We start from the raw sequence: 56,412 nt of genomic DNA on the forward strand, positions 1-56,412 counted from the left end.
CGGGCGGACGCACGGTTCGCGGCGCGGTGGTGGCACTGGTTCTTCTACGGGGCCTCCCCGCACGCCGAGCGGGTCATCAACGCCGATCCGCTGGCCTGGTACGGGTTCGACGCGGCGGCCATGGGCGAGGAGAACCACGCTGACGCGGTTGCGGCGGTGGGCGATCCGCTGACGGTGCGGGCGATGCTGGAGGACTACCGGGCCGGGCTCACGCGCGACCGGGAGCACGACGCGTCCGACCGGGCGATGGGTCTGCGCCTGCAGGCGCCGGTGCTGGCGATGTGGTCGCGCTTCGACGACATGGAGGCGCTGTACGGGGACCCGGCGGAGGTGTGGGCGCCGTGGTGCGAGCTGCCGGTCCGCAGGGCCGTGATCGACTCGGGGCACCACATGGCCGAGGAGGCGCCGGACCAGGTGGCGGCGGCGCTGGCGGGGTTCTTCGACGCGGTGCGCCCGGACGGGCCCCGTTTAGGCGCCCGCGTGCGGGGCACGTTGACCGCATGAGCGACGCCCCTGGTACGACCGACACCGCGACGGCCACGATGCCTTCGGACGTGGACAGGCGAGTGGGCCGGTTCGACCGGTTCTCCTCGCTGGCGTCGAAGGTGGCCAGCCGCCCCGGCTACTTCGCGTTCTGCGTGCTGCTGGTCCTCATCTGGGCGCCGACGTTCTTCTTCTTCGACAAGCTGACCTGGCACCTGCTCATCGACACGGTCACCACGATCATCACGTTCCTGACGGTGGCGCTGCTGCAGAACAGCGAGACGCGGAACGAGGCGGCGCTCCAGCACAAGCTGAACGCGGTCGCGGCCGGTCTGGCGGACATCATGGACCGCCTCTCTGACGGCGAGGAGCCCGAGGAGATGAGGAAGCGCCGCACTGAGCTTCTCCGAGCTGTGGGGCTGGAGGAGGACGAGAGCGTCTAGGCCGACGAGAGGGTCTAGGCGCTCTTGCGCCTGGCCGCCGCCGATTTCTTGGCGGCGGCCTTTTTCACTGTCCGCTTGCGGGCCGTGGTCTGCTTGGCCGCGGTCTTGCGAGCGGACTTCTTGGCGGCCTTCTTCGCCGTCTTCTTCGCGGCCTTCGCGCCCTTGGGCGCGTTCTTGGCGTCGACGCTCTTCTGGAGGGCGTCCATGAGGTTGATGACCTTGGCCTTGGGCGCGGCCTTCGCCTTCTTGCCGGGCGCGGCGCGCCCGCTCGCCTTGGCGGCGATGAGGTCTTGGAGGGCTTCGCGGTAGGCGTCGGTGTAGTCCTCGGGGTTGAAGTCGGCGGTCATCGACTCGATGAGCGTGCCGGCCATCGCCAGCTCCTGCTTGCGCGCCTCGCCCGCGACGGTGGCGAACTGGGGCTTGCGGATCTCGTCGGGCCAGAGCATGGTGTGGACGACGAGGAGTTCGTCCCGGGGCCGCAGCACGGCCAGGGTCTCCCTGCGGCGCAGGGTGATCCGCACGATGGCGAGCTTGTCGGCGTCGAGCAGGGCCTGGCGCAGGAGCACGTAGGGCTTCTCGGCGCCCTCGGCGGGCTCGGCGTAGTAGGACTTCTCGTAGTGGATGGGGTCGATCTGCTCGGCGGGCACGAACTCGACCACCTCGGCGGTCTTGGAGGAGCTGACGGGCAGTTCGGCGAGGTCGTCGTCGTCGAGCATGACGATCTCGTCGTCGACCTCGACGCCCTTGACGATCTCGTCGGGCGGCACGACCTCCTCGTCGAGCTCGCAGACCTTCCAGTAGCGGATGCGCCCGCCGTCCTCGGCGTGGTACTGGTGCAGCGACGGGTCGTGGCTGCTCGTCGCGGTGTGCAGCTTGACCGGGATGCTCACCAGCCCGAACGCGATGGTCCCGCTCCAAATCCCCCCTGGCATGTCCACAGCATGACACCGGCGGGCGCCTCGGCACCGAGATATGTCATCTTCTCGCATTTTTGGCGGGCGGCTCCCGCCCGGCGCGCCGAGGCGGCGTTTGCAGCTGCGCGCGGCGGGTATCTGGCGCGCATGGCACGGGGGCGCGGCCTGGACGAATACCGGGCGAAGCGCGACTTCCGCAAGACCGGGGAGCCGCGCGGCGGGCGCGTGCGCGGGAAGGGCGACCGGTTCGTGGTCCAGCGCCACGAGGCGACCTGGCTCCACTTCGACTTCCGGCTCCAGGTGGGTGGCGTGCTCGTCTCCTGGGCCGTCCCCAAGGGCCCCTCGCTGCACCCGGCCGACAAGCGCCTCGCCGTCCGCACCGAGGACCACCCCCTCGACTACGCCGAGTTCGAGGGCCTGATCCCCGAGCCGGAGTACGGCGCGGGCACCGTGATCGTCTGGGACGCGGGCTACTACCTCAACCTCACCGAGAAGCGGGGCGAACCGGTGGCGATCGAGGACGCGGTCGAGCACGGCCACGTCAAGGTCTGGGTCGAGGGCGAGAAGATCTCCGGCGGGTTCGCGTTCTCGCGCATGGGCGAGGGCAAGGAGTGGATCCTGGTCAAGCTCGACGACGACGGCGCCGACCGCCGCCGCAAGCCCGCCAAGACCCAGCTCGCGTCCGTCCTGTCCGGGCGCACCAACCGCGACCTGCGGGGCTGACATGGCGCCGACGGTGCACGTGGACGGCCACGACATCACGCTCTCCAAGCTCGACAAGGAGCTGTTCCCCGACGACCGCCTGAGCAAGGACGACCTGCTCGTGCACTACCTCGCCGTCGCCGGGGCGATGGTCCCCCACCTGGCCGGGCGGCCCCTGACGCTGCTGCGCCACCCGCACGGGATCGGGCGCGACGGGTTCTTCCAGAAGGACGCGGCCGACTACTACCCCGACTGGGTCCGCACGATCGAGGTCCCGCACCGCCGCAGCGAGGGCAACGCCCGCTACGCCGTCTGCGACGACACCGCGACCCTCCTCTACCTCGCGAACCTGGCGACGATCGAGTTCCACATCTGGACCGCCACCGCGGCGGACATCGAGCGCCCCGACCGGCTCGTCCTGGACCTCGACCCACCCGAGAGCACAACGGTCGCCGAGCTGCGGTCGGTCGCGCGCCGCGCCCGCGACCTGTACACCGAGCTGGGCCTGACCCCGTACGTGCAGGCCACGGGCGGCCGCGGCTACCACGTGGTCGCGCCGCTGGACCGCGGCCGCGACTTCAAGGCCGTGCGCGAGCTGGCCGGGGCCCTCGCCGCGCACCTCGCCGCCGACGACCCCGAGCGCCTGACCACGGCGCACCGCAAGGACAAGCGCGGCGACCGGATCTTCCTCGACGCCAACCGGAACGGCCACGCGCAGACGTTCATCGCGCCCTACTCGCTGCGGGCCCGGCCCGGGGCCGCCGTCGCGACCCCGCTCGACTGGGACGAGCTGGGCCGGTCCACCCCGAACGGCTACAGCCCGGCCGCGATCCGCCGCCGCCTCGCTCGCAAGGCCGACCCCTGGGCCGGCATGGACCGGCACGCCGCCGACGCGGGCGAGGCGCGGGCCCGGCTCGACACCCTTCGAGTGCGCTTATCGCCGAACCGGAGCCACGGCCCGTGCCGCCGTCTTAGGCTCGGTCGGTGGACCTGCCCGGACCGATGCTGGCGACCGCCGGACCGCTGCCGACGGCGAGCGGCTGGGCGTACGAGTTCAAGTGGGACGGGGTCCGCGTCCTGTGCGAGACCGGCGGCGGGACGTGGCGCCTGGTGACCCGCCGCGGCACCGACGTCACCGCGAAGTTCCCCGAACTGGCCGAGATCGCCGACGCGGGCGACGCCCTGTTCGACGGCGAGCTCACCGTCTTCGACGGCCGGCTCCCCGACTTCAACGCCACCGTGAGCCGCCTGCGCGCCGAGCCCCGCAAGGTCGACGACCTCGCCGCCTCCATGCCCGCGACGGTCCTCGTGTTCGACCTGCTGCGCTTCGACGGCACCGACCTGCGCCGCGAGCCGTACCTCCACCGCCGGGTCACGCTCGACGGCCTGGGGCTGCGCGGCGAGCGGTGGGCGGTGCCGCCGTGGTCGGACGACCGGCTCACGATCATCGCGACCAGCCTCGCCCACGGGCTCGAAGGCGTGGTCGCCAAGAAGCTGAACAGCCCGTACGTGAGCGGGCGCTCGCGCCTGTGGATCAAGGAGCGGCACGCGAACGTGGTCGACACCGTGGTCGCGGGCTGGCTGCGCACCCCTTCGGGGCAGGTGTCGATCCTGCTCGCCGAGGCGACCGAGGAGGGGCTGGAGTACCGGGGCCGGTGCCCGGCGCCGCTCGACGTGCTCGCGGCCCTCGAACCGCTCGCGTCAAGCGTCCCCACGGTCGACATCCCGGACGCGCCCGAAGGCGTGCAGTGGGTGCGTCCGGAACTGCAGGTCGAGGTCACGGCCGCGTCGCGGCGCCCGGACGGGCGCCTGCGGCAGCCCAAGTTCGTGCGGGCCCGCTTCGATCAGCTCGGCTAGTCCGCATGAACGGCCCGGCCCGGGGTAGCCGTCGGGGACGAACACCCGACGACGAGAGGGGACGGAACGTGAGCGGCGACGTAGTCGACCTGATCATGGCCGACCACCGCGAGGTGGAGCGGCTGTTCGAGGAGCTGAAGCGGTTCCCTGAGAAGCGGCCCTTGGTGGTGCCGGTGCTGTCGGCCCTGCTGACCGCCCACAGCCGCGCGGAGGAGGCCGAGGTCTACCCGGTCGCCATCGCCGAGGCGGGCGAGACGGAGGAGGTCGCGCACTCCCAGGAGGAGCACGAGCAGGCCGAGGAGCTGCTGGTCAAGCTCACCGAGACCGATCCCGCCTCCCCGGAGTTCGACAAGGCGCTCAAGGAGCTGGTCGACTCGGTGACCCACCACGTCGAGGAGGAGGAGAGCACGGTCCTCCCCGGGATGAAGACGGGCCTCGCCGAGGCCCGCCGGATGGAGCTGGGCGCCGCCTTCGCCGCCAGCCGCGCGGAGCACCTGGGCGACAAGCCCGGCGAGGCGAGCCGCAAGGAGCTGGAGATGCAGGCGCGCAACATGAACCTGACCGGCACCTCGGACATGAACAAGGCCAGGCTGGCCGAGGAGCTGAAGCAGCAGGCGAAGTCCTGACCCAGTGCTCGCCGGGGCCGCGTGTTGTAGAGGGCTGACGCGGCCCCGGCTTTCCGCTGTCTCGCAACGAAGCAGGGGCGCCCCCTCGCGGGAGCGCCCGCTTCAGCGGGCTACTTGCCCGACCACCCCCAGAGGACCTCTTCCTGGATCCTGTAGTACGTCTCCACGTAGCCGGCCGACGCGCTGTGCAGGGCGTCCTCGGTCCAGTTGAAATTGCACTTCGCCCAGGTGTCGTACCCGTGGTTGTTGCGGCAGATCCGGCTGTTGACCGAGCCCCTGGTGCTGAACACGAAGCCGATCGCGGAGTGGCCGTCGGCCTGGCCGTCGTGCACGTAGACGTAGTCGCCGCTGTAGTCGACGCAGATCGTCGTGTAGTTCCCCTGCGACCCCGCCGACATGCAGTCGCCCTCCACCAGCACGTTCGTCACGCCGGTCTGGCAGCTGAACGTGGAGAACGTGCAGCTCTCGTAGAAGTTGTCCTCGGCCATGGCCGCGGCGGGCAGTGCGAACACCGCGAGCGCGGCCGCAGCCACGAACACCACCGTGCGCGCGACGGTCCGGCTCACTCTGCGCCGCAGGCGGTCTGCGTAATCCCTCATGAACTCGTCCTCTCAGGTCACTCGCAGGAGTTCGCCGCGGCGAACTCCTGCACTTCGGTCAGTGCGGCGGTGTCCGCCGTCGCCTCGGTCAGGGCCGCGACGATCGCGTCGGCGCCTTCGCCGACGAGGAGTTCTTCGACCCCCTCGTCGAGGTGGACGTCGGGGCTCTCCGCGAAGGCCGCCGCGTCCTGCACGGTCCCCTCGGACTCGCCGTTGCCGAGGACGCCCTCGTCGAACGGCACCTCCGAGCCCTCGCCGAGGCCGCGCCACTGGGCCGGGACGCCGTCGCCGTCGTCGGTGCAGACGGCCTCCTCCCAGCGGATCGCCATCACGTACTCGTGGCCGACCTCGACCCGGGGGAAGCCGTCGAGGGCCATCTCGATCGGGTCCTCCAGGTCCCCGTCGGTGAAGGTCCAGCCGAGGCCCGAGTACTCCCAAGTCGCGGGGGCCGGCTGCGGCGCGCCCTCGCGCGACCACAGCACGTCCTCGACGGTGAGGGAGACGATGCGGCCGATGACGCCCTCGCCGCGCTCGACCTCCACCGCGTCGGGTTCGAGGGCCTGCTCGGACACGGCCTCGACGACGACCACGTGGTCGGCGTAGGTGACCCAGTCGTCGGCGGTGATGCTCGGGAGGTGGTCGGAGCCCTGGCCGAGCAGGACCTCCTCGGCCGCCTCCGGGCCGTCGGGGGCGGGCGCGGCGAGGGCCGCGACGGCGATGCCGGTGGCGGAGGCGACCGCCATGACGCCGGCCGCGGCTGCGATACGGGTGCGGATGCGCATGGGTCCTCCTCAGTAGGTGGCGTTGATGTTGGCGATGTTGTTGGCCTGCAGGCCCTCGTCGGAGCTCGTGGGAGTCTCCATGCAGCCCAGGGCCTCGTCGGTCTTGCTCTTCTGCGGCGACGCCTGGTTGCCGTGCACCAGGCCGACCGCGTGGCCGGTCTCGTGGCAGGTGAGCCCCTTGACGAAGTGGCCGCCGCCGCGGATGCGCACGTACTGCTGGTCGCAGCGCAGGCTGTCGGCGGCGTTGTTGCAGAACGTCACGCCGTCGGCGCTGGCCGAGACACCGGTCGAGCTCTCCTGGTAGACGATGTCGGTCTCGGCGCCGCCGGAGAACGAGGGCGTCGAGTCGTAGCTCACGGAGAAGTCCGTCGGTCCGTACACATTGGTCATGACGTTGTTGACGGCGTTGCGGTCCACCGTCTCCAGCTTGTTCGAGCCGGAGCTGTCCATGTAGTACGTGAGCGTGGCGTTGTCGGTCTGGCAGGAGACCTTCCCGTCTGGGCCGTTCTCGTCGTGGCAGCCCAGGTTCGCGTACGGCGTCGGGTACATGTTGTCCGTGTACGCCGCCCAGGCGACGCCGGCGGTGACCGCGACGGTTGTGAAGGTGACGGCGGCCAGGCATATCGCCCGGACGCTCAGGCGCCTGGCAGGAGTGCTCGGCATGGGGGGCTTCCTTTCTAGGCCGGTCCGGGTCGGCGCCCGCGCACCGCCGATCAGGCGGTACGGAGGCGGGGGGAAGTGGGTGTGCGGAGAGGCGGGACCGGCTGCCGCCAGCGTAGGGAGCCGCCCGCACAAGCAGCGCATACGAAGCGCATACACCGCTCCGCGACGCAGGTGAACGCCCTGGTCACGGACGGTGCGGCCCACAGTGCACCGGTCGATTCCCCGACCCGTCCTGTTAACCTGTGCGCCATGCGCTTCAGGGTGCTGGGACCGCTTCGCGCGGACGCTGACGGCCGCCCGCTCCGGCTCGGCGGGCCCCGCCAGCGCGCGGTCCTGGCGGCACTCCTCACCAGCCCGAACCGGACGCTGAGCCGCACCCGCCTGATCGAACTGGTCTGGGACGAGCCGCCGCCCTCCGCCGAGGCCAACCTCCGCAGCTTCGTGTGGAAGCTGCGGACCCTCCTGGCCGAACCGGGCGACGAGGTCCCGCGCATCCTGCACGAGCAGGGGTTCCGCCTCCGCGTCGAACCCGGGGAGCTCGACCTGTGGGACTTCGACCGGCACGCCGAGCAGGCCCGGCGGGCCCGCGGCGAGGGCCGCGCGGCCGACGCCGCCGCGGCCTACGGGCGGGCGCTGGAGCTGGTGCGCGGCGAGCCCTTCCAGGACATCGAGGCCGGGGCCCGCTTCGACTGGATCCGTGCGGCGCTCCGGGAGCGCCTCGACCAGGTCGCCGAGCAGCACATCGACCTCGGCATGGACCTCGGCGCCCACGCGGGGCTCGTCGCCGAGCTGCGCGACCGGCTCGCCCAGCGGCCCCTGCGGGAGCACTTCGCGGCGCAGCTCATGCTCGCGCTGGCGCGGTCGGGGCGCCGGGGCGAGGCGCTGGCCGTCTACCGCGAGACGCGCGCGGTCCTGATCGAGACCCTTGGGGCCGAACCGGACCGGGAACTCCAGGAGGTCCACCGCCAGGTCCTGGACGGCCGGGTCGCGGCGGTCCCCGCGGCCCCGGTTCGGACGGTGCCGCCCGCCGCGCCCGTCGACCTGCTGCCGTTCGACCTGCGCGTCTTCTCGGGCCGGGAGGCGGAGCTCAAGCAGCTCGAGGCGCTGGCCGACCCGGGTTCGGCGGCGCGGATCGCGGTGGTCTCGGGGAGCGCGGGCATGGGCAAGACGGCCGTCGCGGTCCACTGGGCGCACCGGGCCGCGGCCGGGTTCCCCGACGGGCGCCTGTACGCGGACCTGCGCGGTTTCGGCCCCGGCGAGAGCGCCGCCGACCCGGGCGAGGTGCTGCGCTCGTTCATCGAGGCGCTGGGCGACGCCCCGGCGGCGGTACCGGCGGGCACCGAGCAGCGGGCGGCCCGGTTCAGGCGCCTGCTCGCGGACAAGCGGGTGCTCCTGCTGCTCGACAACGCGCGGGACCCGGCGCAGGTGCGGCCGCTGCTGCCCGGCGCGGCCGACTGCGCGGTGGTGGTGACCAGCCGCAACCGCCTCACGGGCTTGATCGCCTCCACCGGGGCGATGGTGGTCCCGCTGGAGGCCATGCCGCAGCCGCAGGCGCGAGCGGTCCTGGCGGGCCGGCTCGGTGCCGAACGGCTGGCCGACCGCGATGCGGTGCAGCGCCTCCTGGACGTCTGCCGCGGACTCCCGCTCGCCCTGTCCGTGGTCGCCGCGACCGCGGCCTCACGGCCCGGTGACGGGCTCGATGTGCTCGCAGATGAACTCGACGCCGCCGCGACCCCCCTGGACGGCCTCGCCGCCGCCGACCCCGAGACCGATCCCCGCACCCTGCTCGACTGGTCGTACCGGCAGCTCTCGCCCGAGACGGCGCGCCTGCTCCCGCTTCTGGCCCTCCATCCGGGCCCCGACTGGACGGCCCCGGCCGCCGCGAGCCTGGCCGGCACCGGACTGCGTCCGACCCGGGCGGCCCTGGCCGAACTGGTCGAGGCGAACCTGCTCCTGTGGACGCCGCAGCACCGGTACGGCTTCCACGACCTGGTGCGCGCCTTCGCACTCGAACTCGCGGACCGCGAGCCGGAGGAGCGCGACGCGGCCCGGCTCCGGATGCTCGACCACTACCTGCACACCGCCTTCGCCGCCGACCGGCTGCTCGATCCGACGCGCAGCCCGATCCGCCTGTCCCCCGTCCCCGCGGGTGTCGAGCCCGAGCGGATCGCGGACGGCGACGCGGCGATGCGCTGGTTCAGCGCCGAGGACGCGGTCCTGGCGGCGCTGGTCGACCGCTCCGCCGCGCTCGGCCATGACGCCCACTGCTGGCAGTTGGTCTGGACCCTGCTCGATTATCTCAACCGGCGGGGCCGCACGCATGGCCTCGTGCTCGTCAGCGAGCGGGCTCTGAAGGCCGCGACCCGGATCGGCGACACCGAAGCGCAGACGCGCGCGCTCCGCGACCTCGGCCAGACCTCCGCCCGCCTGGACCGGTTCACCGACGCTCGGGAGTACCTGGAGCGGGCGCTCGCGCTGTCCGAGCGGGTGGACGACGAGCGCGGCCAGGCGCTCGCCCATCATCTCCTCGGGCGGCTCTGGCGGCGGCAGCGGCGACTGCCCGAAGCGCTCGACGCCACCCGCCGGGCGCTCGCCCTGTTCGAGTCCACCGGCGACCGGGTCGGCCGGGCCCGGTCCCTCCAGGCGATCGGCTACCACCACCTCGTCGTCGGCGAGCACGCCGCCGCGCTGCCGTACAGCGAGCAGGCCAGGGCCCTGTTCCGAGAGCTCGGCGATCCGGCCAGTGAGGCCGCTGTGCGCGACGACATCGCCTCGGTCCACCACCATCTCGGGGACTTTCCTAGGGCCGTCGCAGAGTTCGAGGGCGCATTCGCTCAGTTCCATGAGCTGGGCTTCCGGCGCGGTGAAGCCGAGGTCCTGGTCCACCTCGGCGAGACCCATGTCGCGGCGGGCTCCCCCGAGGCCGCTCGCCGCGTCTGGGAGGCGGCCTTGGTGATCTTCGACGACTTGGACCATCCTGGGGCGCAGGAGCTTCGGACTCGGCTGAGCGCGCTCGACGGGTCTGAGGACTGAGCGTTCGCGGGCTTACAGACGCGCGAGGGGCGCTCCCGGCGGGAGCGCCCCTGAACGGTTGTCGGATCTCACGCGCGGCGTGCGGCGCGGAGCAGTCCGGTGAAGTCGCCTTCGGGGAGATCGAAGATCGGGGAACCTTCACCGAGCTTGCTGTCCCGGACCTGGAATCCGGAAGCAGCGGGGCGGGCCTCGACGCAGTCGCTGTTCGCCGTGGCCTGGCTCCGGCTGGCCTTCCGCCAGGGAGCCACCCGTGCCTCGACGCAGTTGCTGTTCTCGGCGGCGTTGCTCCGACTCGACTTGCGCCACCCATCCTGGCTCATCGATGGAACTCCTTCAGAGGCTTGGCTTGAAGGAACCCGGTTTCGAGGATCTGGTGATACATGCCCACCGCATCGCGCCTCTCGTAGAAGCGGCGCTCGTAGGGACTCTCCAGATACACGATGCTGGGCTCCTCGGGTTCTCTGAAGGATAGTACGGAGAACGGCACATCCAACATCGGATATGGTCCTGCCCCGAACGGCAGGTACTTGATGGTTACGTTCTCCCAGCTCGCTGCCTCGAGCAGTCGGGCGAACTGCTGATCATCACAACCATGCCGCAGAACAGCTTCATCCAGGAGGAATTGGACCACCGGGGCTGGGCGTCGAGACCAGAACAGGTCCTGCCTCTCTAGTCGCTTGTCGATGAGGTCTGAGAAGGTCGCGGGATCATCGAACGAGTTCTTCGCAAAGAAGCGTCGTAGGTACTCCTCGGTTTGCAGGAGGCCCGGAACCACCTTGGTCTGATACAGGTAGAGCGCGACTGCGAGCTGTTCGAACTCCAGATAAGAGTCCCATCCCGAGTTGGCGATCGCATGGCTGGGCTGGGCCCAGATCTTGGCATCGGCCAGGCGCCACAGGCGCTCCAGCTCGTACTTGACCTGTGCTGGCGCGCCGTAGTAGTCGCAGAGTCGACCGACCTGCGAGAAGTTGACCCGTGTTCTTACCCCCTGTTCGACCCTCTTCAGCGATCGCGACGATCCGACGATCGCGCAAGCCTCCGGGTCGTTGGTGCTCTTTCCGGCCCGATCGCGATGCTTCCGCAAGGCACGGCCGACGATCACGAGAAGTTCTGATTCGGTCGCCATCCGTTCATTATCACAGCTTTCGGCGAATCCACAACGGCCCGAAACGGTCGGCAGTTAGGCACGCAAAACTGCCGATCATTACTGCCGATGCATTGTGTCCCTGTCCAACTGCCCCACCCTCTACCAGGCGATTCGTACTTGTGGAGGCTTCTCCGCCGACCTACTCTCAATCCATCGCGGGCGGTACATGCGGCCCACAGGGGTCTGAAGTGGAGGACATGCGATGGACAGACAAAGCCGCGGGCGCAATCCGAGCCCCGGGGAACTCGAACGGGGGCGGTTCAGCGATGGGCACACCGACTTCACGGTCCGCGCGTCGAGCGTCGACGCGCCGGACTCGTTCCAGGTGTCGGCGGAGGGCAATCCGGCGGACATCGTGCTGATCGTCTCGGGGATCAACTCCGGCCGGCTGCATGCGACTTGGGGCCAGGGTTGGCGCTCGTTCGCGCCCGACTGGAAGGTCTGGGTCGAGGACGCCGCGTTCAAGGTCTTCTACAACGGGGTGACCATCGGCGACCGCCGCCAGGGGAAGGTCCGGTTCTGTGACGGCTGAGGCGGCGTTCGCCGAGACCGACCCGGGCAGGGACGGCTGGCTCGGCGACTTCAGAAGAGGCCCTGCGGTGTTCGCGCTGTTCCAGGTGGGCCCCGAGTCCGGCGGTCATCCGCTCGGACCGCCCGAGTACCGGATCGAGTGCAACGACGGGGCGGGGCCGCGCGAGATCTGCCGGTTCTTCGACGAGCCCGATCCCGTCCCGGAGTGGCGCGGCGCCTGGCGCGGCGACGAGTGGTGCCCCTGGATCCTCGACCGCGCCCACGCCCTCATCGCCCGGCCCGAGAACACCTGAGCCCGGTGCGGCGGGCGGGCCGCGGTCGCGGAACCCCCAGGCCGCGCAAGCACGCGGCCTCTCAACGCCGCCGCACCTCCCCCGCGCGGGGCCGACGTTCACACGGCCCGCGCGGACGGGGCCGGCCGATCCCGGGTGGAGGATCGACCGGCCCCGGTTCTGTCCCGGTTCAGTCCGCGGCGGGCGCCGGGGACATCGCCAGGCCGAGGAGCGTGATCCCCAGGGCCGCACTCGTGTAGAGGGCGATCGCACCGGTCCCGAAGGCGCCGTACAGGCCGATCGCGATGAGCGGGGCCAGCGCGCCACCGGGCACGCCCGCGAGCTGGTAGCCGAGCGAGGTCCCCGAGTAGCGCACCCGGGTGGCGAAGCGCTCGGCGATGAACGCCGCCTGCGGTCCGTACATCGCGGCGTGCGCGACCAGTGCGACGATCACGGCCACCGCGATGAACGCGGTCGAGCCGGTGTCGAGGAGCGGGAAGAACAGCCAGGCCCACACTCCGGCCGCCACGGTGCCCGCGGCCATGATGCCCTTGCGGCCCATGCGGTCCGAGAGCCGCACGAACCAGGGTATGAGCAGGAGCTGCACGGCCGATCCGGCCAGGACCGCGCCGAGGCCCACGTCCTGGCCGACGCCGACCACCTCCGTGAGGTAGGTGATGAGGTAGAGCGTGAAGACGTAGAAGGCCACATCGACACCGATGCGGGTGCAGAACGCCGCGAGCAGGGCGCGCTTGTGGGTGCGGAAGACCTCGCCGAGCGGGTTGGCGGGGACCGCGCGGATCGAGGCGAACAGGGGCGACTCGGCGACGTTGCTCCGGATCCACAGGCCCACCAGGGAGAGCAGGGCCGACACGAGGAACGCGAGGCGCCAGCCCCAGGTCATGAAGGCGGCGTCGCTGAGGATCAGGTTCGATCCGGCGAGCACGCCCGCGGCGAGGAGGTTGCCCGCGGGGACGCCGAGCTGGACCCAGGCGGCGGCCGCGCCCCAGCGGTCGCGGCGGTCGTGCTCCATGGAGAGCAGGACCGCGCCGCCCCATTCGCCGCCGAGGCTGAGCCCTTGCAGGAAGCGCAGGAGGACGAGGATGACCGGCGCGGCGAGGCCGATGCTGTTGTAGGTGGGGAGGATGCCGATGAGGAAGGTCGACATGCCCATGAGCAGCAGCGAGACCGCGAGGACGTTGCGGCGCCCGACCCGGTCGCCGAGGTGTCCGAAGAGGATGCCGCCGATCGGGCGGGCGGCGAAGCCGATCCCGTAGGTGGCGAAGGCGAGGAGGGTTCCGGCGGCCGGGGAGGCCGAGGGGAAGAACAGGGGGCCGAAGACGAGGGCGGCGGCGGTGCCGTAGAGGAAGAAGTCGTACCACTCCAGGGAGGTGCCGACGGCGCAGGCGGCGATGACCGCGCGGGGCGAGCGGGCGGTGCCGGGCTTGGCGGTGAGGACGGCCATCATGCGCACCCTTCGTACTGGGGGATCGGGATCGATTCGAGGTCCATCCCGGCGGGCGCGAACCACTGGCGCATGAGGAGTTCGGCGGTGCCGTCGGCGTACATGTCGGTGATCGCGCGGTTGACGGCCTCGCAGCCGGCCGTGTCGCCCTGCTGCATGCCGATGCCCAGGCGCTCTTCGGAGTAGCCGGCGCCGACGAGGCGGGCGGCGCCGCCGGACTGCCAGGCGAGGCCGGCGAGGATGCGGTCGTCGGTGGCGAGGACGTCGACCTCCCCGGCGATCAGCATCTCCAGGCAGGCGATCGAGTCCTCGGCCTCGACCGGGACGGCCGAGACGCCGTGCTCCACGGTGATGCGGTCGGCGACGTTGGAGCCGCGCGCGGAGCAGAGGCGGCGGCCCTCGATGTCGGCGAGGCCGGTGATCGTGGTGTCGTCGGCGCGCACGAGGAGGTCCTGGTGGGCGATGGCGTAGGGACCGGCGAAGGCGATGTCGCGCTTGCGTTCCTGGGTGATGGAGAAGGAGGCGATGGTGAGGTCGGCGCGGTCCTCGAGGAGCACGGTCTCGCGGTCGGCGGTGAGGATCGGGACCCACTCGATCTCCTTGCCGAGGCTTTCGGCGATGTAGCGGGCGGTGTCGACGTCGAAGCCCTCGTACCGGCCCTCGTCGTTCTCCCAGCCGATGAGCGGCTGGTCGGTCTGGACGGCGATGCGGAGCACGTCGCCGTCCAGGATGGAGTCGTGGTCGGCGGCGCAGCCGGAGGCGGCGAGCGGGAGGGCGCAGAGGGCGGCGAGGAGCGGGGCCGTGCGCCGGAACGTCGGTGTCATCGGAACTCCCTGAGTCTGGGGGCGATGCCCGTGAAGGTGAAGGCGGCCAGCGCGACCATCGCGGCGGGCAGGAGGAACGCGAAGTCGGCGATGGCCTGCTCGCCCTCCTCGATCCCGGCGCGGAAGGTGCCCAGGTGCTCCTCGGAGAGGGCCGCCAGCGCGGTGTCGTAGTCGATGTACGCCTCGCGGACCGAGGCGAGGCGTTCGGCGGCGGTGCCGTCGCCTTCGCGCATGGCGGCGTCGGCGTTCATGAGGGTCTGCCAGGCGCGGGCGGCGTCCCAGGTGGCGTCGCTGCCGGTGAAGGCTTCGGAGAGCAGGCCCGGGGTGCGTTCGGGCGCGGCGAGGGGCGCGTTCCACGCTTCGGCGAGGAGGTCGCGGTACTCGCCGAGGTTGCCGGCCTCCCGGTAGTGGAGGGCCTGGGCCTTGTCGAAGAGGGTCTGCTCGTAGATGGCGGCGCGCTCGGCGTCGAGGAGGTAGCGGACCTGGTCCACGTACAGGGCGTTGGAGACGGCGTTGGCGCGGGCGAGGGACAGGGCGTTGTCGAAGCCGCCCTCCTTGGCGGTCTGCTGGGCGGACTGCTCGGCGTTCAGGACCGCGAGGCCGGTGCCGAGGTAGAGGAGGCAGACGGCGGTGGCGACCAGGAGGGAGGGGTTGAAGACGCGGCCGTAGCCGCGGGCGAGGTGGATCTGGAGCCAGACGAGGGCGGCGAGGGCGATCGCTCCGGCGACGGCGACGACGAGGAGGCCGGTGTCGATGCGGTTCTCGGCGCGGTCGTACGCCTCGCGGACGGCGGTGGCGTTCTCCAGGGTGAGGTTGTAGGACAGCGGGAGGAGCTGGCCGCTCATTAGGTCGCCGGCCTCGCGGTAGGCGGCGACGACGTCGGGCGGGGCCTCGCCCTGGGGGTAGGCGGCCTGCTCGGCGAGGAGGAGGGCTTCGGCGGCCAGCTGCTCGTAGCGGCCGTAGTGCTCCATGACGGTCTCGATGGTGGTGCGCTGGGCGGCGTCGTCGCCGGCGAGGCGGTGGGCTTCGAGGAGGGCGGCGGCGATCTCGCCGCGGCGCTGGTCGTAGCGGGCGCGGGCCTCGTCGGTGCCGGCCTGGTCGGAGGTGCCGAGGAGCAGGAGGGTGGCGACTTGGGCGTCGGCGTCGGAGAGGGCGAAGTAGAGGTCGGTGGTAGCGACGACCTGGGGCCCGGCCTCGTGGCCGATGACGTCGAGGGCGTCGTTGGCGGCGGCCGCGGCCACGGCGAGGGCGGTGAGCATGGCCGCGAGGGCGGCCACGGCGGCGACGGCGCGGACCAGGAGCTTGGAGGGCGAGGCGGTCTTGTAGACGAGTTCGAGGCGGGCGGTGAGGGGGTCCTCGTCGAGGCGGGTGACCGCGCGGCGGGCGAGGACGGGGGTGCTCCTCATCGGTTGTCCTCCTTTCCTATGCGGCGCAGGCGGATCGCGGTCCAGGCGCCGAGGTGGATCGGGGTGCCCTCGGGGAGCGGGACGGGGACGTTGGCTTCGAGGCGGCGCCCGCCGAGGCGGGTGCCGTTGTAGGAGCCGAGGTCCACGATGGACCAGGTGTCGCCTGTGCGCATGAGGACGGCGTGGAGGTGGGAGACGCCGATGTCGGCGGGTGCGGCGGCGAGGTCGATCTCCGGGCGGTCGCCGCCGTCGCGGCGGCCCCGGCCGATGCGGACCTGGTCGCCGCGCAAGGAGATCGTGCGGTCGGGGGCGTAGGGCGGGAAGGGGAGCGAGTCGCTGTCGGCGTGGACGGCGAGCCGGTCGTAGAAGTCGCGGTCGGCGGAGACGAGGACTTCGAAGGCGGGGCCGGGAGGGGCGGCTCCGCGGGCGGGGTCGCCGGGGCGGGCCGGTCCGCCGCTCGCGGCGGCGTCGGCTCCAGGCGATCGAGCGGGTCCGCCGCTGCGGGCGGGGTCGGGCCGCCGCACCGCCCCGGAAGCCGTGCCAGGGTCCCGGTCCGAATCGGGCCCACCGCCCGCGGCGCCGCCCGGCGATCGGTCCGAGTCAGGTGCCCGTACCGCCCCGGAGGCCGCGCCAGGATCCCGGTCCGAATCCGGCCCGCCGCTGGGCGATCGGTCCTGCTCGGACCCGTTGCCCGGGGCCGGGTCCGGCCACCGCACCGCCGCCGCGGCCGGATCGGGGTCGGTCCCGCCGCCCGGGGCGTCGGTTCCGGCCGGGCCGGAGTGCCCGTCCGCGTGCGGGTCGGCGACGGCCGCAGCCGCATCCGAGGCGAACGTCGTGTGGCCGCTGATCGGGCTCGGGCCCGGGTCGTCGCCCTCGAAGTTGTAGCCGCACGCCTGGCAGAAGCGGCCCAGGCGCCGCTCCCCGCAGGCGGGGCAGCGGGGCTGGGGCAGGATCGGGCCGGTGGCGTGGAGCGGCAGCGCCGCGTCGCCGCCGGCGAGGGGGCGGCCGCAGTGGTCGCACCACTCGGTGTCGGCGGACTCGCCGTCGCAGCTCGGGCAGGTGACGGTCACGTGAGCTCCGTTCGCGAGGTGGGCGTGCGGACCGTGCGGTCGGTGCCCACGTCGATGGCGAGCCGGTCCTCCTCGGTCACGCCCTGCTTGAGGCGGGCGGTGCCGGTCCCCGGGTCGAAGTCGATGATGCGCTCGATGAGGCGCGCGGTGGCGCGGTTGCCGGCCTCCTCGGCGAGGGTGCGGGCCGTGGCGAGGTGGCGGGTGGCGGTCGGCGGGTCGCCCGCGCGGAGGGCGGCGAGGCCGGTGCGCACGTGCGCGGCCAGCTGCTCCTGCCCGGTGTGGACGGCGACCTTGGCGTTCACCTCGGTGTTCAGGACCGGGTCGTCGGTCCAGCACACGAGGAGGTTGCCGCGGGCCAGGACCTCGTGGTCGGGGCCGCGCACGAGGAGGACCTGCGCGGCGCGGCGCTCCTCCCCCACCGGCCAGGCCGGGGCGGCCACGTCCAGCATGTACTCGCGGGTCTCGGTGCCCCACGCGGCCAGCGGGAACAGGGCGCTGCGGGCGTCGAGGTCGCGGCGGTGGCCCGCGAGGTCCTGGAGGGTCGGGTAGACCTGTCGCAGCGACCCGATCGCCACGTCGGCGGGGGTGCGGACCAAGAGCGCGACGTCGCCGTACGCCTTGCCCATGGCCTTGCCGCAGACCTCGGTGAAGTAGTCGGTGAGGTCGGCGAGGTCCTCGATGAAGGCGCGGGTGCCCTGGAAGCGGTCGGCGATGTGCTTGAGCTGGTCGGGGTCCCAGTCGATGCCGATGCCGACCGCGTCGCACGCGAACCTGCCCTCGCAGTAGTCGAGGTCGGCGGTGTAGGAGGCGCTGTCCTGGTTGACCATCCCGTCGGTGAGGAGCAGCACGTGGCCGATCGCGCCGGGGCGGGAGGCGAGCAGGTCGGCGGCGCAGCGCAGCCACACGCCGGTGTAGGTGAGGTTGCCGAGCGTCATGCGGTCGATGGCGTTCGCGGCGGCCTTGCGGTGCCTCGGGATCGCGGTGGCGAGGGCGCCGCCCCCGGGGTAGAGCTGGGTGGCGTCGTGGCCGCCCGCGACGATCGCGAAGTAGGCGTCCTCGCGGAGGGCGTCCAGGGCGGCCTTGGCGGCGCGCTTGGCCTCGGCGAGCTTGACGCCGCCCATCGACGGGGAGCGGTCGATGACGATGACCTCGGCGACCTCGGCCGCGGCGGACTCCGTGGTGCGGCACTCGATGCCGAGCACGGCCGCCATCTCGGCGGTGCCGGGCGGCACGAACTTGTTCTGGTCCACGGTGAGGGTGAAGGCGGTGGTGTCGGTCATCTCGGGTTCCCTTCGAGCGGAGTGGGGCGGCGGGGGCGGGTCACAGCCAGGTCCGGGGGCGCACGCGGTTGGCCTCCCCGACGATCGACCAGCGCACCCGCGGCGAGGGGGTCCTCGCGGCGATGCGGCGCAGGACCGCCTCGCGGGCGGTGCCGACCGCCTCGGCGGTGAACGGGACCCCGTACAGGACCGTGTCGGGTTCGGGGCCGGTGCGGTCGAGCACGTCGGCGGCCGTGCTCCAGAGTTCGGCTTCGAGCAGGTCGGCCTCGGCCCTGTCCAGTGTGGTCAGTCCTTCAAGGAGCGCGGCGGCGCGCTTGAGGCCGGCGAGGGTCGGCACGGGCTCGCGGACGAGCCGCGCCAGCAGCGCCTGGCGGGCGGCGGCGTGGCTCGACGAGGACGCCGGGACCGCCTCCAGGGCCGCGAAGTCGCCCGCGCCGCGGGCGAGACCGAATGCGGCGCTGGTGAAACCGCGGTCGGTGCGCCACACGCGGGCGTGGTGCGCGGTGCCGCCGCCGAGGGCTTCGGCGCTGATCGCCAGCGCCTGCAACGGGGCCAGCTCGCCGGGGAGGTGGGCGCGGACGCGGGAGAACCAGTAGGCCGCGTCCGGTCGGCGGTCGGTGTCGCCCAGGGCGGCCACCCCGCGGTACCAGTCCAGGCGCCAGTCCGCGCCGAGTTCGGCGGCGGCCTCGACCAGGAGCGGGTCGGTGCGCTCGGAGCGGGTCTCGGCGGCGAGGCGGAGCTGCGCCAGGCGGGCCTCGGGCGTGCGCGGCAGGGCCTCCACCAGGGGGAGCGCGGTCTCGGGCGGCTCGGCGGCGAGGCCGGCCAGGGCGACCGCCGCGGGATCGGCGGGGTCGGTGAGCGGGGCGGGCAGCAGGCGGCGGGCGTGGAGGGGGTCGGCGGGGGCGAGGACCTGCGAGGGGGCGGGGCTGACGGCGCTGGCGTAGGCGCCGCGCTCGGGTCCGAAGTGGGCGGACACGGCGGGGTAGGGGGTGTCGTCGAGTCCGGCGCGGATCTGGCGCAGGACGCCGGTGAGCTGGTCGGCCATGTCGGCGGCGGAGGCGAAGCGGGAGCGCGGGTCGGGGTGGCAGGCGCGTTCGAGGAGGAGGTACAGGGATTCGTCGAAGCCTTCGGGGCGCGGCGGGAGCGGCACGGCGACGGGGACGCCCGAGGCGCCGCGGGCGGCGGGGACGTGGGCGAGGGTGAGGACGGCGAGGGTGCGGCCGACGGTGAAGAGGTCGGAGGCGACGTCGGGGAAGCGGTCGCCGGTGATCTCGGGGGCCTGGTAGCCGATGGTGCCCCAGACGTCGCCGCCCGTGTCGCCGATGCGGCGCATGGCGCCGAGGTCGATGAGGCGGATGCGGTCGCCGACCTGGATCAGGTTGGCGGGCTTGAGGTCGCAGTAGACCATGCCGGAGGCGTGGAGGTGGCCGAAGGCGGCGAGGGCTTCGAGGATGCAGGGGATCGCCCACTCGGGGGGCATCGGGCCGCGGCGCTCGGCGAGGCGGGTGCGGAGCTGGTCGCCGAGGGAGACGCCGCCGATGTACTCCATGACGAGGTAGCCGGAGAGGGTGCCGTCGCGGGGGTCGCGGTGCTGCACGAAGTTGTGGATCTTGACGATGCCGGGGTGGTCGACGGCGATGAGGAAGCGGCGCTCGGCCTCGGCAGCGGCGAGGGCCGCGGCGTCGGTGGTGTTGAGCAGTCCCTTGAGGACGACCCACTTGCCGTCGAGGTTCCGGTCGGCGGCGAGGTAGATCCAGCCGAGGCCGCCGTGGGCGATGCAGCCGCGGATCTCGTACTGGCCGGCGACGAGGTCGCCGGGCTTGAGGGCGGGCGTGAAGTCGAAGGCGGCGCCGCACTCGGGGCAGAACCCGGCGGCGCGGTCGACGTGGCCGAGTCGGTGGCCGTTGGCGCAGCGGCGGTCCCCGGCGGGGACGGCCGGGTCGGTCATGAGCGCGGAGGTGGGGTCGGTGACGGGGACCGAGGGCAGGTCGGCGAGCCCGGTGCCGAGGCGGCCGGCGGAGCGGCGGGAGGAGGTGGAGGGAGCGGAGGGGGTCGAAGGGGTGCTGTTGAAAGAAGGGGCGGCGGCGGGCGCGGGGGCGGCGGGGCGGCCGCAGTCATCGCAGTAGCCGTCCGGGTCGAAGGCCCCGCCGCAGTGGGAGCAGGTGGTGGGCGGGGCGGAGGCGTTGGCGGGCTGCGCGGCGAGGCCGGCGCCCGGATTGGCGGCGTGCGACGGCTGCGCGGCGGGCCCGGCGCCGGGAGCGTATGCGGGCTGCGGTGCGGCGCCGGGCGCGGGCGGGCCGGCGCCGGGTCCGTACTGCGGCGGACCCGCGGGCGGGGTCGGCCCGCCCGAGAACATCGGACCGGTGGCGAAGGGCGCGGACGGCAGGGCCTGGAGGCCGCAGTCGTCGCAGTAGCCGTCGGCGTCGATGGCGCCGCCGCAGCGGGTGCAGGGGTCGGTCATGGGCGGTCTCCGTTCACGGACGCGGCGAGGGCGTCGACGGCCTTGCGGGCCTCGGGAAGTGAACAGGGGGCGGTCCACAGGACGGTTCGGGCGCGTTCCCAGGCGGTGCGGAACCGCGGGTCGGAGGCGAGTCCGAGGCGGTCGGCGCGGGCGCGGTAGGCCTCGGCCTCGCTGCGGAGGCGGTTGCGGTGGTGCAGGGGCTCGTTGCAGGCGGCGAGGGCGTCGGCGACGCGGCGCTCGGCGGCGTCGATGTTGCGGGACAGGCGCTTGCGGACGCGGGTGGTCTCGGTCCAGCCGGGCTCGCCCAGGGCGGGGATGTCGGCGAGGCGCCCGCGAAGGGACCCGGCGGCGGTCCTCGGGCGGGGGACGCGGGGGTCGCTGATGCGGGCGCGGGTCTCGGCCCAGCGGGCGAGGGCCTGCGACTCTTGGGCTTCGAGGGCGTCGAGCCGGGAGACGAGGGGGTCGGTCCCGTCGAGCGCCGCCTGGGCGAAGGCGGCCTCGATCTCGTCGAGGAGGTCGGAGACGGTCCGGAAGCGGTCGGCCAGCACGGCGAGCACGCCGTCGTGGCGGAGCCGGGTCCCGGTCGGCTCGCCGCCCCCGGGACGCCCCACGCCGAACCCGGGAGGCGCGCCGAGCTCCGGTCGGAGGGCGAATCCGAAGGCGCCCAGGTGAACATCGGCCGAGTCCGCCCCCGACCAATTCGCGCCAGGCCCACCGCTAGCCGAATCGCCTCCCGCACGAGACCCACCGACACCGCTCGCCGAGTCCACCCCGAGATGCGGCACACCGCCAGCGGCCGGGTTCGAGCCGCGGCCGCCCGCGCCCCCAGCCGATCCGGCGGCGTCAGCCGAGCCGGCCGCCGAGTCCGCTCCGGGGCGCGGCGCGCCACCGGCACTCGGGTTCGAACCGGGGCCACCCGCACTTCCGGACGAATCGGGCGGGTCAGGCGGGCCGGCCGAATGCGCCGAAGCCGCCGAGCCGGTCGGGTCGGCCGAGCCCTCCCGACCGCCCGCCTCGTGTGGCGCCGGCCGAGGGGCGTCACCCCTCCCTCGCAACTCCGGCTCCGGGTCCGGGTCTATGAAGTGGCCGTTGAGCATCGCTTCCGCCACATCCGCGGCCCGGCCGAGGCGGCCCTTCCCGTCGCGGAGGGCGGCGATCTCTCGCAGGCGGGCGTCCCAGGAGCGGAACAGGGCCCAGAGGCGGTCCCACTCCCCCAGCGCCCTCGCGCAGCGGCCGCCCGCGGCGGCGTCCGCCTCCAGCCGCAGCCACCCGAAGGAGGTGCGGGCCTCGCAGTCGAGGAGGAGGGCGGCGACCTGGTCGCGGTCGGCGAGGCGGTCGTCGAGGGCCTGCTCGACCGCGTCGCGGTCTGTGGGTGCCATGTCGACCTCCTTCCGCTGCAACCGGTTCCTGTGTCCTATGCGACAGCGTAGTGCGGGAGGGCCCGGCAGGGGTACCGTCGAATCCGCCCCGATTCGCCTACTACCAGGGCAAACTGGTCATCCGGCGAGGTCGGCGGTGACCGGCTGTGAAGAAATCATGAGCCGGTCATGCGCCGCAGGCTCGCCCGCGACTGCGCGTGCCGCCCCCAAGCCCGGTAGACCTCGGCGAGATGCGCATGGACCTCGCGGGCGCCAGCCGGATCGCCGCCCCGATCGAAGCGGGCGAGCGCCGGGACGAGGGCCTGTTCGGCGGCGGCGAAGTCCCGCATCCGGTAGTGGAGCCAGCCGAGGGTCATGCTCATGACCCCCGCGTCCGCTTCGCGGCCAGCGCTTTCCGCGGCGTCCAGAGCGGAGGCCAGCAGCGGCAGCGCTTCGCGCTCCCGGCCGAGCCGGGCCAGCGCGGTCGCGAGGTTCGCGCGGGCGCTGCCGTACCGGTCGCCGTGCTCGGTGCGCTCCATCGCCTCGAGCGCGGCCCTGCCGTACTCCTCGGCCTTGGCCAGCGCCCCGCGCGCGTACGCGGCGACCGCCACGAGGTTCCGGTGGCGGGCGAGGTGCAGCGGGTCCACACCGCTGAGGATAGAAGCGTCCCCACCCGAGTCCGGTCCGGCGGCCGTGCCGCCGGCCGCCGCTCCGGGTCCGCCTGAGCCACTGCCGACTCCGCCGAGCCCTGGTCCGCCGCCGGCCACCGTATTCGGTCCGGCCGAGTCCCTGACGGAACCCGGCCCGCTCCCGGTCGCCGTCTCCGTGCGACCGGCCGCCATCGCGCCGGCCGGCCCGGCGGCACCGGGCGCTCCGGCCTGCCCGTCAGGGCCGATCGCAGCCAGTGCGGCCTCGCCCAGCCGCTCCAGCTCCTCGGGCCGGTGGCCTCGTTTCGCGAAGCCGCACAGCACATCCGCGAGCGCGGCGCCCTCCGGGAAGGCCGCCCAGGCGCGATACGCGGCCGTCAGGAAGCCGTACTCCGCCAGCGGCGCCGGGGCGCGCAGGTCGCGGAACGCCGCCACCGCCCGCTCGCGCAGCGCCCGCTCCTCGTCCGGCGTGGCGGGCTCCTTCGCCCGCGCGTACTCCCCTACCAGCCGGTGCAGCCGGTACCGGCCGTCCGCCCCCGCGCGCAGCAGGTGCGCCGCGACCAGTGCCGCCAAGACCGCCTCGCCGTCGGCGCCCGAGGCCGAGGCCAGCCGCAGCGCCGTGCGCTCGCCGATGTCCGGGCCCGGCAGCAGCGCCAGGTCGCGGAGGCACCGGCGCTCCTCCGCTTCGAGTCCCGCGTACGAGAGGTCGAAGACGCGGGCGATCTCCCCGCGCTCGCCCGCCTGCCACAGGCGGCCGTCGCCGAGGCGCTTCGCCAAGCCCGCCAACCCGAGTGCGGGCCGGTCGTCCAGCAGCCCGGCGGCGATCCGCAGCGCCAGCGGCAGGCCGCCGCAGTGGGCCGCGACGGCAGCGGCGTCGGCCTCCCGCGCGGCGGTGTCGCCCGTCAGGCCCCGCAGCAGCGCGATGGCATCGGGTTCGGGGAGTTCGGCGATCTCGACCGTGACGGCGTCGCTCACGTGCCGCAGCCGGTCGAACCGCGCCCGCCCGGTGACCACCAGCGCCGAGCCGCCCGCGCCGGGCAGCAGGGGGCGCACCTGGTCGGCGTCCCGGGCGTTGTCGAGGAAGACCAGGAAGCGGCGGCCGGCCAGGAGCGCGCGGTAGTTCGCGGCGGCCTGGCCGGGGTCGTCGGGGAGGTCGGCCTGGCGGGTGCCGAGGGCGCGCAGGAAGCCGTGCAGCACCGCGAGGGGGTCGGCGGCCCCGGCGGCGTCGCCGCCGCGCAGGTCGGCGTGGAGCTGGCCGTCGGGGAAGTCGGCGGTGCGGCGCCGGGCCCACTCCAGGCCGAGGGAGGTCTTGCCCGCGCCGCCGATGCCGGTGATGGCGACGACCAAGGGGCTCTTGGCGTCGCGTCCGGTCCACCGCGCGTCGATGCGTCCGAGTTCGACGGCGCGGCCCACGAAGCCGGGGACGGGCGCCGGCAGCTGGCGCGGGACCGGCGCCGGGCGCCGCACCGAGGGCTCGCCGGTGCGGGTGTGCGGGTCGAGGTTGCCTTGGAGCACGTCGAGGTGCGTGCGCCGCACCTGCGGGCCGGGGTCGGCGCCGAGCGTGTCGGCGAGGGCCCGGCGCAGGTGCTCGAACGCCTCCAGCGCCTCGGCCGTGCGGCCGGTGGCGTGGAGGCCGATCATGAGCTGGCAGACCAGGCGCTCGCGGAACGGGTGGTCGGCGAGCAGGGCCCGCGCCTCGATGGCGGCCTGGTCGAAGCGGCGGAGGTAGAGGAGGAGGTCGAGGCGTTCCTCCACGACCTCCATCCGGGACTCCTCCAGGACGGCCGCGCCGTGCTCGATGAGGCGCCCGGCGATCCCCGCGAAGGCGGGCCCGCGCCACAGCTTCAGCGCCCGGTCGTAGACCGCGAGGGCCTCGACGGGGTCGCCGTCCTCCATGAGCGAGTGGGCGAAGGCGCGGGCGGACTCGAAGCGGTCGACGTCGATCCCGCCGGGGCCGACCTGGAGCCGGTAGGCGGCGCCGATGGTCTCCAGGGCGCACCCGGGGTCGTCGGCGATGAGGCTGCGGATCTCGGCGACCCGGTTCTGGATCTGCCGCAGGGCCGTGCGGGGCGGCTCGTCCCAGGCGGCCTCGATGAGGCGGCCGGTGCCGACGGGACGGTTGCGTTCGAGCAGGAGCACGGCGAGGATGGCGGCGGTCTTGCCGAGGAGCGGGCGCGGCTCCGGCGCTCCGTCGACGGCGATCTGGAGCGGGCCGAGGACCATGAACCGCATGGGACTCCGGTGGTTGCTGGGGAGGGGGACCCGGAGGGACCAGGGTACCGGACTCCCGTCGCCGTCGGCAGCGGCCCGCTCACCCGATCAGGCGGCGGCCTTCACTCTGGAGCCGAGGCGGATGGCCGAGACCAGGAAGAAGATCCCGCCGACCGTGGCGTATCCGGCGAGGGCGCTCAGGGACGCGTTGTCGCCGGAGGACATGAGGATGAATCCGGTGCCCGCGAACGTGGAGAGCCCGCCAGAGAGGATCATCGCCCACTGCCCGCCGAGGCGGTAGCGGCGGATCGCGACGACGAGCTGGACGACGCCGGCGGCGATCGCCCACGCACCCCAGGTCACGAGCGCGGCCGGGATGCCGGAGGCGACGGCGAAGGCGAGGCCCGCGGCGGTGGCGAGGCTCAGGGTGAGGTTGACGCCGAGCAGGGCGCGCGGGGCCTCGGGGTCGGAGGTGCGGAAGTCGACCACGGCGGCGGCCGCGTCGAACAGCGGGTAGAGCACGAGCAGGGCGATGCTGACCGGCCCCAGCGAGGAGGCGGTCAGGGCGAGCGCGGCGGCCCAGACGAGGGCGAAGCCGAAGCGGACGAAGTAGAGCCGGCGGAGGGCGGCGGGTGCGGCGGCGGTGGTCACGGTGGCCTTCTTTCGTGGTGGCGTGCGGTGCGCGGTGGGCGTGGGCCGTGGATGCGGCCCGGCCGTGCGAGGTAGAATGACTAGTAACTCTACCTAAGGCGAGCATAGACCACCACCGGACGATCCGCAAGCGCGGTGCGGGAGGGACGTAGCATGGCCACCGTGAACAATCCGATGCGCGAACGCCTGCTCGAAGCCGCGGCCGAATTGTTCTACGCCCGCGGCCTGCGGGCAGTGAGCGTCGACAAGGTCATCGAGAAGGCCCGGACCACGAAGGTCACCTTCTACCGGCACTTCAAGAGCAAGGACGACCTCATCGTCGCCTACCTCGAAGTGCGCGCGACGCTCGAACGCGACGGGGTCGACGCCGCCATCGCCCACGGGGGCGGCGACGTGGCCGCCACACTCGGCCTCATCGCCGAGGCCGTCGGCGGGCTCGCCTGCACCCCCGGCTTCCGCGGCTGCCCGTTCATCAACGCCGCCGCCGAGTACCCCGACGCCGACAGCGCGGTCCGCCGGACCGTGGACGCGCACCGGCACTGGTACCGGACCGCGTTCGAACGGCTCCTCGCCCCGCTCGGCCTCGCCGACCCCGCGAGCGCCGGCGACGACCTCATGCTCATCCGCGACGGCGCCATGGTCGGCGGCTACCTGGACGAACCCGCCGCCATCGCCGCCTCGTTCCTCCGCAGCGCCAAGGCCGTCGTCGGCCTCTAGGACCGGCCCGCGCACCCTCTCGAAAAAAATCTCCCCGCCGACCCATCCAAACCCCTGACCGCTCCGAATGCGTGCTCAAGAATCGGCGAGGAGAGGGCGTGAGCCATGGACGGGACCGCATCGGCACCGCGGGCGAGGGGAGGCCGGCCGGCATGGGAGACGACGTGATCCTCCTGGACGAGACCGGGAGCGCGATCGGGACCGCACCGAAGGCCGAGGTGCACACCGGCGAGACGCCGCTGCACCTCGCGTTCTCGTGCCACGTGTCCGGAACGGACGGACGGCTCCTGGTCACCCGCCGCTCGCTCGCCAAGCGGGCGTGGCCGGGCGTGTGGACCAACGCGTTCTGCGGCCACCCCGCCCCCGGCGAGGACTTCGCGCAGGCCATCGAGCGGCACGCCGCGCGCGAACTGGGCTTCCGGGTGGCGGCCGTCGCACCCGCGATCCCCGATTTCCGGTACCGGGCCGTGGACGCCGCCGGGATCGTGGAGAACGAGGTCTGCCCCGTCTACACCGCGACCGCGGACGGCGAGGTGCGCCCGAACCCCGACGAGGTCATGGACACCGCGTGGGTCGAGCCGCAGGACCTGGCCGCCGCCATCGCCGCGGCGCCGTGGGCGTTCAGCCCGTGGCTGGTCCTCCAGGCCCCGCGCCTGGACCTGCTGCGACCGGGCGGTGATCCCTGATGGGCCTGCCGCACAACGACTCCGACACCGGCACCGACACCGACAGGGACGCCCGGGTCGGCGCGCACGCCGGCTCCGAGCCCGGTCCGGGCGCCGGGGCCGCCGCCGGCGCGCGCGCCCGCGCCGTCTTCGACGCCGACCGCGGCGTGGACGACATGGTCGACCGCGCGCTCCGCCGCCTCGCCGACAAGGGGCGCGACCGCGGGCCCCGGGCCGCCGTCATCGCCGACGCGGCGCGCGACGCCGCGACCGGCGGGAAGCGGTTCCGCCCGCGCCTGGTCGCCAGCTCGCACCTCGCCTTCGGGGGCGGGGCGCCGAACGACGCGGTGGCCGACGTGGCCGCCGGGTTCGAACTGCTGCACACCGCGTTCGTGATCCACGACGACGTCATCGACGGCGACGTGGAGCGGCGCGGCAAGCCCAACGTCTCCGGGGTGTTCCGCGCCGGGGCCCGCGCCGCCGGGGCCTCCTACGGGCGGGCCGCGCGGTTCGGCGACGCCGCCTCGATCCTCACCGGCGACGTGCTCCTCTACGAGGCCACCCGCCTCATCGCGGGCGCCCGCCTCCCCGCCGACCCGCACCGCAGGCTCCTCGACCTGCTCGACGACGTCATCCTCGTCTCGGCCGCAGGCGAACTCGCCGACGTCGAGTACGCGACCCTCCCGACCCCGCCCAGCCCCGAGGCGGTGCTCGCCACCGCCCGCGACAAGACCGCCGTCTACTCCATCAGCGCGCCGCTCCAGGCCGGGGCGCTCATCGCGGGCGCCCCCGACGACGCCGTGGCGGCGCTCGGCGCGGCCGGGCGCTCGCTCGGGCTGGCGTTCCAGCTCGCCGACGACCTCATCGGCGCGTTCGGCACCGCCGGGCAGGCGGGCCGCTCCCCCGGCGCCGACCTGCGCGAAGGCAAGCACACCGCGCTCATCGCCCTCGCCCGCCGCAGCGACGAATGGTCCGAAGTGGAACCCGTGCTCGCCATGGCGCGCAGCGGGACCGAAGGCGTGCACGCCGCCCAGGCGGCCCTGGACGCCTGCGGGGCCCGCAAGCGCGTCAGCGCCCTGATCGACGAGACCCTGGCCGCCGCGCGCGACCGGTGGTCCCGCGCCCCCATCCCCGAAGCCGCCCGGCGCATGCTCGGGGACCTCACCGACGTCATCGAGGAGCGCGTCCCGTGAACGACGACCAAGGGCTCGCCCTGTACCACCGCACCGCCCGGCGCGCCGCCGCCGAGGTCATCGCCGGGTACTCCACCTCCTTCGGGCTCGCGTGCCGCATCCTCGGGCCGCGGGTGCGCGACCACGTGAGGGACGTGTACGCGCTCGTGCGCGTGGCCGACGAGATCGTGGACGGCCCCGCCGCGGAGGCCGGGCTCGACGCGGCCGCCACCCGCTACGCCCTCGACGACCTGGAGCGGCACACGCTGCTCGCGATCGACGAGGGCTTCAGCGCCAACCTCGTGGTGCACGCCTTCGCGCTCACCGCGCGCGAGTGCGGCATCGGGGCCGACCTGGTGCGGCCGTTCTTCGCGTCGATGCGGTCCGATCTGGACGTCACCGACCACGACGAGCGCTCGCGCACGCAGTACGTGTACGGCTCGGCGGAGGTGGTGGGCCTCATGTGCCTCCAGGTGTTCGTCAACGCCGAGCGGCCGGGCACCGACCCGGCCGACCCGCTCATCCGCGAGGGCGCGCGGCGCCTCGGTTCGGCGTTCCAGGAGATCAACTTCCTGCGCGACGCCGACCACGACCGCACCAGCCTCGGGCGCGACTACCTCGGCGTGGGCGACTCCGCCGAGGCGAAGGCGAGCGTGCTCGACCGGATCGACCGCGACCTGCTCGCGGCCAAGGCGTGCATCCCGTTGCTGCCCAAGGACTGCCGCCGGGCCGTCGCCACCGCGCACGGCCTGTTCGCGGCGCTCTCGCGGCGCCTGCGCGAGGAGGACACCGGCAGCCGCGTGCGGATCTCCAACTGGCGCAAGGCGGTCATCGCCGCGCGGGCCTCGCTCGTGCCGGTCCAGCGGGGCGGTGCGGCGTGAAGGCGATCGTCGTCGGCGGCGGGATCTCGGGGCTCGCGACCGCCGGGCTGCTCGCCAGGGAAGGGTACGACGTCACGGTCCTGGAGGCGCGGAGCGCCACCGGGGGCCGGGCCGGGTCGTGGGAGCACGGTGGCTTCCGGTTCGACACCGGGCCGAGCTGGTACCTGATGCCCGAAGTGTTCGAGCACTGGTTCCGGCTCATGGACACCACGGCCACGAGGGAACTCGAACTCGTGCGGCTCGCCCCCGCGTTCCGGGCGCACTTCCAGCCGCCCGGGGCCGCGCCGATCGACGTGGTCACCGGCCGCGAGACGGCCACGGCGCTGTTCGAGCGGATCGAGACCGGCGCGGGCCCGCGCCTGGGGTCCTATCTGGACTCCGCACGGGAGGCGTACGACCTGGCCGTGGGGCGGTTCCTGTACGACACGTACGAGTCGAGCGCAGGGCTCCGCGACCCCGCGCTGCTGCGGCGCCTGCCGCAGCTCCTGCCGCTGCTGACGCGATCGCTCGCGGCGCATGTGGAGCGGCGCTTCAGCGACCGGCGGCTGCGGCAGATCCTCGGCTACCCGGCGGTGTTCCTCGGCAGCTCGCCCTACCGGGCGCCGAGCCTGTACCACCTCATGAGCCACCTCGACCTCGCCGACGGCGTGCTCTACCCGATGGGCGGCTTCACCAGCGTCATCGCCGCCGTCGAACGGCTCGCCGCCGCGGCGGGCGCCAAGATCGAGACCGGCGCGGCCGTCGCGCGCATCCTCACCGGCGGCGGGCGGGCCCGCGGCGTGCGGCTCGCGGACGGCACCGAACGGGACGCCGACCTCGTCGTCTCCACCGCCGACCTGCACCACACCGAGACCGCGCTGCTGGGCGAGGGCGAGCGGACCTACCCCGAGTCGTGGTGGCGGCGTCGCACGCCCAGCCCCGGGGCGCTGCTGCTCATGCTCGGCGTCGAAGGGGAGCTGCCGCAGCTCGCGCACCACAACCTGCTGTTCGCCCGCGACTGGAAGGCGAACTTCGACGCGATCTTCGGGCGGCGCCCGAAGATCCCGAACCCCGCCTCGATCTACGTGTGCCGGCCCTCCGCCACCGACCCGACCGCCGCGCCGCCGGGCCACGAGAACCTGTTCGTCCTCGTGCCGGTCCCCGCCGACCCCGGCATCGGCCGGGGCGGGGACCTGCCCGTGGAGGCCGCCGCCGACCGGGTCGTCGCGCAGATCGCACGCTGGTGCGAGGTGCCCGACCTGGCCGAGCGGATCACCGTACGCCGCACCGTGGCCCCCGGCGACTTCGCCGCCGACCTCAACGCGTGGCGCGGCAACGCGCTCGGCCTGGAGCACACGCTGCGCCAGAGCGCGTTCTTCCGGCCCGGGAACGCCTCCCGGAAAGTGAAGGGGCTCATGTACGCCGGGGCCTCGACACTGCCGGGCATCGGACTGCCGATGTGCCTCATCTCGGCCGAACTCGTGCTCAAGCGCCTGCGCGGCGACCGCTCCCCCGGCCCGCTCCCCGAACCCGGAGCGGACTGACGTGCCCGGCCTCTACCTCCTCGCGATCCTCCTCAGCGCGGCCGGCGTGGCGGCCCTCGATCGGCGGTTCCGCCTGGCGGCCTTCCGGAACCCGCGCCGCACCTGGATCGCCGTGGCGGTCGGGACCGCGTTCTTCCTGGTGTGGGACGCGGTCGGGATCGCCACCGGCGTGTTCGTCAAGGGCGGCTCCGACCTGCTGCTGGGCCTCGACCTGGCCCCGCACCTGCCGGTCGAGGAACCGGTGTTCCTGGCGTTCCTGTGCTACCTCGCGGTGGTCTCGTGGGAAGCGGCGATGTCCTTCACGGAGTCGCGATGACGTACGCGCTCATCTGCCTCCCGTTCCTGGCCGCCACCGCGGTGGTGACCGCCCTGAGCGCCCGCAGGCCGCACTTCAAGCGGCGCATGGCGGCCTCTGCCGCCGCCGCCGTGGTCCTCCTCGCGCTCACCGCGGTGTTCGACAACGCCATGATCGCCGCGGGCCTGTTCACCTACCCCGAAGCGCACCTCATCGGAGTCAAGGTCGGCCGCGCGCCGATCGAGGACTTCGCCTACCCGCTGTGCGCCGCGTTCGCGGTGCCGGCCGTCCTCGTCCTCCTACCCGAACGGCGCCGCGCATGACCGTCCTGACCGCCCGCACCACCGCGACGCAGCTCCTCGTCTCCTCGCGGCCGGTGAGCTGGATCAACACCGCCTACCCGTTCGCGGCCGCGTGGCTCATGACGGCCGGGACGGTGGACCTCGCCTTCATCGTGGGCACCCTGTTCTTCCTGGTGCCGTACAACCTCGCGATGTACGGCGTCAACGACGTCTTCGACTACGAGTCGGACCTGCGCAGCCCGCGCAAGGGCGGCGCGCACGGGGCCGTGCTCGACCGCGGGCTCCACCGCGCGACCCTCGTGGCCGCGGCGGCGGTGTGCGTGCCGTTCCTGGGCTACCTGTTCGCGATCGGCTCGCTCGCGGCGAACACGGTCCTCGCGGCCTCGATGCTGTTCGTGGTCTTCTACTCCGCGCCCCCGCTGCGGCTCAAGGAGATCCCGCTCGCCGACTCGCTCACCTCCAGCATCCACTTCTGGTCCCCCGCGGCCTACGCGATCGTGCTGGCCGACGCGCCGTGGACCGCCTCGGTGACGGCCGTGTTCGTCGCGTTCGGGCTCTGGGGGATCGCCTCGCACGCGTTCGGGGCCGTGCAGGACGTGGCCTCGGACCGGGAGGCCGGGATCGCCTCGATCGCGACCTGGTGGGGCGCGGCGGCCACCGTCCGGTTCGCGATCGCCTGCTACGCCGCGGCCGGGGTCGCGGTGCTGTTCACCGCCTGGCCGGGACCGCTGGCCGCGCCGCTGGTGCTCATGTACATCGCCTCGGCCTGGCCGTACCGGTCGGTGCCCGACGCGCGGGCCGGGGAGTCGACCGCGGGATGGCGGCGGTTCCTGTGGCTCAACCAGGTCGCCGGGTTCGCGGTCACCCTGATCCTCATCGTCGCGGCCCGGGGATGATGGGCGCATGGACCTCACGACGCTGACCATGTGGGCCGCGGCGGCGCTCGGCGCCGGATTCGCGCTGCTGGGCGTCACGGGCGTGCTCGCGCCGGAGTTCGCCGCCCGCGCCTACGGCGTCCCCGCCGACACGCCCGGGACCCGCTCGTGGGCCGCGGCGGCGGCCTGGCGGGACGTGGCCGCGGGGGCGGCGGTGCTCGTCGTGGCGTCCACGTCGACTCCGGCGGTGACGGGCGTGGTGCTGTTCGCGCTGGCGCTCATCCCGTTCGGGGACATGGTGACCGTGGCCCGGCACGGCGTGCGCGACGGCAGCGCGTACCTCCCGCACCTGGCCGGGTTCGCGGCCACCGCCGCCGTCGGAGCGGTCCTGGTGGCGCTTTGACCGGCGCCGCCGCACCGGGCGGGGCGGGCGGTTCTATAGGCTGGTGGCTTCCCCGTCTGAGATGGAGCCACCAGTGGACGCACGCACCGAGACCGCGCACCGCGCGCCGGACCGGGGTGAGCGCCGTGGTTGACACCGTCTCCGCCGAGTCGCTGCTGCTGCGCGCCGGCCAGGGCGAGGACGAGGCGTTCGCCGAGCTCTACGACCTCATGGCGCCGCGCGCGTACGGCATCTGCCTGCGCGTCCTCCGCGACCGGGCCCAGGCCGAGGAAGTGGCGCAGGAAGTGCTCATCGAGGTGTGGCGCACCGCGGCGCGCTTCGACGCGCAGCGCGGGTCCGCGCTCGCGTGGATCACCACGATCGCCCACCGGCGGGCCGTGGACCGGGTGCGGTCCTCCCAGGCGGCGGGCGACCGCGAGCGGCGCGCGGCGGCCGAGGCGGACTTCACGATGGACCCCGTCGCCGACGCGGCGGCCCGGCGCATCGAGCACCGGCAGGTGCGCCGGTGCCTCAAGGCCCTCACCGAGCTCCAGCACCGGGCGGTCACGCTCGCGTACTACGGCGGGTACACGTACCAGCAGGTCGCGGGGCTCCTCGACGCCGCCGTGCCCACGGTCAAGTCCCGCATCCGGGACGGGCTCGTGAAGCTGCGCGACTGCCTGGAGGCGTCCCGGTGAGCGACGACGTCCACGCCCTCATCGGCGCCTGGGTCCTCGACGCGGTCGAGGACGACGAGCGGCGCCGCATCGAAGCCCATGTGCTGCAATGCGAGTCGTGCGCCCGCGAAGCCGCGGAGCTGCGCGAGGCGGTGGCGCGGCTCTCCGACACCGTCGTGGCCGAACCGCCGCCCGAGCTGCGCGACCGCGTGCTCGCGGGCGCCCGCGGCACCCGCCAGGACCCGGCGGCGGCGCCGCGGCGGCCCCGGCCCGCGCGGCGCACGCGGTGGCGGCACCCGAAGCTGCGGCTCGCGATCGGCGCCGCCGCGCTCGCGGTGGTCGCGGCCTTCGCGGGCGTCTTCGCCACGTGGCAGGTCATGCGGGCCCCGGACGAGGACGGCTCGCAGATGACCGCGGTCCTGGAGGCGCCGGACGCGAACGTGGCCGTGCAGGACGCCGAGGGCGGCGGGCGCGTCACCGTCGTGTACTCCGCCGAGCTCGACCGCGCCGTGGTCGTGGTCTCCGGCCTCGCCGACATCGGCGAGGACCGGTCGTACCAGGTGTGGCTGGTCGACGCGGCGGGCCAGGTCTCGGCCGGGGTGATGGACCCGGGCGACTCCTCGGCGACGATGCTCCTGGACGGCCTCGGGGACACCGAGGTGGTCGGGTTGACGAGCGAACCCGCCGGGGGTTCGGACCAGCCGACCACGCCGATGATCGCCGACCTCGCGCTGCCGGCCTGACCGCACGCCCGCGGTGCGGGCGGGACTCGCGTTACGATGGCCCGCATGTACCTCGTGTCTGGAGCCACCGGCAACGTCGGCGGCGAAGTCGTTCGGGCCCTTGCGGATCGGGGGCTCCCGGTGCGAGCCCTGGTGCGGAGCGCGGCCCGGTGGAAGCCGGTCGCGCACGTCGAGGCGGCCGAGGCCGACCTCAACGAACTCGCGACGCTCGACCCCTGGCTCGACGGCGTGGAGGCGGCGTTCCTGCTGCCCGGCTTCCCCGACATGCCCGGCCTCTACCGCAGGCTCCGGGACGCGGGCGTGCGGCGGGTCGTGCAGCTCTCCGGCAGTTCGGCCGAGAGCGGCGACGGGACCAACGCCGTGACGGCCATGATGCTGGACACCGAGGCCGCGGCCCGCGAGTCGGGGGTGCCGTGGACCGTCGTCCGGCCCAGCGGGTTCATGTCGAACACGCTCCGCTGGCTCCCGCAGCTGCGCGAGGGCGACGTGGTGCGCGCGCCCTGGGGCGAGATCGCCGTGGCGTGCATCGACCCGGCCGACATCGCCGCGGTCGCGGTGGCGGCCTTGACCTCCGAGGGGCACGAGGGCGCCGTCCACCGGATCTCCGGGCCCCGCGCGATGCTCCCGGCCGAGCAGATCGCCGTCCTCGCGCAGGTGCTGGACCGGCCGCTCCGCTTCGAGGGGCTGACCGCCGAGGAGACGCGCGCGGAGCTGGAGGCGACCATGCCGCAGCCGTTCGTGGACGCCTTCCTCGACTTCTACGTCGAGGGCTCGCTGGACGAGTCCCCCGTGTTCTCCACTGTGGAGGATCTGCTCGGCCGCCCGCCGCGGACCTTCGAGCAGTGGGCCGCCGAGCACGCCGACGACTTCCGATGAACGAGGTCCGCGACCGGCTCGCCGACCTCGACCGCCTGGCGCGCAAGCACCGTGTGCCGGGCGCGGCGGTCGCGGTCGCCACCGGCGGCACGACCGCGGTGGCCGCGAGCGGGGTCGTGAACACGCGGACCGGCGTCCCGGTCACGGCCGAGTCGGTGTTCCAGATCCAGTCGATCACGAAGGTCTGGACCGCGACGCTGGTCATGCAGCTCGTGGACGACGGCCTGGTGGCCCTCGGCGACCGGGTGCGGGACCACCTCCCGGCGTTCCGCACGGCCGACGCCGAGGCGAGCGCGCGGATCACCGTGGAGCACCTGCTCACGCACACCGGGGGTTTCGAGGGCGACCTGTGGACGCCGACGACCGCCGGTGACGACGCGTTGCAGCGGCTCGTGGAGGACGAGGTGCCGCGGCTGCCGCAGCAGGAGGCGCCGGGCGCGCGCTACTCCTATTGCAGCGCGGGGATGGCGGTCCTCGGCAGGCTGATCGAGGTGCAGCGGGGGCGGCCGTACGCCGCGGTGCTGCGCGAGCGGCTGGCCGAACCGCTCGGGATCACCGAGATCGCGTTCGACGCCAACGACGCCCTCGCCTTCAGCACGGCGATCGGCCATGTCCCCAAGGGCGACCGCTGGGTGCCGCTACCGGTCTGGGCGACCATGCCCGAGTCGAACCCGGCCGCGGGGAACCGGCTGGCGATGTCGGTGCGGGCGCTCCTGGCCTTCGGCGCGACGCACGCCGCCGACGGCCTCGCTCCTGACAGCACGCGGGTGCTCTCGGAGGACTCGGCCCGCGCGATGCGCGAGGCCCGCGTCCCGATCCTCGCGGCCCCCTCGGCGCCCAAGGCGGTCGGCCTGGGCTGGGAGGTCCTGGGGGGCGGGCCCGTCGTGGGCCACGCGGGCGGCGCGATCGGCTTCGGCGCGATGCTCCACGTCGTCCCCGAGGCCGGGTTCGCGGTGGCGCTGGTGACCAACGGCGGCGACGCCGCCTCGCTCGTGCGCGAACTCGTGGAACCGCTGGTCGAGGAGGTGTCGGGCGCGACCCTGACCGGCCCGGCTCCCGAGCCGGTCTCCCCGGCCGGTCTCGACCACTACACCGGCGTGTACGCCAACGGAACCCAGCGCATCGAGGTCACTGTGGACAATGACGGCCTCAAGGCCGTCATCGACTCCACCGGCGACGCCGCGGCCATGCTCGCCCGCGCCGGACTCCCCCCGGACACCGCCGAGATCCCGCTCCGCAAAGTCGGCCCCGACCTGTTCGCCACGGGCACAGGCAGATACGCGCAGTTCCTCGACACGGCAGACGCTCCCGCCCGCTTCGTACATCTGGGCGGGCGCTCCATTCCCCGCGCCTGAACCCTCCTGCCGCCGTCCCGCCGGTCCACCGCCTCGATTTCACCGCGATCGGCTGGTGGACTGGAGCACAGGAAGCGACGGAGTCCCGTCGCACGGACACAAGGAGGCAACATGCGCAGTCTCGCAAAGGCATTCGCGGCACGCGTCGTCGGCGGCAAGGTCGCCAAGCGCAGCTGGTACAGCCTCTACTACATGGAATAGGCGTGGAACCCGACGGCCGCGGTGCCGGCACGACGCGCGCGACCACCGCAGACCCTTCGCGGCGATCGCCCGTGCCGGGCCCGGCGCCGCGGCCGCTGGGCCTGCCGCCCGACGACTTCGACCGCGACCCGATCGCCAGCCTGAACCGGCTCCGCGGCGAGTACGGCGACGTCTTCGCCTTCGCCGCGGGGAACGTCCTGGTCGCCCGGCCCGCCTGGGTGCACTGGGTGCTGGCCCGCACCAACCGGGAGACCCGCGTCGACGCCCCCGAACCGCCGCCGCGGCTCCAGCGCCAGCCGCTCATCCGCGGTCGGGTCGAGCGGTGGATGGCCGCCAGGCGCACCGCGCAGTGGCACCGCCTCGGCCGCGACATCGCCGAACGCACGGCGCCGCTCATGCGCGCCCGCTTGCAGGAGTTCCTCGACACCGGCCGGCCCCTGCGGCTCGCCGACTGCGAACGGGCCGTGCTCGCCGCGGCCGACCTGGTCTTCGTGCACGACATGGGAGACGATCTGCGCTCGCTCCTCATTCCGGCGGCGGAACTGCTCTTGGAGGAGGGCGCGGCGACCGTCATCCTGCCGCCCTGGATGTCCCTGCGGACCCGCAAGCGCCTGCGCGCCAACGACGTGTGGATCTCGGCGCTGCTCGCCCACGTCAGGACCCGCCGCGCGGCCCGGCGCCCCGGCGAGGCGCCCGCCGACATGCTCGACCTGCTCATCGACGCCGAGGACGAGGACGGGCCGGTGTTCAGCGACCTCGAAGCGGCGCAGACGCTCTCGATCAACCTGGGCAACCTCTACGCCGTGGGCGGCAGCGGACTCGGCTGGCTCCTGACCGCCCATGCCGCGCACGACCTCGCCCGGCCCGCCGGCACCGACCGGGCGGCGTGGGTCGCGGCCGTGGTCAAGGAGACCCTGCGGGCCTACCCGGCGGTCTCGCTCACGAGCCGGACCCTGGTTGAGGAGGCGCACTTCGGCGACGTGACCGTCCCGGCCGGCACGAGCGTGTTCGTGAGTCCTCTGATGCTCCACACCGACCCGCGCTGGTGGCGGTCCGATCCGGGCCGCTTCGACCCGGCGCGGTGGCTGGCCGCCGAAGTCCACGATCCGCACGCGTACGTGCCCTACGGCTCCGGCCCGCGGGTGTGCACCGGCGTCCACATCGCGAACGCCGTGCTCGAGAACGCCGCCGACCTGCTCGCCGACCGGACCGTGACCGCCCGGCCCGGACCCGTGCAGCGCGAATGGAGTGCGATCACGCGGCCGCGGCGGTTCCGGGTGCGGGTGGACTGAGGCTCAGGGCCGGTCCGCTCGGGCAGTGAGCGGGCCGGCCTCGGGAACGCCGCAGGCGGTGTAGCCTGCGGCGGCTTCGCGCAGGTGGTGGCGGGCCGCGTCGGTGTCGCCCAGCGCGTCGGCGAGGCCGTGGTGGGCGCGGGCGAGTTCGTAGGCGTCCTCGTGGGAGCGCGCGAGGGCGGCGGCGCGCTCGTGCTGGGCCACCGCCTCGGCGATCCGGCCGGAGGCGGCCAGGGCGCGGCCGAGGTCGTTGCGGGCGGCCCGTTCGAGCGAGGGGTCGACGAGTTTCACGGCGCAGTGCACGGCGCGGTCGAGGCGGGCGGCGGCCTCGCCGGGCCGGCCCAGGCGCAGGAGGTCCTGGCCGAGTTCGATGAGCGTGTCGGTGACGTCGGCCGTGTCCCCTTCGCCGCCATAGGCTTCGAGTGCGGCGAGGTGAACGGACGCGGCGCGGGACGGGTCGCCGAGTTCGCGGGCGAGGACGCCGCGGAAGGACTCGATGCGGACGCGGTTGTGGTCGTCGCCCGCGTCGAGCCGGGCCTCGGCGGCGTCGAGGCGGCGGCGGACCTCGTCGTGGCGGCCCAGGCGCAGCAGCGGGACGACCATGTTGGTGCGGATGAGCGCGGCGGCCGCAGTGTCCTCGACCTGCTCGGCCAGGGCCAGCGCGGCCTCGTGGACGGCGACGGACTCGGCGAAGCGCCCCGAGCGCCGGTAGAGGACGCCGATGTTGGCGAGGGTGAGGGCCGCGTCGGCGTGCTCGCCGAGTTCGCGCTTGAGCGCGACGGACCGCTCCAGGCGGTCGACCGCCTCCCTGTTGCGCCCGGCGGCGAGGAGCTGGCGGCCGGTGTCGCCGAGCGTGTACGCCTCCTTGCGGCGGTCGCCGGTGCGGCGGGCGACGGCGGAGGCGACGGCGTTGACCTCGGCGTGCGGGGCTATGTCGGAGTCGTGGACGAAGAACGCGTTGAAGGCCGTCGCGAGGTGCCACGCCTCCTCGTCGAACCCGGCCGCCGCGGCGGCGGCCACCGCCGCGGCGAGGTTGCCGCGCTCGGTCTGGAACCACGCCAGGGCCTCGGTCTGGTCGGCGAACCCGGGGAGGGCGAGGTCGTGGAGGGCGGCGCCGTCGCGGTAGCGGCGCTTGTTCGGGTGCAGGCGGGCCGCGGCGCGGTAGGTGAAGTGCAGGTGGAGGTGCACGAGCCGCAGCAGCGCGGCGCGGCGCTCGGCGGCGGGCTCCTCGGCCTCGGCGAGGCGGGCGGCGAAGTGCCGCACCAGGTCGTGGAGGCGGTAGCGGCCGGGCGACCGGGTCTCGGCGAGGTGGACGTCGACGAGGTCTTCGAGCATCGCGGAGGCCCGCTCCTCGCCGGTCCCGGTGAGGGCGGCCGCGGCGTGCGCGTCGGCGTCGTCGCCGGGGGCGATGCCCATGCGGCGCAGCAGGAGCCGGTGGTCGGGGTCGAGTTCGCGGGAGGAGGCGTGCAGGGCGGCGGCGACGCCGCGGTGGCCCATGTCGAGCTCGTCGAGCAGCCGGTCCTCGTCGGCCAGGCGCTCCAGCAGGTCCTCGACCCTCCACTGGGGACGGCTGCGGAGGCGGGCGGCGGCCAGGCCCATCGCCAGCGGCAGGCGCCCGCACCGCTCGGCGACCGCGACGGCCTCGGCGGCGGTGAACCGGCCGCCCGCGGCGAGGCCGAGCATCGCGACCGCCTCGCGCATCGGCGGGGGTTCGAGCGGCACCGAGTGGGTGTCGGGGAGCGCGGAGAGGTCGCGGCGGCTGGTGGCGATGACGAGGCCGTCGGGCGTGCCGGGCAGCAGGGCCTCCACCTGGGCGGCGTCCACGGCGTTGTCGAGCAGGAGCAGGACGCGGCGGCCCGCGAGCGCGCTGCGGTAGGCGGCGGCGAGCTCGTCCACGTCCTCTGGGCGGGCGCGCCCGCCCGGGTCGAGGCTGCGGACGACGCGCGTGAGCACCGAGGCGAGGCCGGGGCGCAGGCCCGGGGCGTCGCTGAACCCGTGGAGGTCCACGAAGAGCTGCCCGTCGGGGTAGCGGTCGGCGAGGACGTGGGCGGCGCGCACGGCGAGGGAGGTCTTGCCGACGCCGGCCATGCCGTGCACGGCGACGACCTCGACTCCGTCGTCGACGGCGGCGAGCAGGGAGGCCAGCGCGGCCTCGCGGCCGGCGAACCCCGCGAGCGAGCGGGGCAGTTCGCGGGGGGCGGCGGGCAGGACGGGGTCGCCTCCGGCGGCGTCGAGGCCGAGGGCCTGGACGAGGAGGCGCAGGGTGCGCGGCTGGGGCCGGGTGCGGCCCGACTCGATGTCGCGGATGGTGCGGATGCCCACGCCCGCCTTGAAGGCGAGTTCTTCTTGGGTCATCATCGCCCGCGTGCGGAGCCGCCGGAGATCGATGCGGGCCGCGGGCCCTGGGTCAGGCATGCCCGCAATGCTAGAGCAGGGTGACGATTCGGGACGCGTTCTGCAGTGCCGGGCGGGGCGGTCCCGCCGGTTTCCCGCCGGTTCGGCGCCTCAGCGGTCGCACCAGCCCCGGGAGGGCGCCGTCGACAGGAACACGATGACGAGGATCGACAGGATGATCCCCGGGCAGGTGTAGGCGATGGCGACGACGTTGGGGCCGTAGGAGGTCGTGGTCTCCAGGCCCGCGCCGGTGTCGGTGGTCGAGGTGACCGGGGCGAGCGCGCCGGCGACGAACCAGGACGCGAGGGCCACCGCGAGGCCGACGGACTCCGCCGCGATCGCGCCGGTCCGGGCGCGGGCGCTGCGGCGCCGGATGCGGACGGCGAAGAGGCCGCGGGCCACGGTCAGCGCGAGGAGGACCGCGCTGGAGACGGCGATGACCGCGCCGAGCCCGGGCTCCAGGCCGTCGTCGGCCCAGGCGGTCGTGAAGTAGCCGCTCACGGGCAGGTACACGCTCCCGCAGGCGCCGACGCCGAGCAGCACCCACAGCAGCACCACGGCCGTCGAGGTGAGGCCGGGCATGCGTGCGGGCGGGAACGGTGCGGCGTGGGACACGGGCGGCCTCTCGTCGGGTGCGGGTCCCCGCCATGATGCCAGCGCGGGGCCGGAACGGCGAGGCGGCGGACCGGCAGGACACCGGCGGGACCCGTGGTTCAGTCGGGACTGGGGATGCGGACCCCGGCGGCGCGGAGCCGGGCCTCGAAGCGGGCGGACAGGCGCGCCATGGCCGGGGTCGGCTCGTCGCCGTGGCGGGCGATGAGCGTGTAGCGGGCGGCGGTGTCGGTGCGGGCGCGCATGGCGGTGACGGTCTTCAGGAGCGCGGGGTCGGCGAGGTACAGGTCGGCCGCGTCGTCGGCGAGGGCGTCGATGCGGGGGTCGTCGGGCGCCCATGCGGCGGCCTCGGCGACGCGCCTGGTCAGGGCCATGAGCCGGGGGTCGTCCAGGGCGTGCGCGAACTGGTCGAGGTAGTCGTCGAAGCCGTCGGGGACGAGGGCCCGGGCGAGGACCCAGCCGTCCCTGGTGGCGGCGGTCTCGGCCTCGGTGTAGCCGAGGCCGCGCATGCGGTCGAGGAGGGCGGCGGCGCGGTCGGGCAGGAGGGCGCGGTCGCCTTCGGCGAGGCGGTCGAGCATGGCGCGGCGGGCCTGCAGCTCGGCGATGCGCTCGTCGAGGCGCCGCCGGACCTCGGCGAGTTCGGTGCCGAAGCGCTCCGGGTCGGCGGCGAGCAGGGGGCCGACCTCGGCGAGCGGCACTCCGGCCGCGGCGAGGGTGCGGGCCTGGACGAGCCGCAGGAGGTCGTCCGAGCCGTAGCGGCGGTACCCGGAGCCGTCGCGTTCGGGCTCGGCGACCAGGCCGAGCTTGTGGTAGTGCCGCACGGTCTTCACCGTGACGCGGACGAACGCGGCGGCCTGGCCGATCGTGACCCCGTTGCGCATGCGTCCATCCTGCCTCGCGGTGCGGGCGCGGCGGCGGTGCCGCCGCGCGGTGGCCGGCCGCGCCCCGCCGGGCGCGGCCGAATCGTCAGCGGTTCCCGAACACCTCGTTGAGGAGGCGCTGCTGGGCGCCTTGGAACGCGGCGGCGACGGACAGCTCGGCGTCGTCCACGCAGTTGAGCGCGGCCGTCAGGGTCTTGGAGCCGTCCGGGGTGCTGTACATGAGCGCGGCGTGGCCGACGGCGGCGCCGTTGTGGGAGACCACGGTCGAGCCGTCCTCTGTGGTCAGGAGGAAGACGCCCATGCCGTAGTCCATGTTCGGGATGCCGGTGGCGACCGGGGTGAGCATGGCCTCGCGCAGGTCGGGCGGCAGGAGGCCGCCGCCGGTGAGCGCGGCGATGAACGTGTGGAGGTCGCGGGTCGTGGCGATCATGTCGCCGCCCGCGCCGACCCAGGAGGGGTCCTGGCGGGTGATGTCCGCAATGGCGTCGCCGTGCCGGTAGTAGGCGCGGGCGTGCGGTTCGGGGAGGTCGGGGCCGTCCGGGATGGAGGTGTGCGACATCCCGAGCGGGTCGAGGACGAGCCGCCGCAGCTCGGCTGCGGCGCTGCGGCCGGTGGCGCGCTCGACGAGGAGGCGGGCGAGCACGTAGTTCGTGTTCGCGTAGCCCCAGCGCGCGCCGGGCTCGAACCGCGCGGGCCGGCTCAGCGCGAGCGCGACCAGGTCCTGCGGCCGGTGCCGCTCGAACCGCCGCTCCAGCCATTCGTTCCCGTTGGGGCCGTAGGGGATGGTGACGCCGAACGCCATCGTCCCGTCCTCGTGCACCTCGCCGGTGAAGTTGAACAGGCCGCTGGTCTGCCGGAGGACCATGCGGACCGTGATCCGGGCGTCGATCGCGAACTCGGGCAGGTACCCCGCGACCGGAGTGTCGAGTTCGATCCTCCCCTCGGCGACGAGCCGCAGCACCATGGCCGCCGTGAACGTCTTGGTGTTGCTGCCGATCCGCACGAAGCCGTCGACCGGCGGCAGGGCGGCCCCGCCGAGCTCGGCGACACCGGCGGCGCCGGTCCACTCGCCGTCCTGGTCGTTGACGCGCACAGCGATCCCGATGATGCCCGGCCCGACCAGCTCCTCGATCGTCTCCTGCAAGTGGTGCGACATGGCGGCCTCCTCAAGCTCCCTCGGCTCCCTGCCGATGCGGGAACCCTCCACCCTGCCCCTGGGTCAAGGTCAACCGTGACCTCCGGCACAGCGGCGGCGTACTACCCTGAACTCCCCCTTCGGAAAGGCGGCCCCATGCGCCGTACCGCAGTCGTACTCGCCGCCGCGACGCTGGTCCTGACCGGATGCTCCGACGAGCCCGCCGAGGTCACCGACGACGACGTCGCGCGGATCGAGCAGAGCCTGGAGCAGGGCTCCGAACTCGCGTGGGAGCTGACCCAGGCCGAGACCCGGGTCGCGGCGACGTGCATGCAGGACCAGGGCTTCACCGTCCACGACCGGAACCTCATGCACGGCATGATGGTCCCCAACCGCTTCGAGGGCTTCGACTCCCCGTACGCCCGCATCCCCACCGTGGAGCAGGCCGGGAAGTTCGGGTTCGGGTACTGGGTGTCCGCGACCGAGACCGATGCGGCCCTGGCGATGCGCGAAGACCTCGACTTCCTCGGCTTCGCCGGCACCGAGGCGGGCTGGGACGACCCGGCCGAGTATGAGGAGTACCAGGAGTGGAGTGCGCTCGGCGAGGAGTACCAGCGCGCGTGGCTGGACGCGTTCCACGGGCCCGAGCGCGCCGCGTACCTGGAGGAGCGGAACTCGGGCGGCGGCAATGAAGCGGCCGACGAGCCGCCGTTCGGCGGGTGCGAGCTGGAGGCGATCGAGATCGTCTACGGCGAACCCGTGCACCACGAGCGCGAGTGGGGCTCGTTCTGGGCCAGGCCGGACCTGGAGAGCCCGCTGACATGGGTGGGCGACGGGGAACTCTACAAGGAGCTGTCGGTGCGGTACATCGACCAGGAGCAGGCGTTCCTCGACTGCGTCGAGGACCGCGGGCACGGCCAGTGGCACTTCGACGACCTCGGCTATCTGCCCGTCCCTTGGTACGTCGGCCAGTTCTACGAGGGCGCCGCCTCGGTCGAAGGCGTCGAGGTCCCGCCCCTCTCCGACGCGGCGGAGGACGCCGACGACCCCGTGGCCTACGAGTTCGCGATGGCCCTCAACTTCGCCGAATGCGCCGAGTCCGCGGGCCTGCGCGAGGACGCCGAGGAGACCTGGGCCCGCATGTACGTCGAGCAGATGATCGACCGCGAATCCGAGGTCTACGCCTGGGAGCAGCAGATCCAGGACTACCTCGCCAACGCCCAGGACCACCTCGCGGGCGGGTAGACCCGCGTTCCGATCAGGGTGAGACGCCGACCGGGGGTCGGTCGGCGTCTCGGGCGGGGGTCACCACTCCCACTGGCGGTCGGTGCGGGGGGAGCGGCCGAAGCCGCGGCGTCCGCCTCGGCGGCCGCCTCCGCCATGGCCTCCGGGGCCTCCCGGTCCCCAGCCGGGGCCGAAGCCGCCCCACGGGCCGGGGCCGTCGAAGCCGAAGGCCATCTGCTTGAACTTGCGCATGTGCGGGTCGAGGCCGTCGGGCAGGTGCGACTCGATCTCGTCGATCACCTTGTCCAGCAGGGCGGCCAACTGCTCCTGCTCCTCCTTGGTCAGCACCGAGAACGGGTCCCCGGCGGGCTCGGCCTCGTGCTGCTCGGCCGCGGCGCGGCCGGCGTCGGTGAGGTCGACCATGCTCGTGCGCCGGTCCTCGGCACTGGGCTCGCGCCGGACCAGGCCGGCGTCCTCCAGCTTGGTGAGCAGTTCGCCCAGCGACTGCGAGCGGATGCCCAGCAGGTACGCGAGCTCCTTCTGCGCGATGGGCGACTGGAGCGAGAGCAGGTGCAGGACGCGGCCCTGGCCCTGGTAGGCGCCGCCGCGCGGGTGGCGGCCGCGGAGCTGCGCGTCGCTGCGGCGCAGCAGCATGAGCAGGTACGGGAGGCGCGCGGTCAGGTTGAGCCCGTCGTCGTCCCAGTCCCCGGCGCGCTCGTCGCGCGGGGCGGTGTCGTCGTGTTCGTTCGACATGATCGTTCCTTTCGGTCCGGACCTCCGGTCGTTCCGAAGGTTCCTTCATACATCGTAAACGAAGGAGCCTTCGAATGACAACAGGTTCCTTCGATTATTTGCAGGACCCTCCGGTTCTTGCTGCGGCAGCCCCTGCCACCAGGCAGTCCCTGCCTAGGATGTGCGCATGGACTCCGACACCGGCCCCGGCATGCAGGCGCGCAAGAAGCTCAAGGCGATGCACCGCATCCAGGAGGCCGCCCTCGACCTGTTCGAGGCGCACGGCTTCGACCAGGTCGCCATGGAGGCCGTCGCCGCCGCCGCCGACGTCTCGCCGCGGACCGTCTACCGGTACTTCGGCACCAAGGAGATGCTGGTCATCTGGGACGAGGGCGACGAGCAGCCGCCGAGCCCGCTCACCGCCTACTTCGGCGGCGACGACCCGCTCCGCGCGCTCCGGGACGTGCTCACCGCCGCCGTCGCCGCGATGGGCGAGGACGACCTCCGGCAGGCCGAGCGGCGCCTGTCGCTCGTCTACGCCAACCCCGCGGTCGAGGCCGCGTTCATCCTCCACGCGTACGAGAAGTCCCGCGGCATCGCCGCCGCCCTCGCCGCCGACGAGGACCGCTTCGAGACCCAGGTCTTCGTCCACGCCTTCGTCGGCGCCCTCGTCGGCGCCATGCGCCACTGGTGGCGCTCGGGCTTCGACGGCCCGCCCTTCGCCTTCATCGACCGCGCCCTGACCCTCCTCGAACACGGCTTCGCCCCCGCCGGGCCCTGACGCCCCGGTGTCGCGAACCCGACGCCCCGTCGCGCGTTCGAGGACAGCGGACTGTCGCAGCCGCCTGGGATGATCGCAGGCGACCACGAGGAGGCCGGGTGCGACAGGGCCGGATGCAACAGTGCCGTATACGACGGTGGCGGTGGGCCATCCCCGGGCAGCGCAAGGGCGGGAAGGCCACTGCGGCGACCGCGCTCCCCGAACTCGACGACATCGCCTGGTACGCGCACGCCGAGGAGGCCGAGACCGCCTCCTTCTGGCGGATGGCGCGCCGCCTCCCCGGGCTCGTGCGCGAAGCGCTCGCCACCGCATGGGCCGCCGCGCCCGGCCTGACCGTGCTCGCCCTCGCGCTCAACATCGCCGCGGGCGTCGCCACCACCACCGCGCTCCTGGCGATCACCGACGTGACGCGGGAGCTGTTCTCCTCCGGCCCCACCTGGGACCGCGTCTCGGCCTCGCTGCCGTCCCTCATCCTGCTCGCCGCCGTCACGGCCGCCAAGGGCGCCTTGGGGATCGGCTCGGGATGGGCGCAACAGCGCCTCGAACCGCTCGTGCTCGCCGAGGTCGACCGCGGCTTCTACGCGCTCGCCGTCGCGGTGCCGCGGACCGCCTTCGACGACGACCGGTTCGCCGACCGCATGGAGGCCGCGAACGACCGCGGCTCGCGCGCCCAGGTCGACCTCGTGCGCCACACCGTCGACTTCGTGACCGCGGTCGTCACCGTCGCGGCCGTCGCCGCGGCCCTCGCGGTGATCCACCCCGTGCTCATCCCGCTGCTGTTCGCCGCGGCCCTTCCCGCCGGCTGGGCCGCGGTGCGCTCGGCGCGGCTCATGTACGTCTCCAACCGCTCCCGGGTCGCGCGGCGCCGCAGGCTGTGGATGGTGCAGTGGCTCATGGACTCCCGGTGGACGGCCGACGACCTGCGCTACCACCAGGCCGGGCCGTGGCTCCTCGGCCAGCACGGAGCGATGCTCGGTGCCGAGACCGGCGCCGACCTCGCCGTCATCCGCAAGCAGACCGTCACGCGCGCCGTCGGGCAGGCCCTCTCGGGACTCGCCGTCGCGGGCGTCTACGGCATCCTGCTGTGGATGCTCGCCGCCGGCACCGTGCCCCTCGCGGTCGCCGCCGCGGCTGTGGTCGCGCTCGGCCAGGGCTCGAGCGCGATGGCGAACCTCCTGGTCGCGGTCAACGAGATCTACACCGACGGCCTCTATGCCGCCGACCGCCGCGAGTTCGACGCCCTCGCCGCCGAGCGCATCGCCGCCCAGCCGCACCTCGCCGACCCCGCCCCCGGCGGCGGTGCCGAGCCGCTGCCGGTCCCGGAGGTCATCGAGGTCCGCGATGTCTCGTTCCGCTACCCCGGCAAGGACACCGACGCGCTCACCGGCGTCTCTGTGACGATCCGCCGCGGCGAGACCGTCGCCCTCGTCGGCGAGAACGGGTCCGGCAAGACCACCCTCATGAAGCTCCTCGCCGGGCTCTACACGCCGACCTCGGGGCAGATCCTCTGGGACGGCGTCGACATCACCCGGATCGACCCCGCCCGCTGGCGGCCCCATGTCAGCGTCATCGCCCAGCAGGTCCAGCGCTGGCCCTTCACCGCCGCCCGCTCCATCGCGCTCGGCCGCGCCGAGACACCCGTCGACCGGTCCCGCCTCGAACGCGCCGCCCGCGACGCCGGCGCCCTCGCCATGATCGAGGGCTTCGACCACGGCTGGGAGCAGCTCCTCGACCGGCAGTACCGCGACGGCACCGACCTCTCCGGGGGCCAGTGGCAGCGCCTCGCCTCCGCCCGTGGCCTGTACCGGGACGAAGGCGGGCTGCTGCTCGCCGACGAGCCCTCGTCGGCGCTCGACGCCCGCGCCGAGGCCGCCCTGTTCGACACCCTCCGCGCCCGCTCCGGCACCGCCGCGACCGTGCTCATCTCGCACCGCCTCCAGGGCGTCGTCCACGCCGACGCCATCGCGGTCCTGGAGGACGGCAAGCTCATCGAACTCGGGCCCCACCGCGGCCTCCTCGCCGCGGGCGGGGCGTACGCCGAGCTGTGGAACCTCCAGGCGCGGTCCTACGCCGTCTGAGGTGCCAGGGCGCCGCCGGTCAGGTGGTGGACTCGCGGGCGGTGGTCTTCTGCCTGCGGAGGAGGGTCTTCCAGGTGCGGGCCGCGGCCAGGAGGAGGGCGGCGGCGGCGAGGGCGGTGAGGAGCCAGGCGATGTCGGGTGCGAAGAGGCGGAACAGGGTCGCGCTCGGGGCGAGGCCGGGGACGAGGTCCCAGGCGGTGTAGGCGACCAGCGCCGCGAGCGCCCACCAGGCGGCGATGCCCGCGGCGCCGGTCCACTTGCGGCGCAGGGGCTTGCGGCTCCGGCGGATGCGAACCAGGGTGAGGACGACGGCCGCCAGGGCCGCGAGGACCAGGACGCCGAGGCCGATGAGCAGCGCCGGGTACAGCGGACCGGTCTCGATCGGGTCGGGCTCGCCCCCGGCGAGGAGGCGGGCGGCGCCGAGCATCGTGCCGATGAGGGCGTCGCCTTCGAAGTGCGCGTAGCGGTTCTGGGCGACCACGAGGGCCTTGCCGTGCTCGGGCAGGAGGATCACCCCGGCCGCGAAGCCGGGGGCGGCGCCGGTGTGCCAGACGGTGCCGGTGCCGAGGTCGGCGTTGCGGGCGTCGACGCGCCAGCCCAGGCCGTAGTCGATCGTGTCGTTCACCTCGGCGGCGCCGGTGTGCATGAGCGCCAAGGACTCCGGGGAGATCAGCCCGTTGCCGAGGTGGGCCTCGGCGAAGCGCTGGAGGTCGGTGACGGTACCGCCGAGGTAGCCGTAGCTGGGGCCGGTCTGGTCGTAGTACGCCGGGACGGGCACGGCCTGCCCGAAGGCGGCGGTGTGGCCGTCCGGAAGGGACTCGGCGGCCTCCTCGGTGGCGACCGCGCCGTCCATGCCGAGCGGTTCGAGGACGGCCGCGCGCAGGTACTCCTCGTAGGGCATGCCGGAGGCGGCCTCGACGACCGCGCCGACGACCACGTAGTTGGCGCTGGCGTACTCGAACGCCTCACCCGCCTCGGCGAGGGGTTCGACGCCGGCGAGGTCGGCCACGGCGTCGCCGAAGGGGTCCTCGCGGTGGTCGAAGCGGTCGGTGATGCCGGTGCCCTCGGGGATGCCGCTGGTCTGCTCCAGCAGGTCGCGCGTGGTGATCCCGTTGGCGCCGCCGGCGAGCGTGAAGTCGGGGAGGTAGTCGGTGACGGGCGCGTCGAGGTCGAGGCGACCGTCCTCCACCAGGGTCATCGCGGCGGTCGCGGTGACGGGCTTGGCGACCGAGCCCCACAGGAACGCCGTGCCGGCGTCGACGGGGTCGCCGTCGCCGTCCTCGCCCCAGGCGTAGGTGCGGCTCCCGCCGTCCAGGTCGACCACGGCGTAGGCGGCGCCGGGGACGCCCGTGGCCGCGAAGCGGTCTTCGAGGTAGGCGACGATCGCGGCGTCCGGTTCCGGGGCCTGCTGGTGCGGGGCGGGGAGCGGGAGGAGTGCGGCGGCCAGGGCCGCCAACGGGATGGCGTGCATGGGTTCCCTCGGAGGTGGGTGCGGGAATAACCGTATGGTCATATGGTTTCGCGATAACCATACACCTATATGATTATCGGGTGCCCAGGACCGCAGACCACGACCTCCGCCGCGCCCAGATGGCCCAGGCGGTCCGCCGCCTCGTCGCCCACGACGGCCTCGACGCGGCCACCGTCGCCGCCGTCGCCCGCGAGGTCGGCTGCTCGGTGGGGCTGGTGCAGCACTACTTCCCGTCGAAGGACGCGCTGCTGCTGTTCGCCTACGAACGCATGCAGGCCGACCAGCTCGACCGGGTGGCCCGCCTCATCGCCGAGGGCGAGGCCGGCCGGCAGCCGATCCGCGCGATCCTGCTGCGCTGCCTGCCCGAGCTGTGGCCCCTGGACGAGGACCGGAGGGGCGAGTACCGCGTCGACCGGGCCTTCCACGCCCGCGCCCTCGATAACCCCACGGTCGCGGAGGCGGCGGGCCGGGCCGCGGCCGTCGTCCGGGGCGAGCTCGCGCGCGCGGTGACGAACGGCAAGGAGTGCGGCGAGGTCGAGGCGGACACCGACGCCGAACTCGCCGCGGCCGAACTCGCGGCCCTGGTCGCGGGCCTCGCCGACGACCTGTACCGGGAGCCGGACCGGCCCGTCGGCGGCCTGCCGCTCCGCGGGGCCGCGACCGCGATCCTGACCGCCCGCCTCGCGCACTACTTCCCCGGCACCTGCCGCCACTACCGGTAGCGGGACCCGCGGCGCTCCCCCGCGGCCGCTCCGCCGACTGAACAATAGTTTCGCTTGTAAATTTAATCGTCGAAGGATAGGTTCGGCCCGGACCTGCACGCACGAACCCCAGGGAGCACCGTGACCTCTCCGACCCAGCTGCGCCGCGACGGCGTCGCCCTCATCCTCGACGGCGCGGGCGCGGGCCTGCCCGCCGTCCTGCACTGGGGCGCCGACCCCGGCCCGCTCGACGCGGACGACCTCGCGGCCCTCGACGCGGCGACCGGCCGCCAGACGCCGCCGGGGACCCTCGACGCTGCCTGGCGCGTGCCGCTCGTCCCGCAGGAGTCGGACGGCTGGGCCGGGCGCCCCGCCCTGCTCGCCACCCGCGACGGCCTGCCGCTGTTCCCCCGCTGGACCTCGACCACGGCGCCGACCGGCGAGGACGCCGCCGAGATCGCCGCCACCGACGAGGCCAACGGGCTCGCGCTCCGCACCCGCCTGTCGATCGGCGCGGGCGGCCTGGTGCTCCTCGACCACGAGCTGACGAACACCGGCGGCGGCACGGTGGAGGTCGCGTGGCTCGAAGCCGTGCTGCCCGTGCCGAAGTCGGCCGACCACCTCACCGCCTTCTCCGGCAAGTGGGCGCGCGAGAAGGCGCCGCTGAGCGGCCCCATGCCGCGCGGCACCACCGTCCGCGAGACGCGCCGCGGCCGCAGCGGCCACGACTCGCCGTGGGTCACCTTCGCGTCGGAGGGCCTGCCGCGCAACCGCACCGGCGAGGTCTGGGCCGTGCACCTCGGCTGGAGCGCCGACGTGCGCCACCGCACCGACCGCCTCACCGAGCACGGCACCGTCCTCGGCGCCGGCGAGCTGCTGCGCCCCGCGGAGATCCGCCTCGCCGCGGGCGAGTCGTACCGGACCCCGACCGCGTACTTCTCGTTCTCCGCCAACGGACTCGACGGCGTCGCCGACCGCTTCCACACGTGGATGCGGAACCGGCCCCAGCACCCGCGCTCGCCGCGCCCGCTCGTCCTCAACACGTGGGAGGCCGTCTACTTCGACCACGACCCGACCCGCCTGGAGGCCCTGGCCCGCCGGGCCGCCGCGGTCGGCGTCGAGCGGTTCGTCCTCGACGACGGCTGGTTCCACCTGCGCCGCGACGACAAGGCCGGGCTCGGCGACTGGGTCGTGGACCCCGCGGTGCACCCCGATGGCCTGGAGCCGCTGGCGGCGCTCGTGCGCTCGCTCGGGATGCAGTTCGGGCTGTGGTTCGAGCCGGAGATGGTGAACCTCGACTCCGACACCGCCCGCGCCCACCCCGACTGGCTGCTCGCGAACCCCGCGTCGGTGCCCTCGCCCGAGGGCCTGTCGTTCCGGACCCAGTACGTGCTCGACCTCGCCAACCCCGACGTGTTCGAGCACCTGCGCTCGCAGATGGCCGCGCTCGTCGAACGCCTCGGCATCGCCTTCATCAAGTGGGACCACAACCGCGACCTGGTCGAGGCCGTCCACGAGGGACGGCCCGGGACGCACCTCCAGACCCTCGCCGCCTACCGCCTCATCGCGCGGCTCAAGGCCGACCACCCGGGCCTGGAGATCGAGTCGTGCTCCTCCGGCGGCGCCCGCACCGACCTGGGCGTCCTCGCCCACACCGACCGCGTGTGGGGCTCGGACTCCAACGACCCGGTCGAGCGCCAGGACATCCAGCGCTGGACCGAGCTGGTGCTCCCGCCCGAGCTCATCGGCGCCCACGTCGGCCCCTCCCCCGCGCACTCCTCGGGGCGCAGCACGCCGCTGCCGTTCCGGATCGCGACCTCGCTCCAGGGCTCGGCCGGGTTCGAGTGGGACCTGCTCTCGTGCGACGAGGAGGAGACCGAGCGGATCACCGCGTTCGCCGCGCTCTACAAGGAACTGCGCGCGCTGCTGCACACCGGCTCGGTGGTCCACCCCGACACCGTGGACCCGGCGCTTCGCGTGCGCGGGGTCGTGGCCCCCGACCGGTCCGAGGCGGTCTTCACGCTCGCCACGGTCGCGTCGCTGGAGGAGGCGCTGCCCGAGCGCGTGCGCCTCGACGGGCTCGACCCGGACCGGCGCTACACGGTGCGCGTGCGCACCGAGATCGGCGCGGTCCGGGCCGGCTGGACCACCCCGCCGTGGCTCGGCGGCGAGCCGATCCGCGTCTCCGGGCGCCTACTCACCGACATCGGCCTCCAGCTCCCGGGCCTGTGGCCGACCCAGGCGGTCCTGCTCCACCTGACCTCCGAGTAGAGCGGTGCGGCCGGTGCCCGCGGGCGCCGGCCGCCTCCGTCCCGCCCGCGTGGAGCGCTCGCAATTCAGGCGAGACGTCCACGCGGAGCCGTCCCGGCGGGCAAGATCGAACCGAAGGGACACGCGGGACGGAGGAGACATGAGGAGACGTTCACCTGCGGCCGGGGGCCGTTCCCGGGCGCCGGAGGGCGGCACCGGACCGGCCGCGGCCTGCGGCCCCTGCCCGGGCGACCGGTCCCTCCAGGACCGTCCCCCGGCCCCGGACTGACCGGGCGGCGCCGTGGAACGCCTGCCGCAGATGCTGGCGCTGCGCAAGACCGCGGAGCTGGGGTGGCTGCGCGCGCTGCCGATCATCCTCGTGCTCGTCATGGTCCCGCTGGACCTGATGATCCTCAGCGTCCACCTGTGGGCCGTCATCGCCGCCATGCCGCCGCTCGCGGCCCTCGTCAACGGCCCGCGGACCACCGCCGTCGTCGCGCTCGTGTCGGTCGCCGCGTGCCTGCTGCTGCGGCTCACCATGAACCCCGGCGCGCCGCACGACATGGAGTCGGAGCTGGTCACCGTGGTCCTCATCGGAGCGGCGAGCGTGCTCATCGCGTTCCTGCGGGACCGGGTGCTCGCCAGGCTCCTGAGCGTCGACATGGTCGCGCAGGCCGCCCAGCAGGCCCTGCTCCCCCGGCTCCCCCGCCGCGTCGGCGGCCTCGACTGCGCCGTCCACTCCCGCGGCGCCGACACCGAGAGCCCCCTGGGCGGCGACTTCTTCGACCTCATCGACACCCCGTGGGGCGTGCGGGCCGTCATCGGCGACGTCTCCGGCCACGGCCTCAAGGCGGTGGCGACCACCGCGGCGATGCTCGGGTCCTTCCGCGAAGGCGCCCTGGACGACTTCGACCTGCACGGGCTCGGCGTGCGCCTGGAGCGGCGCATGCGCCTGCGCAACGACTGCAACGGCGGCTTCACCGAGGAGTTCGCCACGGCCCTGCTCATGGCGTACCCGGTCGACGGCGGGTACGTCGAACTCCGCAGCTTCGGTCACCACGCGCCATTGCTCCTGCGCGGCACGGAGGTCGAACCGATCCCGGTCAAGCCCGCGCCCCCGCTCGGGCTCCTCGGCGAGCAGCACCTCCAGACCACCGGCGTCGGCCGCGCGCTCCGGCCCGGGGACTTCGTCGTCGCCTACACCGACGGGCTCATCGAGGCCCGCGACCGGGCCGGGCGCGAGTACCCGCTGGCGGACCGGCTGCGCGAGCGCCTGGCCGTCGGCGAACCGTTCCCCGGCCCCGCCGCGGTCGTGGACTTCCTGTTCACCGACGTGCAGCAGCAGGGCTACCGGGTCACCGACGACATGGCGGTCCTCGCCGTGCGGGTCCGCCCGGTCTGACCGGGCGAAGGGGCCAGGTGGCGGGGCCCGGCAGTCGCGAAGAGAGGCGAGAAACCGGGCCGGGGGCCGGGCCGGTCGGCCCGGCCCCCGGCGCCGCGGCTCAGCTCCTGCGGCGCGAACCCAGAAGCATGACGGCACCGCCGGCCAGGAGCACCAGGACCGCGCCCGCGGCGTACCGCAGGTCGGTGCCGGTGGCCGCCAGCGTCGGGCCGTTCCAGGTGTTCAGGACGACCGCCGCGTCGCAGGCGTCCTCCTCGCAGGCGGCGACGGTGAGCTCGCGGCCGTCCGCGCCGTTCACGGTGAACCCGGTCCGGTCGGCGCCGCCGTCGCCGGGCTCGGCGAGCACGCAGCGGGCCCCCGCGGGCAGGTCCGTGTAGGACGCTGTCCCGTCGCCGGTCACGGTCCGCTCAGCGCCGCCCGGGATGTCGACCGCGACCCACTCGCCGTCGACGTTCCGGGTGCACGCGAGCGCGAACGTGAACTCGTCGCCGCCGTGGACGCCGGCGCCCTCGCCGCCGAGGCGCTTCCGGACCGTGAGCCCGCCGGTGTCGAACCGGTTGGTCACGGTCAGTTCCGCCTCGTCGCGGAACGGGATCGTCGCCGAGTCGGCCGAGACGGTCACCTCGCTCGCGCCGCCGGTCTGCGACTCGGTCGCGGTGCAGACCGAGCCGGTCGGCAGTCCTTCGTAGACCGCGGGCTCGTCCGGGCCGAACTCGCGGTCCGGGCCGCCGGGGACGGCCACGGGCATGGTCTCCAGGCCGGTGTCGAAGACGCAGTCGAGCGTCACCGTGAAGGGCCCCGCGCCGTACAGGTCGGCGCCGTCGCCGGTGACCTCCTTGACGATCCGGAGCGAGCCGGAGGAGAGCACGTTCACCGCGTACATGGTCGCGGTCGTGTCCGAGCCGATCACCACGGACCGCGGCAGGACGCCCGTGAAGGTCGCGCCGCCGGTGGCGGTCTCCTCCGCGCCGCACACCGCGCCTTCGGGCAGGTTCGGAACGGTCGCCTCCAGCGGCTGTGTACCGCCGAGGACGATCGCGCCGTCGTAGACGGTGCGCTCGCCGCTCTCGTCGTCGAGCGTGCAGGTGACCTCGATGGTGAACGGGCCGGGCGTGACCGGGCCGGTGCCGGAGCCGAAGACCTTCTTGAGGAGGCGCAGCGAGCCGGTGCCGAAGGTGTTCGACATGGTCGCGATGTTGACGGCGGCGCCGTCGGCGCCCGCGGCCAGGTCGATCACGGCGCTGGTGCCGTTCGTGGTGGTCGTGTTCCCGCCCTCGTCCACGGTGATCGCGACGTCGGCGCCCTTTTCGTCGGTCTCGGTGACGGTGCACTGCGCGCCCGCGGGCAGGCCGGTGAACTCGACGGCGCCGCCGTCGGCGAGTTCGGCGGTCATCGGGTCGTCGGGGCCGTAGCCGTCGGCGTAGACGGGTTCGCCGAGGAAGGTGCAGGAGACCTCGACGGTGAACGGCCCGTAGGTGACCGGGTTCCCGTCCTGGTCGACCGCGTTCGACTGCACGTCCTTGCGGACCACGAGCCCGGCGAGGTCGTAGGTGTTCACCGCCGTGATGAGGAGCGGGTCCTCGTCGTCGCGGGTCACCGCGACGGTGGTGGCGGTGAAGGAGGAGGCGCCGTTCGCGCCGTCCTCGGTGACGGTGCACTCCGCGCCGTACGGGAGGTCGGTGACGGTGATCGTCTCCCCCGCGGTCAGGGTCTGGACGGCGTCGGTGCCGAGGTCCACGTCGGCCTCGACGCGCGTGCCGACCGCCGAGCGGCACTTCAGGTGCAAGGTGAACGTCTCGGGCGCGTACGCGGCGCCGTCGCCGGTGACCTCCTTGGTGAGCGACAGGTGGCCGGTCGCCAGCGCGACGCCGACGCGCTCGCCCTCGGTGAGAGGGAGCTCCACGCTCTGCCCGCCGCCGGTGGCGGTGCCGCCGACCGACGCCGAGTTCCAGGCGATGGTGTCGCGGCCGGGAGTCTCCGAGGCCGCCGGTGCGGTCATGCGGAACTCGAACCCGATCTTCTCGAGCGGGTCGAAGAGGTTGTCCTCGGGGAAGAACGCCTCGTAGCGGAGCGCGACGATGCTGTCGAGGATCTCGTCGGTGAACGCGGGCCCGCCGTGCTGCGGGAACAGGGTCCACGACTGGTCGGGGCAGTTCACGGTGCGGGTGCACCGCACGATCTCGTCGGTCCAGGACAGGCGCAGGACGGTCCCCGCCGGCACGGGCGTGGTCAGGCGCGCGGTCCCTTCGAACAGGGGCCGCCACTGGGAGCCGCGCTGGTTCAGGTTGATCGCGCCGGTGTCGCCGGGCTGCGGCAGCTCGTCGAAGCCGACGACGTGGTTCAGGGGCAGGTTGCCGGTGTTGGTGCCCTCGAAGCGCCACCAGTGGTCGCCGCCGGGCTTGAGGATCGGGACGCACGGCGACTTGTGGAAGCCGGCGGCGTCCGGGGTGCAGTCGGCCGGGTCGGTGCCGGCGTCGGTGGAGAGCTCGCCGAGCTCGTCGTCCTCGGCCATGACGGACTTGACCGCGCGGATCGAGGCTGCGGAGGAGACCGTCACGGACGCGGTGGCGCGGCATTCGCCGGTGGCCGGGTCGAGGGTGCCGGTGCAGTCGTCCCAGGGCCGGTCGCCGGTGACGCCGACGGTGTTGGCGACCACCGAGCCGGCGGCGACGCCGGGCCGGACGGTCAGCTGGACGGTGATCGTGTAGGTCTGGCCGACTTCGAGGACCGAGCCGGGCGGGAAGGTGAAGACGATCCGCTCGACGTCCCCGGTGATGTCGGTGGTGACGTCGGCGGGGTCGGTGGGCAGGGCGGTGCCGCTGGGCGGTTCGGGCGCGGCCCCGGCGAGCGCGTAGGTGAAGGCGCCGTCGCCGCCGGGGTGGGCCTCGGGGTCCCACACGAGCTGGGCTCCGGTGGCGTCGGTCGGGAGCGCGTCGGTGACGACCGGGTCGACGATCGCGCGGTTGCCGGTGTTGGTGACGCGCAGCGTGTACGGGACGGTGGCCGAGGGCGCCTTGACGCCGCCGTCGACCGCGCCGTCCGCGAGCTTGACGACCTCGACGGCGTTGGTGGCGTGCCGGTACAGGATCGCGGCCTGGGCGGTGTCGGTGGCGGTGACCGGGGCGCCGTTCACGATGACGGCGCCTTGGGCGAGGACGTCGAGGTTGTTGGTGGCGGTGCCCGCGGCGGTCTCGCCGGGCGCGGGGTCGTTGCCGGCGAGGTCGGTCTGGACCGGGCCGCCGGTGCGCAGGTCGTCGCGGCGCAGGAGCTGGACCTTGACGGCCTGGAGCGGGTCGGCGGGGTTCTCCCAGATCTTCCCGTCGGCGCGGGTGAAGGTGAACCGCAGGCCCTGCACGTCGCCCGCGGCCAC

Annotated in this window: 51 protein-coding genes (2 of these 51 cut by a window edge); 29 read left to right on the top strand and 22 right to left on the bottom strand. The window is 74.0% G+C overall.

The features are described from left to right. Positions 1 to 504 carry the 3' portion of an alpha/beta fold hydrolase gene (locus BLS99_RS13515; RefSeq protein ID WP_176953352.1) on the top strand. Its footprint begins 426 nt before the window's first position, so 504 of the gene's 930 nt are visible here — the last part of the coding sequence; the start codon falls outside the window, past its left edge; its stop codon occupies positions 502 to 504. Then, positions 501 to 926 (top strand): low affinity iron permease family protein, encoded by a 426-nt coding sequence (locus BLS99_RS13520; RefSeq protein WP_218126480.1) that lies wholly within the window; start codon positions 501 to 503, stop codon positions 924 to 926. The genes BLS99_RS13515 and BLS99_RS13520 overlap by 4 nt, the downstream gene beginning before the upstream one ends. A 14-nt stretch (positions 927 to 940) precedes the next feature. On the opposite strand, the gene ku is transcribed toward BLS99_RS13520, so the two are convergent. Beyond that, positions 941 to 1,858: a non-homologous end joining protein Ku gene (gene ku / locus BLS99_RS13525; protein ID WP_091051407.1), complete on the bottom strand. Its 918-nt coding sequence runs from the start codon at positions 1,856 to 1,858 to the stop codon at positions 941 to 943. Positions 1,859 to 1,987: 129 nt separating this feature from the next. On the opposite strand from ku, the gene BLS99_RS13530 reads away from it, so the two are divergent. The 4 genes from BLS99_RS13530 to BLS99_RS13545 all read left to right on the top strand — a co-directional run bounded on the left by BLS99_RS13530 (position 1,988) and on the right by BLS99_RS13545 (position 5,025). Further along, a complete protein-coding gene (locus BLS99_RS13530) occupies positions 1,988 to 2,563 on the top strand; it encodes a DNA polymerase ligase N-terminal domain-containing protein (protein ID WP_091050323.1) in 576 nt (191 codons plus the stop codon). 1 nt (position 2,564) lies between these two features. Further along, complete coding sequence (gene ligD, locus BLS99_RS26995) at positions 2,565 to 3,656, top strand: non-homologous end-joining DNA ligase (RefSeq protein WP_091050326.1); 1,092 nt, start codon at positions 2,565 to 2,567, stop codon at positions 3,654 to 3,656. Then, positions 3,545 to 4,399, top strand: coding sequence for an ATP-dependent DNA ligase (locus BLS99_RS13540; protein WP_091050332.1), 855 nt, complete (start codon positions 3,545 to 3,547; stop codon positions 4,397 to 4,399). The genes ligD and BLS99_RS13540 overlap by 112 nt, the downstream gene beginning before the upstream one ends. 68 nt (positions 4,400 to 4,467) lie before the next feature. Beyond that, positions 4,468 to 5,025: a hemerythrin domain-containing protein gene (locus BLS99_RS13545; RefSeq protein WP_176953353.1), complete on the top strand. Its 558-nt coding sequence runs from the start codon at positions 4,468 to 4,470 to the stop codon at positions 5,023 to 5,025. Positions 5,026 to 5,135: 110 nt separating this feature from the next. Here the strand turns inward: BLS99_RS13545 and BLS99_RS13550 are convergent, their stop codons facing one another. The 3 genes from BLS99_RS13550 to BLS99_RS13560 are packed head-to-tail and all read right to left on the bottom strand — an operon-like array spanning position 5,136 to position 7,069. Next, positions 5,136 to 5,624 carry a hypothetical protein gene (locus BLS99_RS13550; protein WP_143034790.1) on the bottom strand — a complete coding sequence of 163 codons (489 nt, stop codon included), beginning with the start codon at positions 5,622 to 5,624 and terminating at the stop codon, positions 5,136 to 5,138. 17 nt (positions 5,625 to 5,641) lie between these two features. Next, positions 5,642 to 6,406, bottom strand: a complete 765-nt coding sequence (locus BLS99_RS13555; protein ID WP_218126481.1) for a hypothetical protein — start codon at positions 6,404 to 6,406, stop codon at positions 5,642 to 5,644. Between the two features lie 9 nt (positions 6,407 to 6,415). After that, on the bottom strand, positions 6,416 to 7,069 hold the full coding sequence (locus tag BLS99_RS13560) for a hypothetical protein (protein ID WP_218126482.1): 654 nt from the start codon (positions 7,067 to 7,069) through the stop codon (positions 6,416 to 6,418). A gap of 249 nt (positions 7,070 to 7,318) precedes the next feature. Here BLS99_RS13560 and BLS99_RS13565 point away from each other — a divergent pair, with 249 nt between their 5' ends. Then, positions 7,319 to 10,102, top strand: coding sequence for an AfsR/SARP family transcriptional regulator (locus tag BLS99_RS13565; RefSeq protein WP_091050342.1), 2,784 nt, complete (start codon positions 7,319 to 7,321; stop codon positions 10,100 to 10,102). 68 nt (positions 10,103 to 10,170) lie between these two features. Here the strand turns inward: BLS99_RS13565 and BLS99_RS13570 are convergent, their stop codons facing one another. Then, positions 10,171 to 10,422 (bottom strand): DUF397 domain-containing protein, encoded by a 252-nt coding sequence (locus tag BLS99_RS13570; protein WP_143034791.1) that lies wholly within the window; start codon positions 10,420 to 10,422, stop codon positions 10,171 to 10,173. Continuing rightward, complete coding sequence (locus BLS99_RS13575; protein WP_091050344.1) at positions 10,419 to 11,228, bottom strand: helix-turn-helix domain-containing protein; 810 nt, start codon at positions 11,226 to 11,228, stop codon at positions 10,419 to 10,421. Before BLS99_RS13575 ends, BLS99_RS13570 begins: the two co-directional genes overlap by 4 nt. 223 nt (positions 11,229 to 11,451) lie before the next feature. On the opposite strand from BLS99_RS13575, the gene BLS99_RS13580 reads away from it, so the two are divergent. Beyond that, complete coding sequence (locus tag BLS99_RS13580; protein ID WP_091050347.1) at positions 11,452 to 11,781, top strand: hypothetical protein; 330 nt, start codon at positions 11,452 to 11,454, stop codon at positions 11,779 to 11,781. Continuing rightward, the gene (locus BLS99_RS13585; RefSeq protein WP_091050350.1) at positions 11,771 to 12,073 is read left to right on the top strand and encodes a hypothetical protein; all 303 of its coding nucleotides are present in this window, start codon (positions 11,771 to 11,773) and stop codon (positions 12,071 to 12,073) included. The genes BLS99_RS13580 and BLS99_RS13585 overlap by 11 nt, the downstream gene beginning before the upstream one ends. Positions 12,074 to 12,242: 169 nt before the next feature. On the opposite strand, the gene BLS99_RS13590 is transcribed toward BLS99_RS13585, so the two are convergent. The 9 genes from BLS99_RS13590 to BLS99_RS13635 all read right to left on the bottom strand — a co-directional run bounded on the left by BLS99_RS13590 (position 12,243) and on the right by BLS99_RS13635 (position 25,425). After that, positions 12,243 to 13,520 carry an MFS transporter gene (locus BLS99_RS13590; RefSeq protein ID WP_218126483.1) on the bottom strand — a complete coding sequence of 426 codons (1,278 nt, stop codon included), beginning with the start codon at positions 13,518 to 13,520 and terminating at the stop codon, positions 12,243 to 12,245. Beyond that, positions 13,517 to 14,341, bottom strand: coding sequence for a transporter substrate-binding domain-containing protein (locus BLS99_RS13595; RefSeq protein WP_091050355.1), 825 nt, complete (start codon positions 14,339 to 14,341; stop codon positions 13,517 to 13,519). The genes BLS99_RS13590 and BLS99_RS13595 overlap by 4 nt, the downstream gene beginning before the upstream one ends. Beyond that, positions 14,338 to 15,747, bottom strand: a complete 1,410-nt coding sequence (locus BLS99_RS13600; RefSeq protein WP_091050358.1) for a hypothetical protein — start codon at positions 15,745 to 15,747, stop codon at positions 14,338 to 14,340. The genes BLS99_RS13595 and BLS99_RS13600 overlap by 4 nt, the downstream gene beginning before the upstream one ends. Beyond that, positions 15,744 to 16,817 (bottom strand): FHA domain-containing protein, encoded by a 1,074-nt coding sequence (locus tag BLS99_RS13605; RefSeq protein WP_143034792.1) that lies wholly within the window; start codon positions 16,815 to 16,817, stop codon positions 15,744 to 15,746. The genes BLS99_RS13600 and BLS99_RS13605 overlap by 4 nt, the downstream gene beginning before the upstream one ends. After that, positions 16,814 to 18,097, bottom strand: coding sequence for a VWA domain-containing protein (locus BLS99_RS13610; protein WP_091050360.1), 1,284 nt, complete (start codon positions 18,095 to 18,097; stop codon positions 16,814 to 16,816). Before BLS99_RS13610 ends, BLS99_RS13605 begins: the two co-directional genes overlap by 4 nt. A 40-nt stretch (positions 18,098 to 18,137) precedes the next feature. Next, positions 18,138 to 20,558: a serine/threonine-protein kinase gene (locus BLS99_RS13615; protein ID WP_091050364.1), complete on the bottom strand. Its 2,421-nt coding sequence runs from the start codon at positions 20,556 to 20,558 to the stop codon at positions 18,138 to 18,140. Next, on the bottom strand, positions 20,555 to 21,169 hold the full coding sequence (locus BLS99_RS13620; protein ID WP_091050367.1) for a hypothetical protein: 615 nt from the start codon (positions 21,167 to 21,169) through the stop codon (positions 20,555 to 20,557). Before BLS99_RS13620 ends, BLS99_RS13615 begins: the two co-directional genes overlap by 4 nt. A gap of 923 nt (positions 21,170 to 22,092) precedes the next feature. After that, the gene (locus tag BLS99_RS13630) at positions 22,093 to 24,795 is read right to left on the bottom strand and encodes an AfsR/SARP family transcriptional regulator (protein ID WP_091050374.1); all 2,703 of its coding nucleotides are present in this window, start codon (positions 24,793 to 24,795) and stop codon (positions 22,093 to 22,095) included. Positions 24,796 to 24,882: 87 nt separating this feature from the next. Beyond that, positions 24,883 to 25,425, bottom strand: coding sequence for a hypothetical protein (locus BLS99_RS13635; protein ID WP_091050378.1), 543 nt, complete (start codon positions 25,423 to 25,425; stop codon positions 24,883 to 24,885). Positions 25,426 to 25,578: 153 nt separating this feature from the next. Here BLS99_RS13635 and BLS99_RS13640 point away from each other — a divergent pair, with 153 nt between their 5' ends. The 14 genes from BLS99_RS13640 to BLS99_RS13705 all read left to right on the top strand — a co-directional run bounded on the left by BLS99_RS13640 (position 25,579) and on the right by BLS99_RS13705 (position 37,381). Beyond that, complete coding sequence (locus BLS99_RS13640; RefSeq protein WP_091050381.1) at positions 25,579 to 26,142, top strand: TetR/AcrR family transcriptional regulator; 564 nt, start codon at positions 25,579 to 25,581, stop codon at positions 26,140 to 26,142. 152 nt (positions 26,143 to 26,294) lie between these two features. Next, entirely contained in the window at positions 26,295 to 26,828 is a 534-nt protein-coding gene (idi, locus tag BLS99_RS13645) for an isopentenyl-diphosphate Delta-isomerase (RefSeq protein WP_091051424.1), read from the top strand. Beyond that, positions 26,828 to 28,000, top strand: a complete 1,173-nt coding sequence (locus BLS99_RS13650; RefSeq protein WP_218126486.1) for a polyprenyl synthetase family protein — start codon at positions 26,828 to 26,830, stop codon at positions 27,998 to 28,000. Before idi ends, BLS99_RS13650 begins: the two co-directional genes overlap by 1 nt. Further along, the gene (locus BLS99_RS13655) at positions 27,997 to 28,860 is read left to right on the top strand and encodes a phytoene/squalene synthase family protein (RefSeq protein WP_091050385.1); all 864 of its coding nucleotides are present in this window, start codon (positions 27,997 to 27,999) and stop codon (positions 28,858 to 28,860) included. Before BLS99_RS13650 ends, BLS99_RS13655 begins: the two co-directional genes overlap by 4 nt. Then, entirely contained in the window at positions 28,857 to 30,383 is a 1,527-nt protein-coding gene (crtI, locus tag BLS99_RS13660; protein WP_091050388.1) for a phytoene desaturase family protein, read from the top strand. Before BLS99_RS13655 ends, crtI begins: the two co-directional genes overlap by 4 nt. A gap of 1 nt (position 30,384) precedes the next feature. Beyond that, complete coding sequence (locus tag BLS99_RS13665) at positions 30,385 to 30,699, top strand: lycopene cyclase domain-containing protein (protein WP_091050392.1); 315 nt, start codon at positions 30,385 to 30,387, stop codon at positions 30,697 to 30,699. After that, on the top strand, positions 30,696 to 31,001 hold the full coding sequence (locus BLS99_RS13670; protein ID WP_091050395.1) for a lycopene cyclase domain-containing protein: 306 nt from the start codon (positions 30,696 to 30,698) through the stop codon (positions 30,999 to 31,001). The genes BLS99_RS13665 and BLS99_RS13670 overlap by 4 nt, the downstream gene beginning before the upstream one ends. After that, on the top strand, positions 30,998 to 31,876 hold the full coding sequence (locus tag BLS99_RS13675; RefSeq protein WP_176953354.1) for a prenyltransferase: 879 nt from the start codon (positions 30,998 to 31,000) through the stop codon (positions 31,874 to 31,876). The genes BLS99_RS13670 and BLS99_RS13675 overlap by 4 nt, the downstream gene beginning before the upstream one ends. 7 nt (positions 31,877 to 31,883) lie before the next feature. Then, positions 31,884 to 32,258: a DUF4267 domain-containing protein gene (locus BLS99_RS13680; RefSeq protein WP_091050399.1), complete on the top strand. Its 375-nt coding sequence runs from the start codon at positions 31,884 to 31,886 to the stop codon at positions 32,256 to 32,258. A 125-nt stretch (positions 32,259 to 32,383) separates the two neighbouring features. Beyond that, positions 32,384 to 32,935: an ECF RNA polymerase sigma factor SigK gene (sigK, locus tag BLS99_RS13685; protein ID WP_245712248.1), complete on the top strand. Its 552-nt coding sequence runs from the start codon at positions 32,384 to 32,386 to the stop codon at positions 32,933 to 32,935. Then, the gene (locus tag BLS99_RS13690; protein WP_091051435.1) at positions 32,932 to 33,657 is read left to right on the top strand and encodes an anti-sigma factor; all 726 of its coding nucleotides are present in this window, start codon (positions 32,932 to 32,934) and stop codon (positions 33,655 to 33,657) included. The genes sigK and BLS99_RS13690 overlap by 4 nt, the downstream gene beginning before the upstream one ends. A 45-nt stretch (positions 33,658 to 33,702) precedes the next feature. Then, on the top strand, positions 33,703 to 34,533 hold the full coding sequence (locus tag BLS99_RS13695; protein ID WP_091050401.1) for an NAD(P)H-binding protein: 831 nt from the start codon (positions 33,703 to 33,705) through the stop codon (positions 34,531 to 34,533). After that, the gene (locus tag BLS99_RS13700; RefSeq protein WP_091050404.1) at positions 34,530 to 35,888 is read left to right on the top strand and encodes a serine hydrolase; all 1,359 of its coding nucleotides are present in this window, start codon (positions 34,530 to 34,532) and stop codon (positions 35,886 to 35,888) included. The genes BLS99_RS13695 and BLS99_RS13700 overlap by 4 nt, the downstream gene beginning before the upstream one ends. 272 nt (positions 35,889 to 36,160) lie before the next feature. Continuing rightward, entirely contained in the window at positions 36,161 to 37,381 is a 1,221-nt protein-coding gene (locus BLS99_RS13705) for a cytochrome P450 (protein WP_143034794.1), read from the top strand. Between the two features lie 3 nt (positions 37,382 to 37,384). Here the strand turns inward: BLS99_RS13705 and BLS99_RS13710 are convergent, their stop codons facing one another. The 4 genes from BLS99_RS13710 to BLS99_RS13725 all read right to left on the bottom strand — a co-directional run bounded on the left by BLS99_RS13710 (position 37,385) and on the right by BLS99_RS13725 (position 42,424). Then, positions 37,385 to 39,796: an ATP-binding protein gene (locus tag BLS99_RS13710; protein ID WP_091050409.1), complete on the bottom strand. Its 2,412-nt coding sequence runs from the start codon at positions 39,794 to 39,796 to the stop codon at positions 37,385 to 37,387. Between the two features lie 90 nt (positions 39,797 to 39,886). Continuing rightward, positions 39,887 to 40,390: a hypothetical protein gene (locus BLS99_RS13715; protein ID WP_091050412.1), complete on the bottom strand. Its 504-nt coding sequence runs from the start codon at positions 40,388 to 40,390 to the stop codon at positions 39,887 to 39,889. Between the two features lie 98 nt (positions 40,391 to 40,488). Continuing rightward, positions 40,489 to 41,268, bottom strand: coding sequence for a MerR family transcriptional regulator (locus BLS99_RS13720; protein WP_091050416.1), 780 nt, complete (start codon positions 41,266 to 41,268; stop codon positions 40,489 to 40,491). Positions 41,269 to 41,353: 85 nt separating this feature from the next. Continuing rightward, complete coding sequence (locus tag BLS99_RS13725; RefSeq protein WP_091050419.1) at positions 41,354 to 42,424, bottom strand: serine hydrolase domain-containing protein; 1,071 nt, start codon at positions 42,422 to 42,424, stop codon at positions 41,354 to 41,356. A 135-nt stretch (positions 42,425 to 42,559) separates the two neighbouring features. Between BLS99_RS13725 and BLS99_RS13730 the strand changes: the two genes are divergently transcribed. Continuing rightward, entirely contained in the window at positions 42,560 to 43,648 is a 1,089-nt protein-coding gene (locus BLS99_RS13730) for a hypothetical protein (protein WP_091050422.1), read from the top strand. A gap of 60 nt (positions 43,649 to 43,708) precedes the next feature. Here the strand turns inward: BLS99_RS13730 and BLS99_RS13735 are convergent, their stop codons facing one another. Beyond that, positions 43,709 to 44,380 (bottom strand): MarR family winged helix-turn-helix transcriptional regulator, encoded by a 672-nt coding sequence (locus tag BLS99_RS13735; protein ID WP_091050426.1) that lies wholly within the window; start codon positions 44,378 to 44,380, stop codon positions 43,709 to 43,711. Between the two features lie 166 nt (positions 44,381 to 44,546). Here BLS99_RS13735 and BLS99_RS26240 point away from each other — a divergent pair, with 166 nt between their 5' ends. Next, positions 44,547 to 45,140, top strand: coding sequence for a TetR family transcriptional regulator (locus tag BLS99_RS26240; RefSeq protein WP_091050429.1), 594 nt, complete (start codon positions 44,547 to 44,549; stop codon positions 45,138 to 45,140). Between the two features lie 98 nt (positions 45,141 to 45,238). Beyond that, positions 45,239 to 47,218, top strand: coding sequence for an ABC transporter ATP-binding protein (locus BLS99_RS13745; RefSeq protein ID WP_143034795.1), 1,980 nt, complete (start codon positions 45,239 to 45,241; stop codon positions 47,216 to 47,218). Positions 47,219 to 47,237: 19 nt separating this feature from the next. Here BLS99_RS13745 and BLS99_RS13750 read toward each other — a convergent pair whose 3' ends face one another. Continuing rightward, positions 47,238 to 48,689, bottom strand: a complete 1,452-nt coding sequence (locus BLS99_RS13750) for a serine hydrolase domain-containing protein (RefSeq protein WP_176953355.1) — start codon at positions 48,687 to 48,689, stop codon at positions 47,238 to 47,240. Between the two features lie 80 nt (positions 48,690 to 48,769). Here BLS99_RS13750 and BLS99_RS13755 point away from each other — a divergent pair, with 80 nt between their 5' ends. The 3 genes from BLS99_RS13755 to BLS99_RS13765 all read left to right on the top strand — a co-directional run bounded on the left by BLS99_RS13755 (position 48,770) and on the right by BLS99_RS13765 (position 53,042). Then, the gene (locus tag BLS99_RS13755) at positions 48,770 to 49,411 is read left to right on the top strand and encodes a TetR/AcrR family transcriptional regulator (protein WP_091050439.1); all 642 of its coding nucleotides are present in this window, start codon (positions 48,770 to 48,772) and stop codon (positions 49,409 to 49,411) included. A 120-nt stretch (positions 49,412 to 49,531) separates the two neighbouring features. Next, positions 49,532 to 51,661 (top strand): alpha-galactosidase, encoded by a 2,130-nt coding sequence (locus tag BLS99_RS13760; protein ID WP_091050442.1) that lies wholly within the window; start codon positions 49,532 to 49,534, stop codon positions 51,659 to 51,661. 280 nt (positions 51,662 to 51,941) lie between these two features. After that, positions 51,942 to 53,042: a PP2C family protein-serine/threonine phosphatase gene (locus tag BLS99_RS13765; protein WP_091050445.1), complete on the top strand. Its 1,101-nt coding sequence runs from the start codon at positions 51,942 to 51,944 to the stop codon at positions 53,040 to 53,042. Between the two features lie 100 nt (positions 53,043 to 53,142). On the opposite strand, the gene BLS99_RS13770 is transcribed toward BLS99_RS13765, so the two are convergent. Beyond that, positions 53,143 to 56,412: the 3' end of a DUF5979 domain-containing protein gene (locus BLS99_RS13770; protein WP_176953356.1), read on the bottom strand. 3,693 nt of this gene lie beyond the right edge of the window; 3,270 of the gene's 6,963 nt are visible here — the last part of the coding sequence; its start codon lies beyond the right edge, outside the window; it ends in the stop codon at positions 53,143 to 53,145.

Origin of the sequence: Glycomyces sambucus (genome assembly GCF_900102815.1) — a bacterium.
GTDB lineage: Bacteria > Actinomycetota > Actinomycetes > Mycobacteriales > Micromonosporaceae > Glycomyces > Glycomyces sambucus.

Excerpts from the sequence above, each read along its gene's own strand:
- BLS99_RS13520 (WP_218126480.1), top strand. The coding sequence starts at position 501 with ATGAGCGACGCCCCTGGTACGACCGACACCGCGACGGCCACGATGCCT.
- ku (WP_091051407.1), bottom strand. The coding sequence starts at position 1,858 with ATGCCAGGGGGGATTTGGAGCGGGACCATCGCGTTCGGGCTGGTGAGC.
- BLS99_RS13530 (WP_091050323.1), top strand. The coding sequence starts at position 1,988 with ATGGCACGGGGGCGCGGCCTGGACGAATACCGGGCGAAGCGCGACTTC.
- ligD (WP_091050326.1), top strand. The coding sequence starts at position 2,565 with ATGGCGCCGACGGTGCACGTGGACGGCCACGACATCACGCTCTCCAAG.
- BLS99_RS13540 (WP_091050332.1), top strand. The coding sequence starts at position 3,545 with ATGCTGGCGACCGCCGGACCGCTGCCGACGGCGAGCGGCTGGGCGTAC.
- BLS99_RS13550 (WP_143034790.1), bottom strand. The coding sequence starts at position 5,624 with ATGAGGGATTACGCAGACCGCCTGCGGCGCAGAGTGAGCCGGACCGTC.
- BLS99_RS13555 (WP_218126481.1), bottom strand. The coding sequence starts at position 6,406 with ATGCGCATCCGCACCCGTATCGCAGCCGCGGCCGGCGTCATGGCGGTC.
- BLS99_RS13560 (WP_218126482.1), bottom strand. The coding sequence starts at position 7,069 with ATGCCGAGCACTCCTGCCAGGCGCCTGAGCGTCCGGGCGATATGCCTG.
- BLS99_RS13565 (WP_091050342.1), top strand. The coding sequence starts at position 7,319 with ATGCGCTTCAGGGTGCTGGGACCGCTTCGCGCGGACGCTGACGGCCGC.
- BLS99_RS13570 (WP_143034791.1), bottom strand. The coding sequence starts at position 10,422 with ATGAGCCAGGATGGGTGGCGCAAGTCGAGTCGGAGCAACGCCGCCGAG.
- BLS99_RS13575 (WP_091050344.1), bottom strand. The coding sequence starts at position 11,228 with ATGGCGACCGAATCAGAACTTCTCGTGATCGTCGGCCGTGCCTTGCGG.
- BLS99_RS13580 (WP_091050347.1), top strand. The coding sequence starts at position 11,452 with ATGGACAGACAAAGCCGCGGGCGCAATCCGAGCCCCGGGGAACTCGAA.
- BLS99_RS13590 (WP_218126483.1), bottom strand. The coding sequence starts at position 13,520 with ATGATGGCCGTCCTCACCGCCAAGCCCGGCACCGCCCGCTCGCCCCGC.
- BLS99_RS13595 (WP_091050355.1), bottom strand. The coding sequence starts at position 14,341 with ATGACACCGACGTTCCGGCGCACGGCCCCGCTCCTCGCCGCCCTCTGC.
- BLS99_RS13600 (WP_091050358.1), bottom strand. The coding sequence starts at position 15,747 with ATGAGGAGCACCCCCGTCCTCGCCCGCCGCGCGGTCACCCGCCTCGAC.
- BLS99_RS13610 (WP_091050360.1), bottom strand. The coding sequence starts at position 18,097 with ATGACCGACACCACCGCCTTCACCCTCACCGTGGACCAGAACAAGTTC.
- BLS99_RS13615 (WP_091050364.1), bottom strand. The coding sequence starts at position 20,558 with ATGACCGACCCCTGCACCCGCTGCGGCGGCGCCATCGACGCCGACGGC.
- BLS99_RS13630 (WP_091050374.1), bottom strand. The coding sequence starts at position 24,795 with ATGCGGTTCATGGTCCTCGGCCCGCTCCAGATCGCCGTCGACGGAGCG.
- BLS99_RS13640 (WP_091050381.1), top strand. The coding sequence starts at position 25,579 with ATGGCCACCGTGAACAATCCGATGCGCGAACGCCTGCTCGAAGCCGCG.
- idi (WP_091051424.1), top strand. The coding sequence starts at position 26,295 with ATGGGAGACGACGTGATCCTCCTGGACGAGACCGGGAGCGCGATCGGG.
- BLS99_RS13650 (WP_218126486.1), top strand. The coding sequence starts at position 26,828 with ATGGGCCTGCCGCACAACGACTCCGACACCGGCACCGACACCGACAGG.
- BLS99_RS13670 (WP_091050395.1), top strand. The coding sequence starts at position 30,696 with ATGACGTACGCGCTCATCTGCCTCCCGTTCCTGGCCGCCACCGCGGTG.
- BLS99_RS13675 (WP_176953354.1), top strand. The coding sequence starts at position 30,998 with ATGACCGTCCTGACCGCCCGCACCACCGCGACGCAGCTCCTCGTCTCC.
- BLS99_RS13680 (WP_091050399.1), top strand. The coding sequence starts at position 31,884 with ATGGACCTCACGACGCTGACCATGTGGGCCGCGGCGGCGCTCGGCGCC.
- BLS99_RS13695 (WP_091050401.1), top strand. The coding sequence starts at position 33,703 with ATGTACCTCGTGTCTGGAGCCACCGGCAACGTCGGCGGCGAAGTCGTT.
- BLS99_RS13700 (WP_091050404.1), top strand. The coding sequence starts at position 34,530 with ATGAACGAGGTCCGCGACCGGCTCGCCGACCTCGACCGCCTGGCGCGC.
- BLS99_RS13710 (WP_091050409.1), bottom strand. The coding sequence starts at position 39,796 with ATGCCTGACCCAGGGCCCGCGGCCCGCATCGATCTCCGGCGGCTCCGC.
- BLS99_RS13720 (WP_091050416.1), bottom strand. The coding sequence starts at position 41,268 with ATGCGCAACGGGGTCACGATCGGCCAGGCCGCCGCGTTCGTCCGCGTC.
- BLS99_RS13725 (WP_091050419.1), bottom strand. The coding sequence starts at position 42,424 with ATGTCGCACCACTTGCAGGAGACGATCGAGGAGCTGGTCGGGCCGGGC.
- BLS99_RS13730 (WP_091050422.1), top strand. The coding sequence starts at position 42,560 with ATGCGCCGTACCGCAGTCGTACTCGCCGCCGCGACGCTGGTCCTGACC.
- BLS99_RS13735 (WP_091050426.1), bottom strand. The coding sequence starts at position 44,380 with ATGTCGAACGAACACGACGACACCGCCCCGCGCGACGAGCGCGCCGGG.
- BLS99_RS26240 (WP_091050429.1), top strand. The coding sequence starts at position 44,547 with ATGGACTCCGACACCGGCCCCGGCATGCAGGCGCGCAAGAAGCTCAAG.
- BLS99_RS13750 (WP_176953355.1), bottom strand. The coding sequence starts at position 48,689 with ATGCACGCCATCCCGTTGGCGGCCCTGGCCGCCGCACTCCTCCCGCTC.